Consider the following 48,985-nt stretch of genomic DNA (forward strand, 5'->3'; position numbering starts at 1 on the left):
ACCGAATCCGCCACCACCGAATCCGCCGCCGGGGCCGCCACCCGGGCCGCCACCGCCACCCGGACCGAACGGTCCGCCGGGCGAGCCGAAGCCGCCAGGGCCAGGACCTGTCGTTCCACCGCTCAGCGGATCAGGCGCAGGACCGCCGCCGGGCGGCAGTCCACCGGACGGACCGGACGACCCTCCGCCGGGCCCACCACCCGGGCCACCCCGTCCGCCTGGTCCGGATCCGCCTCCCGGCCCTGAGCCGCCGCCACCGGAGCCGCGGCCCGGCGTGCCGGGACTCCTCACCGACGAGCCCGGAAATTTGGCAACCGATTGCACCGATTCGACGCGCAGCTCGCGGGTGCCCGTCGGCTGGGCGTTGACGACCACGCGCGTATCGGCCGCCGGCGAGAACCGCGAATGATCGCGTGCGACAAAGCCGGAGCCGAGCTGCAGATCATTGCCGACCCGCCGCACATAGGCCTCGATCAACAACCGCTTCGCGCCGGCAAGGTCGGAGAAGTCGTCGGCGCGGCTGCGCGAGACCTGCATCACGCCCTGCGCGACATGCCCCTCGGCCTGCACGCGCTGACCGGCCAGCGCCGCATCGACGCCGCTGAGCTTGAGCTCGCCGATCCTCAGAGTTCCTGCGCGATCGCGCTCGAGCGGCCCGGCGACGCGCATCGCTGCGTCATGGCGCTCCTGCACGAGGCTCGCGACGACGACACCATCGGTGCGGCGCAGCCCGAACACGGCGACATGCGCGCCGACCTTCAGCCAGCTGTCGCGGCCGCTCCAGGCAACCTTCTGGCCGAGCACCGTCAGCTCGCCCGATTTCATCTGCTCGACCGGCCCGGTCACTTCGCTCGCCACGTCGATGCGTTTAGTCGACAATGTGCCGCCGGCATCGCGCTCGGCCACGACGCGCGCAAGCTGTCCGATCCGCAGCGCCTTGGCGTTCGCCGCCTCGCCGTCGATCCGGACCGGCACGTCGGCCGCATAGGCGACGCGCTCGCCATTGACATAGATCGAGCCGAACCGCTGGATCACGCCGACGATGCCGGTGCCGCCGATGCCCTGGTCGGAGCCGGTGATGCCGGTGCCGCCGATGCCCTGATCGTTGCCGCGCTTCTTGACCTGCGCGCCCGCGAGCGACGTTCCGGCGAGCCAGAATGCTGCGAGCAGCGTGCGGCGCGAGATGATGGGGCCGCTCATGTCCCGCCGCCTTCGTCCGAATCGTCATCGACCGGGCCGTCCGGGCCCTCGCGATAGATGTAGATGCCGAAATTCCAGCGGTGGTCGCCGCCCTTGTCCTTGGCGAGCGCGCGGTTGGCCTCGCGGTTGGCGACCTTCAACGCCTCCATTGCGAGCTCGCGCGAGCGGCCCTCGAGCCGCTTGGCGAGCTTGGCCGACAGCCCGTCGTAATGCACCGCGCGTTCGAGGAAGCGCGGCGTCGCCGACGACACGTTCTGCTCGGCGGCCGCGACATGGTCGTGCAGATTGCGGCCGAGATAGTGCCATTTGCGGTCGTCGTCGCCCTGCGGCACGAAGGCCTCCTCGACCAGCATGATCTCGTCGCGGTCATTGATGGTGACGAGCTTGCGATCGAGCCATTCGTCCAGCACGGCGCGCGGCCGCAGGTCCTTGGTGATCGATTCGACCAGCGTCTCGAACGACGGCGCGCCGCCATCAGCGGTGCGCGGCAACGGCAGCGGATCGCCCTTCGCATCGGTGAACTCGGGCGCGGCCAGCCAGCGCGCGATGATCGCGCTGGTGCGCGACAGCGTCGCCGGCACCGCGTTGACCGGCGCACCCGCGCCGCGCAGCCGCGCCACCTCCTTGCGGTGGATGCCGGTCAGCAGGCTGACGCGGCTGTCGGTCTGCTCCTTGCCCTCGAGCGCGAAGTCGTGCTCGGCGACGTTGACATAGAGCTCGCGAAGCAGCTGGGTCAGCGCCGGGAATGTCATGCCGCCGCGGATACAAAGCCGCACCAGCGGACGCAGCATCCGCGCCAGCGGTGCATGCAGCTTCGCTGCGGCGATCGGCGCGGACGATCCCGGCTTCGACTTCGGGGCCTTGGCATTCATGCCCAACTTTTAGCCGTCCCCGGCGTGGGACACAATCCCACCTCACTTGACGTGTGACATTTTCCCACTTATGGGAAACAAAGTCACCTCCGGACACACCGCGCGCCCGCCACGGTGACCTGGCACTGCCGCCAACACGGACCGCTCCATGACATCAACCCGATTCGACCTTGCGATCGCGGAAGCCTGCCGGATCGCCCAGGTTCCCTACGAGGAGTTCGTGTCGACGGTGATGGCGGGCGGCTATCCCTGCCTGCCGGGCGTGGTGCCCGGAACGCCGCGCCGCTTCGACGAGACCGACCTGCTGGCGGTGTACATCTATGGCCGCCTGCTCGCGTTCGGCTTCGGCGGCCTGCGCGCCGGCGAATATGCCAGCCGCGCGCATGCCGGCCTCACCGCCGAGCCACGGGCGAATTCGATCTCGATCGCGCTGACATCGGATGGCGGCAAGCGTGTCGTCATCGAGCAGGATTTGCAGCGGTCGGCAGCCGCGATGCTGCCCGAGCGAATCCATTTCGACATCCCCGCCATCAGGCGCCAGTTGCAGCAACCGACCGAACGCAGCACCGCCGAGCCGGCCTGACGCTCCGCTAGAAACTCCCGCATTCGCCCGATCGCCCGCGCAGTCACGGTGCGATCGCGCCGTCATGCCGTCATGCGTTCCGATCCTTCCTCCCCCAAAAAAGTTGTCCACTGCCTTACGTGGGACATAATCCCACATTTTAGTCCGACGTCATTGACGTGTGAAATTTTCCCACGTATCCAGAATCCATTCAGCAGGGAATCCGACGCAATGTCTCTTCGTTCGGCCCGCGACACCGAATCCGGTCGGTTCGCCGCCATCACCCTCCGTTTCACGGCGCAGGCGCCGTTCTGCTTCACGCCGCGGGCATTCTCGTTCACGCCGCGGGCGGCTTGCGTCCCGATCGAGCCGGTGTTTCCGGCGCTGCTGCGCTCGGCGGTGTTCTTCGCCGCGCTGGCGCTGCCGTTCGTCGTCGCCCTGTACGCAGCATGATCCGGATCGAGCCGCCCATGATGGTTCTCAACCCGCCGCCGGCCCGGCGTCCGTCGGTGCTCCACATCTTCAAGGTCTACTATCCCGACCTGTTCGGCGGCACACTGACGGTGATCCGCGACATCTGCGCCTCCCTGAAGGACACGTTCAACGCTGCCGTGCTGGTCTGCTCGCGCTCCGGCGGCGAGCAAAAGATCGTGGTCAATGACGTGGCCGTCGAGCGTGTGCACTCGTTCGGCGACGTGCTGTCGCTACCGGCGGCGCCGACCTATCCGTGGCGGTTGTGGCGCCGTATCGCCGAGCACGATCTGCTGGCGCTGCACGCGCCCTTCCCGCTCGCCGACCTCGTGTTCGCATTCGGGCTCGGCCACACGCGTCCGCTGGTCGTGCACTGGCATGCCGACATCGTCTCGCACGCGGCACTGCGCTTCCTGGTCGAGCCGATGATGCGGCGAACCCTGCGGCGGGCGTCTGCGATCATCGTCTCCGATCCGGTGCTGATCGAGACCACGCCGCTGCTGCAGGAATTTTCCGACAAGTGCCACGCCGTTCCGTTCGGCGTCGACGTCGAGAAATACGACCGGCCCGCCGCGCAAGCCGACGACGTCAACGCCCGCGGCCGCCTGGTCCTCGCCTGCGGCCGGCTGGTGCCCTACAAGGGCTTCGACGTCCTGGTGCGATCGGCCCACGCCCGCAATTTCGAGGTCTGGATCGTCGGCGAGGGCCGCGAGCGCGAGCATCTCGAGCAGTTGATCCGTGACTACGGCCTGCAGGACCGCGTCCGCCTGCTCGGCTCGGTGTCCGAGAGCGATCGCGTCAAGCTGATGCGCATCGCCGACGTCTTCGTGATGCCGTCGGTGACCAATGCGGAAACCTTCGGGCTGGTCCAGCTCGAGGCGATGGCGGCGAGCCGTCCGATCGTCAACACCGCGCTCGACACCGGCGTTCCCCATGTCGCCCGCGACGGCCTCGAGGCCATCACGGTGCCGCCCGGCGATCCCGCCGCGCTTGCCGATGCCATCGAGACGCTGATCAACGATCCGGAGCGGCGCCGCCGCATGGGCCAGGCCGCGCGGCATCGCGCGCTGACGAAATATTCGACAACAGCCTTCAAGGAGGGAGTGGAGACGGTGTACCGCAAGGTCGTTTCCGAAGAGGCCGCCGCAAAGGACGCAGGGTCGTCAGCCCCAGCCCCGCGCCCCCAAACGGCCGGTTTCGTCGGCGCGATCCAGATCGCCGCCGCGCTGGCCTGGTCTGACGTACGCCATCGCTATGTCCGCTCCCTCCTTGGACCCTTCTGGATGTCGATCCAGATGGCGATAATGGTGGCCGTGCTCGGCTCGGTCATCGGCCATCTCTCCAACGCCAGCGCGGTGGCGCGGCTGCCGATGCTGGCGGCAAGCCTCACCGCCTGGACCTTCCTCAACAGCGTCGTGCTCGACGCCACCACTGCGCTGCAAGGCTCGGCCAGCCTGATCAAGGATCGGGCGCTGCCGCCGGTGATCTTCCTGCTGCAATGTACCATCCGCCAGGCGCTGTTCGCGGCCCACAACGCAGTGGTGCCGCTGGTCCTGTGGCTCGCGCTGACGCCGCGGGATGTCGGCGGCGCCATCGCCGCCCTGCCCGGCCTCGTCCTGTTCGTCATCTCCGCACTCGGCGTGAGCCTCGTGCTCGGCGCGCTGGCGACGCGCTACCGCGACATCAAGCCGATCATCGAATCCTCGCTGACGCTGGCGTTCCTGGCCTCGCCGATCATCTGGACGCCCGAGATGATCGATCGCGGCTCCACGGTGATGCGGCTCAATCCGCTGACGCATCTGTTCGCGGTCTGGCGCGACCCGCTGGCATCAGGCCATGTCGCGATGACCAGCGTGATCTATGTGCTGGCCTGCCTTGCTGCGCTCGCGGCCGCCGCGGTCGTGACCATCACCCAATTGCGCAAAGCGGCGTTCTGGATCTAGGCATGGCACGCATTCACCTCCGCGACGTCTGCCTCGATTATCCGCTGTACGGCGCCTACGACTTTTCGCTGAAGCGCCGCCTGCTCGGGCGCCTGTTCCGTCAGAGCAGCGAGATGCGGACCATCCGCGCGATCGACAGTATCTCGATCGAGGCCAAGGCCGGCGCACGCATCGGCCTCGCCGGGCCGAACGGCTCCGGCAAGTCGACCTTGCTGCGGCTGATCGCCGGCGTCTTTCCGGCAACCAGCGGCAAGGTCGAGATATCAGGCAATATCGTGCCGCTGCTCGGCCTTGGTGCCGGCGTCAATCTCGATTTCGTCGCCGCCGACAATATCAGCCTGCTGCTGCGGATCTCGGGACGCAAGCCGACGCCTGCGATCCTGGAGGAGATCTGGGCCTTCACGGAGCTGGAAGAGCGCATGCAGCGGCTGCCGCTGCGCATGTTCTCCTCGGGCATGCTGATGCGCGTGCTGTTCGCGACCGCGACCGCCTTTCCCGCCGACATCCTGCTGCTCGACGAATGGCTCAGCGTGGTCGACGAGAATTTCTCGGCCAAGGCCGAGCAGCGGCTGCGCAAGATGGTCGAGACCGCGGCGATCGTGATCATCGCCTCGCACGACCACGCGCTGCTGCGCCGGACCTGCAACAGCATCATCAATCTCGATCACGGCCTCATCGCCAGCACCGTTGCGCTGGATGCGCCCGTCCCGCATCACCTCGAGCTCAGAGAAATCAGCGCATGACAAAGATCCTGGTCGTCAGCGAGGCGCTCGGCGAACCCAACCACAAGCGCGGCATCTTCCATTTCACGCGCGAATTGATCCGCTCGCTGGCCGGCGACGGCCACGAGCTGACGCTGCTGGTCGAGACCACGCGGCGCTATCGCAAGCTGCGCCGCCGCCAGCAGCGCACAAGGCTGCTGCCCGACGGGTCGCGGCTGATCGAGCTGCTCGCGCTCTATCGCTTCCTCGACGAGGCCGACATGAATGCGCCCGTCATGCGCAGCAGCGGCGGCCTGCGCCGCACCGTCGACTGGTTCCGCGGCAAGCTCCGCGCCGCGACCTCGCTGGAATTCGCGGTCAGCTTCCTGCGCGCGCTGCATTTGCTGCCGCCCGGCGTCAGCCTGATCGAAAACCATGCCGACGGCCTCGAATACATCCCGACCGATCTGCGCCATCTCAGGCTGTTCGGCGATTTCCTGCTCGAACCCGGCTTCTACAGCTATCAGGACACCTCGGCGCTGCTGCGGCTGCCGCCACCCCGCGTCGATGCGCGCGGCTACGACGTCATTCTCATCGACACGCCGACGCGGGTGGCGATCCAGCGCAAGCGCGGCGCCAAGGTGATCTGCGTCGTGCACGACCTGCTGCCGCTGACCGACCTCAAGCTCAGCGACGTCGCAACGCGGCTGTTCCTGTCGCGCCTGTTCACCAGCCTGCAACAGGCCGACGAGCTCGCCTTCGTCTCAAATTACAGCCTCGGCCGGTTCCGCACCCTGCTGCCGCAGTTCGCGCATCTGCCGGCGCGAGTGGTCTATCCCCGCACCAAATTCGACGCCGCGGCGCTGCTGGCACCGGGTGCGCCGAGCGGACGGCCCTACTTCGTCGTGATCGTCTCCGCCGAGCCGCGCAAGAACCTTGCCGCCGTCATCCGCGCCTTCCGCAAGCTGCCGCAGGCCGATCTCGTCGTGATCGGCTACACCGGCGACCCCAGCCTGACCCGCAACGCACCACCCAATGTCCGCTTTTCCGGCTATGTCGAGGAATATGAGAAGGCCGCGCTGATCGCCGACGCGCATGGCCTGATCATGCCGAGCCTCGCCGAGGGCTTTGGCGTGCCGATCATCGAGGCGCTGGCCGCCAACACGCCGGTGCTGTGCTCCGATATCGCCGTGTTCCGCGAGGTCGCGGGCGAGCTCGCTGATTATTTCGACCCGTTCTCGATCGAGTCCATTGCGGCCTCGGTGACCCGGGTGCTGGCGCAGCAGGAGCAATGGCGCGAGCGGATCCGCGAGCGCCGGACCGAACTCGCCGAACGCTTCGGCCACCACACCCAGGCGCGCGACCTGCTGTCGCATCGCCTCGCCGCGGAGAGCATGACTTCGGTGCCCGCAGCGTCTGCCGCGATGGCGGCGTTCAACGGCGCCACCGTGTAACCCGGCATGACCACCGAGTCCCACGTGATCGGTGCCGCGCCTGCGATGCGATGGCGCGACCGCGTCCGCGCCTGGTCCGGCACGGACGCCTATGTCCGCGCGACCGACATCCTGATCGTGCTGGCCGCGGCCGCGCTGCCATGGTCGACGTCGCTGCTCGCGATCTTCATGCTGCTGTGGCTGGTCGCCGTGATTCCGACCGTCGACTGGGAGCAGTTCATCCTCGACCTTGCGCGGCCCGCCTTCGCTTTGCCACTCGCGCTGGTCGCGCTTGCGGTGATCGGCGTGGCATGGTCGGAGACGGGCTGGGCCGAACGGTTCCAGGGCATCAAGCCGCTTAGCAAGCTGCTGCTGCTGCCGTTCCTGCTCGGCTATTTCCAGCGCTCGCAGCGCGGGCTCTTTGTGTTCGCAGCCTTCCTGGTGTCGTGCACGCTGCTGATGATGCTGTCCTGGATCGTGCTGGCGCTGCCGCAGCTCAAGCTCGCGCACACCGCATCCAGTGGCGTGCCGGTCAAGAACTACCTCGACCAGAGCCAGGAATTCACGCTCTGCGCCTTCGCGCTGGCGCTGCCGGCGTTGACCGCGCTGCGGGCCCGGCAGTGGCGCATCGCAGCCGGCCCCATTGCGCTGATCCTGCTGTTTGTCGCCAACATGCTCTATGTCGTCTCGGCGCGGACCGCGCTGCTCTACATGCCGGTGCTATTGATCCTGTTCGCCTCGCTGCATCTGTCGCGGCGCGCCACGCGGCTGCTGTTCGCCGCTGCCGCGCTGGCAAGCTTGATGGTCTGGACCACGTCGCCTTATCTGCGGCAACGTATTGCCGACATCGGCATCGAGTATCGCGCGCAGGATACCTCAGGCATCGCCTCCACCGCGCAGCGCCTGACTTATTGGCGGAAATCGGTGAAGTTCATCGCAGCCGCGCCGTGGCTCGGGCACGGCACCGGTTCGATCAGGCACATGTTCACGCTGGATGCGACAGGACAAACCGGCCTGCAGGCCGAGGTGATCAACAATCCGCACAACCAGACCTTCAACGTCGCGATCCAGTGGGGGCTCCTCGGCATCCTGCTGCTCTACGCAATGTGGACCAGCCACATCAGGCTGTTCGCCGGCCGCGATCTCGTGAGCTGGATCGGGCTCGCCGTGGTCGTGCAGAACATCACGAGCTCGCTGCTCAATTCGCATTTGTCCGATTTTCACGAAGGCTGGATGTACGTGATCGGCGTCGGCGTCGCCGGCGGCATGGCGCTCCGCCCGCGCAACAAATTCGGTGTCGTCCCGGGCAAGCGCAGCGCGACCCGGGACCCATAACCACTAATGGTTGTTGTTGCATAGCGCTGGAGCCCCAGCCCGCTTCAACAACGCGCGTCTGTGGTTATGGGTCCCTGCTTTCGCAGGGACGACAGCGGTGTGTTGGCTTGAGCGCGGGTTCTCTCAGCAGCCAGCCCCTACCGCGTCGCCTCGTGCCCGACCTCGCCCGTGATGACGTCGCCGAACAGCTCCCAAGCTTCGCCGTTGAACCGCATCAATTGCATCTGCTCGATCGGGAAGTAATCGTCCGGCGAGGTGTTGACCATGACGCCCGGCAGCATCAGGTCGGAATGGAAGTTCTTCAGATTGGCGGCCTGCTTCATCACGTTGTCGCGCGTCAGATTGTCACCGCACTGCTTCAGCACCTGCACCATGGCCTCGGCCTGCACATAGCCATAGAGGTTGTTGGCGTTGCCCTTGTCGCCGTCCGGATAATACTTGTCCATGAAGGCGCGCCAGCTCGTGACCGCGGGATCCTTGTCCCAGGTCGGATCGGTCGGGTCCTTCAGATAGGCCGTCGAGATGATGCCCTTGGAATATTCCAGCCCGGCCGGCTTCAGCACCGAGGCGACCGAGGTCGCGGTGTTGGCGAGGAAGAATTTCGGCTTCCAGCCGAGCTCGCCCACTTTCCGGATCGCCTGCGCCGATCCCTTCGGCGCCGCCCAGGAGAAGAAGATATCCGCGCCGGAATCGTGCAGCGCGACGATCTGCGAATCGATCGAGGGATCGGAGACCTCGTAGGATTTGTCGGCGATGATCATGTTGACCTTGTCGCCGAGCCCATCCTTCAGGCCCTTGAACTGATCCTTGCCGGCATCGTCATTCTGCCAGAACACAGCGATCTTGCTGTCTGGAAACTTGTCGCGAATGTATTTCGCGTAGATGCGCCCCTCGCTCTGGTAGTTGGGCTGAAAGCCCATCGTCCAGGGGAAGTTCTTGGGGTCGCCGAACTTGGTGCCGCCGGACGCGACGAACAATTGCGGCACCTTCTTGGCATTCATGTATTTCATGATTGCCGAATTCGACGGCGTGCCGAGCGCCTGGAAGATCAGCAGCACCTCGTCGCTCTCGACCAGCTTGCGCGCCTGCTCGATTGCCTTGGGTGGCGAATAGGCATCGTCGTAGCTGATGAAGTTGATCTTGCGGCCATTGATGCCGCCCTGTTCGTTGACCATCTTGAAGAACGCAGCCTCGGTCTTGCCGATCACGCCGTAGGACGACGCCGGGCCGCTATACGGCATGATGTTGCCGATCTTGATTTCGGTATCGGTCGCGCCGGGATCGTATTTCTTCTGGGCGTGGGCCGAGGTCGCGAGGAGTGCCACACTTGCGAACGCCACGATTGCGCCAATATATCCAGAACGAGCCGGCATCGTTTTCTCCCGATTTTTGTCGTGGTTTTGACGGCAAGTCTCGCAAGAGACGCATGTGCTGGCAAGCGCCGGGTATTTCCGTTGGGCGAAACGGCATTGTTGCCTGGCGCTATTTATGATTGAAGGTCGATCTGGGGATCACGAGTCGAGGCGTTCTGATTGCGTAAACCGGACATTCGTACCGGTCCGCGGCATCCGCGTATTGCGGCTGCGGGCTATGAAATCACGCGCCGCCTCAGCGAACGTGCGCTGGCTGGTCGTGGCCTGCACAAGGCCAATGGCGAGTTCGCGCAAGCCACGATCGCCTCGATCCGCGAAAGGCTGCAGCGCGGCGAGACCGTCTATATCGCGGGCCTCGCCTGCCCCGGCACGCACAACACCGGCGTCGCGCTGGTCGAGGTCACCCAGAAGGACGGCCCGCGCCTGATCGTCAACAACGAGGAAGAGCGCTTTTCCGGAAACAAACATACCAACGAGTTTCCGCAATACGCGCTCGAGGACATGCGCAAGGTGTTGCAGCGAATGGGCCGCGACATCGGCGACATCGCGGCCTTCGTCACGACATGGGACTATCCGGCACTGCTGGCGATGCTGATCCGCACCTCGCTCGAGGAAGCGCCGGCCAGCATCAAATTGCTGCGTGCGCCGATCGCGCCCGCGATCAACCTGCGACAGATGGACCAGGTGCGGCGCATCGCGCGCAGGCTCGGCAAGATGTACGGGCTCGGCGAGCAGCTGCCGCTGATCTGCATGCCGCATCACGACAATCACGCCTGGTACTCGTTCACCGCCTCGCCGTTCGCCGATCTGCGCGAGCGCGTCGCGATCGCGGTGCTCGACGGCACCGGCGATGTCGGCTCGATCTCGCTCTATGTCGCCGACAACGGCGAGATGAAGCAGCTCTATTGCAACGAGAGCCTGTTCGATTCGCTCGGTGCCTTCTACACCGTGATCTCGTCGAGCCAGGGCGGCTGGACCTGGCTCTCCAGCGAGGGCCGTTACATGGGCGCCGCCGCCTGGGGCGACATGAACCGCGCCACCAATCCGTATTATCAGCGGCTGAAGGCGGTGTTGCATCTCGGCCCCGATGGCAGCGTGCAGCTCAATCGCGCGATGGCCAATTGGTACGCCGATCCCGCCGACAATCCCTATCATCAGCCGCTGATCGATATCCTCGGCCCGCCGCTGCGGCCCGACCAGCTCTGGAATCCCGATGCCGTGCTGCGCGTCGAGGACATCAATCACCGCCCCGACACTAAGGACCGCGTCGACAAGGCCGCCGCGACGCAACTGGTATTCGAGGACGCGATGATCCATGTCATCGATCATCTCTTGCGCGTCACCGGCACCGATCGCCTGGTGCTGACCGGCGGCGTGGCGCTGAACGCGCTCGGCAACATGCGGCTGCTCGAGCATTTTGACGAAGCGTGGTTTGAACGCGCGCAGCAGCGCAAGACGCGGCTGCATATGTGGGTGCCGCCGGTGCCCGGCGATCCCGGCGTGCCGATCGGTGCGGCCTGGCTGTTCGCCCATATGGCGGGCGCGCCGCGCGGCGCGCCGCTGTCGCACGCCTTCTATTGCGGCCTGCCGCCCTCGAATGCCGACATCACCGCGGCGCTCGACGCCGACGACATCGCCTCCACGGCGATCGGCAATGTCGAAACGTCTGATGGGCGCGATGCGGTTGCCGATCTGATGGCCAGCATGGTGGCACAAGGCGGCGTGATCGCGATCTACCAGGGCGCGGCCGAGACCGGCCCGCGCGCGCTCGGCCATCGCTCGATCCTCGCCAATCCCTGCGATCCCGCGGTGCGCGAGCGGCTCAACGAGCGCGTCAAGTACCGCGAGGCGATCCGGCCGCTGGCGCCGATGGCGACGCTCGAGGCCGCGCGCGACTATTTCGAGCTGGAAGACGGCGCCTCCGACGGCGACTACAACGCCTACAACTACATGGTGCTCACGGCGCATTCGAAGCCGGAAGCGCGCGCCAGGATTCCCGCCGTGGTGCACGCCGACGGCACCGGCCGCATCCAGATCGTGCGCGAGGCGGACGATCCCCTCACCTACGCCTATCTGAAGGCGCTCGGCCGCCATATCGGCGTCGAGATGTCGGTCAACACGTCGTTCAACGTCGCAGGCCCGATCGCGCAGACGCCGGAGCAGGCGATGGACACGCTGCGCCGCTCCAAGGGGCTCGATGCCGTGGTGCTGGTCGCCGACGACGGCACCGCCTATGCCGCCTGGCACGGCGGCGAGCGCGACAGCGGCCGCTTTACCGGATGGTATGCGGCGTGGAAGCAGGCACGCGGCTGAACCAGCCCAGCACGCGCCCTTCGATCAAGAGCAACGCGCTCGCGATGACAAGCGCGCCGATGATCTCGCGCTGCGCGATCGGCTCGCCGAGAACGAGGTAGCCGAGCAGCATCGCGGTGACCGGAATCAGCAGCGTCACCAGCATCACATTGGTCGCGCCGGAGCGCTGCAGGATCTGAAAGAACACGATGTAGGCCAGCGCGGTCGACAGCGCCGCGAGCCCGAGCACGGCGAGCCACGTGGTCGGATGCGGCATCGGCAGCAGCCAGGGCTTGTCGGCCACGGCGGCGATCGGCGCCATCATCACGGCCGATGTCATCATCTGGAATGTCGCCGTGCCGAGCGGCGGCACGCGCTGCGGCAGCCGCCGCCCGACCAGCGCCGCCAGGCCATAGCTGAAGGCGCCGGCGAGGCACAGCAGGATGCCGATGCCCTGGCGGCTCTCGAAGCCGAGCGCATCGCCGTGCAGGATCGCGACCCCGATCAGCCCGACCACCACGCCCGCGACGCGGCGCGCCTGCAGTCTCTCCTCGCCGGCCGCTGCCATGATGATCACCGCGAACAGCGGCGTCGTCGCGTTGAGGATCGAAGCCAGCCCGCTCGGAATATAGGTCTGCCCGAACACGATCAGCGAGAACGGCAGCACGTTGTTGAACAGCCCCATCGCGAAGAACGGCGCCCAGGCGGAGACGCCGCGCGGCCATTCGATCTTCGCGGCACGCAGCAGCGGCAGCAGGATGATCGTGCCGAGCACCACGCGCAGCAGCACCAGAGTCAGCGGCGGCAATTCGCGCAGGATCACGCCGTTGAAGAAGAACGAGCCGCCCCAGAGCACCGACAGCAGGCCAAGCAGGCCCCAGTCGCGGCGATCGATCCTGTTATCGGTGGAAGGCATGTCGGGCGGGCTCTCGTCAGCGCTGTCACAGGTGACTAGTGCTGGGCTGCGAATATTCCCACCCGATTTCCGTGAATGAGGTCCGCCTATTTCGGCCGCGACACGATCTCGATCATCTGGCCTTCGTCGCCGTCCGGCGCGTGCGCCCTGGCCTTGTCATAGGCGGCGAGCGCGGCGCGGCTCACCGGCACGCCGGGCAGCAGCGTCTCGGCCAGCCGCACGGCATATTCCGCATCCTTGTGGCGGAGCGCTGCGGTGAATGACGCGCCGGAGAAATTGCGGTCGATCATTCGCCTCGAGTGGCGGATCACCTGCGGGCTGGCGATCGCGCCGGTTCCCAGCGCCTCGGCCACCAACTGCATGTCGAGACCGGCCTGCTCGGCGATCGCGACGCCCTCGGCGAGGCTTGCGATCTGCACCGCGCCGATCAGATTGTTGATCAGCTTGAACACGGTGCCGGTGCCGACCGCGCCGAAATGGCGGATCGTGCTGCCGATCGGCGCGAGGAACGGCCGCGCCTTGTCGAGGTCGGCGCTATCAGCGCCAACCAGCAGCGTCAGCTTGCCGGCAGCGGCAGCTTCGGGAAGCCCGGTGACGGGACAATCGATGTAGATCAGGCCGCGGCTCTGCAGCTCGCGCGCCAAATCGAGCGTGTGCTGGTAGGAGACCGTGGAGCACTCGATCGCGAGCGTGCCGGCCTTCATCGTGGCCGCGGCGCCGTCCTTGGTCAGCCAGACGTCGCGCGACGCCGCATCGTCGGCGACCATGGTCACGACCGCATCGGCATCGATCGCGGCATCTTCCGGCGAGGTCGCCCAGATCGCGCCGCGCGCAATCAGATCCTCGGCCTTGGCCTTGCTCCGGTTCCACACCGCGACCGTGAAGCCGGCGTCGAGGTAACGGCCGGCCATCCCGTGGCCCATGCGTCCCAATCCGATGAAAGCGACGCGCGGCATGGGCTAATCCACATCCTCGACGGAGCCGGGCCCGGTGCCGAAGGCACGTTGCGCCAGCGTTGCCGCCATGAATTCGTCGAGGTCCCCGTCGAGCACCCCCGAGGTGTCGGAGGTCTGCACACCGGTGCGCAAATCCTTCACCATCTGATAGGGCTGCAAGACGTAGGAGCGGATCTGGTGACCCCAGCCGATATCGGTCTTGGCGGCCTGATCGGCGGCCGCCTGCTCCTCACGCTTCTTCAGCTCGATCTCGTACAGCCGCGCGCGCAGCATGTCCCAAGCCTGCGCCCGGTTCTTGTGCTGGGAGCGGCCGGCCTGGCAGACCACCGCGATCCCGGTCGGAATGTGCGTCAGGCGCACCGCCGACTCGGTCTTGTTGACGTGCTGACCGCCGGCGCCACCCGACCGCATCGTGTCCGTGCGGACGTCGGACTCCTTGATCTCGATCTTGATGCTGTCGTCGATCACGGGGAAAATCTGCACCGACGAAAACGAGGTATGCCGCCGCGCATTGGAATCGAACGGCGAGATGCGCACCAGGCGGTGCACGCCGGCCTCGGTCTTCAGCCAGCCATAGGCATTGTGGCCGGAGATCTGGATGGTGGCGGACTTGATGCCGGCCTCTTCGCCCTGGGACTCTTCGAGGAACTCGATCTTGAAGCCGTGCTTCTCCGCCCAGCGCGTGTACATGCGCAGCAGCATCTGCGCCCAATCCTGGCTCTCGGTGCCGCCGGCGCCGGCATGGACCTCGAGATAGGAATCGAACTTGTCGGCCTCACCCGAGAGCAGCGCTTCCAGCTCGCGCCGGGCGACCTCCTTCTTGAGGTCCTTGAGCGCCTTCTCGGCTTCGGCAACCACGCCGGCATCGTTCTCGGCCTCGCCGAGCTCGATCATGCCGACCTGATCCTCGAGCTCGCGCTCGACCTTGCCGATGCCCGATAGCGCGTCCTCCAGTGAGGTGCGCTCCTGCATCAGCCGCTGGGCCTTCTGGGGATCGTTCCAGAGATTGGAATCTTCTGCGAGCTTGTTCAGCTCAGCGAGGCGTGCCGTCGATTGTTCGACGTCAAAGATGCCTCCTCAGCAGCCCGACTGACTGCTTGATCTCTTCAACAAGGCGTTCGATTTCCGCGCGCATGGTCTTTCAGGTGTTGGCTAAAAAGGTTCCGGGGGATGTAGCGACCGGCGCGGCAAAGCGCAATCGGCTTGGCCGCACTATCCCGGCGATTTGGCAGGATGGGCAGTTAGAGCCGCGTTCCGATTGGATCGGAACGAAGCTCTAGGTTTTTGTTTTGACGCGTTTTCTTCACGCGAACCGGTGTCCACTTCGCTCGAAAACGCTCTAATACAGCCCCCCGGTTCCCGGCCGCATGAAGAAGCCGCCATCGGGCTGGCCGCCGCTCTGCGATGGCTGCGGGCCGGGCGCCGGGCCGCGGCCGTCGGCATCGGCGACCCCGATCACCGAGTAATTCTCCGGCGGGGCGGTGCCCGGCTTGAAGGCTTCGAGGATGGTGTTGCCGCCATCGCCGGGGCCGGCACGCATGCCGGTCTTGGCATCGACGCGGATCAGCTTGATCCCGGCCGGGACCTTGAACGGCGTCGGCGGCTTGTCGGCGAGCGCAAGCTTGAGGAAGTCGCGGGCAATCGGTGCTGCCACGTGGCCGCCAGTGGCGGTGCGGCCGAGATTGCGCGGCTTGTCGTAGCCCATGTAGACGCCAACCGCGAGATCCGGCGAGAAGCCGACGAACCAGACGTCCTTCTCGTCGTTGGTGGTGCCGGTCTTGCCGGCGATCGGCTTGCCGACCTCCTTCACCACGGTCGCAGTGCCGCGCTGGACGACGCCCTCCATCATCTCGGTGATCTGGTAGGCCGTCATCGGATCGAGCACCTGCTCGCGGCGGTCGACCAGCTGCGGCTCCGGCTGGCTCTTCCAGCCCCCGGGCGCGTCGCAGCCGCGGCATTCGCGGGTGTCATGCTTGAAGATGGTATGGCCGTAGCGGTCCTGGATGCGATCGATCAGCGTCGGCTTCACCCGGCGGCCGCCATTGGCGAACATCGAATAGGCCGTGACCATGCGCATCACGGTGGTTTCACCGGCGCCCAGCGCATACGACAGATAGTTCGGCAATTCGTCATAGACGCCGAAGCGTTTTGCATACTCGCCGACCAAGGGCATGCCGATGTCCTGTGCGAGGCGCACCGTCACGGTGTTGAGCGAGCGCTGCAGCGCGTTGCGCAGCGTGGTCGGACCGTAATATTTGCCGGTCGAATAGTTCTCCGGACGCCACACGCCGGCGCCCTGCCCCTGATCGATCTCGATCGGCGCGTCGATCACGGTGGTCGACGGCGTATAGCCGTTGTCGAGCGCCGACGAATATACGATCGGCTTGAACGACGAGCCCGGCTGCCGGTAGGCCTGCGTCGCGCGGTTGAACTGGCTCTGGTCGAACGAGAAGCCGCCGACCATCGCGAGCACGCGGCCGGTCCACGGATCCATCGCCACCATGGCGCCGGACACCTCGGGCAATTGCCGCAGCCGATACTGGCCCTCGACCGCGGCCCCCTCCTTGGTCACCAGCGGATCGGCATAGATCACGTCGCCGGGCTGCAGCACCTGCGACACCGCCGTCGGCGCCTTGCCCTTGGTCTTGGCCCAGCGCACGCCATCGATCGTGATGATGCCGGTCTGCCGCTCCTTGCTGACCGCGCCGCCGAGTTCGCGGCCCGGCTGGAAGCCGATCCGCGCCGACTGATCGCTGGTCTCCAGCACGACTGCCATCCGCCACGGCGAGATGTCGGACAGCGACTTGACGTCGGCGAGCTTGACGCCCCAGTCGCCGGAAATGTCGAGCTTGTGCAGCGCCCCGCGCCAACCCTGCGCCTCATCGTAATTGACGAGGCCTGCGACCATGGTCTTGCGCGCCATCACCTGGATCTTGGGATCCAGCGTGGTGCGGACCGAGAGGCCACCCTCATAGAGTTTCTTCTCGCCGTAGCGCTCGAAAATGTCGCGGCGGACTTCCTCGGCGAAATATTCGCCGGCAAAGATGTGCGCGCCGTTCGAGCGGCTGGTGACGTTGAGCGGATCCTTGCGCGCCTTGTCGGCGTCGGCCTGCTTGATCCAGCCGTTCTCCAACAGACGATCGATCACGTAGTTGCGCCGCTCGATGGCGCGGTCGCGGTTACGGACCGGATGCAGTGCCGCCGGCGCCTTCGGCAGCGAGGCGAGATAGGACGCTTCCGCGATCGTCAGCTCGTTGACCGATTTGTCGAAGTAGACCAGCGACGCCGCCGCGATGCCGTAGGCGCCGAGCCCGAGATAGATTTCGTTGAGATAGAGCTCGAGGATGCGGTCCTTGGAATAGGCGCGCTCGATGCGCATCGCCAGCAAGGCTTCCTTGATCTTGCGCGCGAACGAGACCTCGTTGGTCAGCAGGAAGTTCTTGGCCACCTGCTGGGTGATGGTCGAGGCGCCCTGCGGGCGGCGGTTGGAGCCGTAATTCTGCGCGTAGAGGATCGCAGCGCGCGCCATGCCCTGGTAGTCGATGCCGCCATGCTCGTAGAAGTTCTTGTCTTCGGCGGCGAGGAACGCATTGATCACGAGCTTCGGCACCGCCTGGATCGGCAGATAGAGCCGGCGCTCCTTGGAATATTCACCGAGCAGCGCGCCGTCGGCGGCGTGCACCCGGGTCATCACCGGAGGCTCGTAGTCCTGGAGCTGCGAGTAGTCGGGCAGATCCTTGGAGAAATGCCAGATGGCGCCTGCGACGGCGGCGACACCGACCAGGAACACGACGGTTCCAGCGGCGAACAGGAAACCCAAAAACCGCACGAGCAGGCGCATTATAGACGTTCCGTTCCTACCCTCCGGCGCTCAGTCGTCAGAAGCGCCTGTCCAAATGTGCGAAGCCTCACACAACCAAGCCTCACACAACGAAGGCTCACAACAAGGCTTGGCCCAGCGAGCTGCCTTGCGCATGCGAATAAACAAGAGCCGCCGGACGATTATGGTCGATTCTGCGGACCTGCGGTCCTTTGTCTATACCGTCGCCGCTGTGGCCAAACTAGGGCTTCCGCGCAACGGCCCGGGCTTTTCAGACGGCCGATTTCACTTTGCCGGTCCGGCAGTTGCCAACCGTTTGGCGAAGAACGTGTCGATCGCCTGGACCATCGATCCGACGGCCTTATTCCGCCAGTTCTCGGACACCAGATGCTCGAGGTCGCCCTTGTTGGAGACGTAGCCGATCTCGACCAGCACCGACGGCACGTCGGGCGCCTTCAGCACCCGGAAGCCGGCCGATTTGAGCGGATGCTTGTGCATCCGCACCGTGGTCTTCATCTCGTCCATCAGCAGACGGGCGAAGCGGTTGGAGAAGGTCTTGGTTTCGCGCTGCGCGAGGTCGATCAGGATGTCGGCGACCTCGGTCGGCTCGTCGGTCAGGTTCACACCGGCGATGGCGTCGGCCTTGTTCTCCGCTTCCGCCAGCCGTTCGGCCTCGGCGTCGGAGGCCTTGTCCGATACCGTGTAGATCGTGGCGCCCTGGGCATCGCCCTCGCGGCGCGGCAGGGCATCGGCGTGGATCGAAACAAACAGCGCCGCGGATTGCGAGCGCGCGATCTTCACCCGGTCGTTGAGCGGAATGAAGGTGTCGTCGGACCGGGTCATGACCACGCGATACTTGCCCGACTTCTCGATCCGGTCGCGCAGCGCGAGGCCAAACCCCAGCACCAGGTTCTTCTCGGTCTGGTCGCCGGACTGGGTGCCGTTGTCGATGCCCCCGTGACCGGGATCGATCACGATCAGCGGGCGCGCGTCGGTGGTCGCAACCGGCGGCAACGCCGCAGTGTTGACGGCCGGAATGGTCGCTGTGGTCGATTCGGAAATCGCGGGCTTCAGCTCGGGACGGCTCTCGGGCGCGAGCGACTGCTCGAAGCTGGTGCGATCGACCTGCTCGAAATCCAGCACCAGCCGCGGCGGCTGGCCGTTGGCGGCATCGAGCACATAGGAATTGGCGATCTTCACCGGACCGGTCATGTCGAACACGATCCGCGAGCCGCCGGGCATCACGAGACCATAGCGGAACGCCTTCACCAATCCCCGCGCCGCCGAGCCGGTGCCGGCGGCGAGCTGGAAATTGACCTGCGGGATATCGACCACCACACGGTACGGGTCTGCGAGCGGGAAGGCGCGAAACTCGATCTTGCGATCGAGATCGAGGATGAATCGGGTCTGCTTGTCGTCGCCGGCGAGCCTGGCGCCGGACGCGACCGGGAAAATCGGAGCACTGGTCGCTTGGGAGGTGGCGTCCGGGGCACTGGCGGCTGGGGTGCTTGTGGCCGGCGCAGACTGACCTACCTGAGGTCCTTCGGCCGCGCTCGGGGCGCTGACCACGGCAAACACCGATGCTGCAGCGCACAACAGCCCGCATCCCAGAAAAACAAGGTGTTTTGCGCGGTTCTCCACCCGATTCGGAGCCTCCCAGCTGCTTCTTACCGCATTAGAACCACACGGTTAATCGCACCCTAATGACATCAGGGCGAAAAGAACCCAGTGTTGCGGCGGCGTGACGCTTCCCTTGCACGCGACGGTCAATCCACGTATGTACGGGGTGCTGACGGCTAGTACTCCCGGTTGTGTCGCGTTCAGCCTCTTGGTGCAGCGGTGGAACCTTCCAAGTCGAAGATCCCGCCGTGTTTTTCCGGTCCCTCCCCAGCCAGCGCCGCGCGCGGCTGACACGGAGTGGCGGATTCAAGCCCGAGCGGCGTCCGGTCCCAGACACACTCCCTCGCCAGAGGGACGGTTTGAGACACGGCGTAACCGATTATCCGGTCCCTTGGGGCCTCGATATGCGATGGCCGGCAGGCGCTTCGGCGCCGGACGGGGCTTTCAGCAAAAGATACGGCGGTCAATTTCGCCGCCAACATGTTTAGACGGGCCGACGCTTAATGCGCCAGACTGTATTGCCGACCAGGATCCCACGAATGATCGCGCTGACGCGAGGTGAAAACGTCGCCCGTCGCATCATCCCGGTGAGTTCCCGTCCGGCGCTGCGCCGCGAGACGCGTTTTGGCCTTCCCCTCACCCCCGAATCAGGTGGACCGTCGCGTCACCGGGCGGCGCAGTTTGCGCGCGCCATGATCCGCGCCCGCCGCCGTCAAGAGCTCCAAAATGCCCAACAAGATGTTGATCGATGCCACCCACCCGGAAGAGACCCGGGTCGTTGTGGTCCGTGGCAATCGCGTCGAAGAGTTTGATTTCGAGACCGCCCAACGCAAACAACTGCGCGGCAACATTTACCTCGCCAAGGTCACGCGCGTAGAGCCGTCGCTGCAGGCTGCCTTCATCGAGTATGGCGGCAACCGTCACGGCTTCCTGGCCTTCAGCGAAATCCATCCCGATTACTATCAGATCCCGGTCGCCGACCGTCAGGCGCTGATCGAAGCCGACGAGCGCGCCCATCGCGAGGCCGAGGAAGAGCACGAGAACCGCGGCCACCGCCGCCGGTCGCGCCATCGCAATGCCCGCCGCCGCGGCCATGGCGACCGTGTCCAGAGCGAGGTGATCGAGGGTTCGAGCGACGCGCAGGCGCAGCCGGCGATCGAGGCTCACGAGCATCCGGTCGACGCCGAGCATCACGAGCACGGCGTGGCCGCCCACGAAGGTCACGAGCATGAAGCGCATGAGCATGCGCATCATGAGGACCATGAGCATCACCACGATCATGAGCATGAGCATCACCATGATCACGGTCACGACGATCATGGTCACGATGAACACGATCATGACCACCACGACCCCGCGCACGATCACGCTCCCGTCGTGGGCGAGGCGCCGGCCGCCGACGCCCCGTCCGACCCCGTCGTCGCGGTGGTCGAAGCCTCCATTGCGTCAGCCGCGCCGGAGACCTTCGAGCCCGCCGAGGTCAATCATGAGCCCGAGCGGGCCCATGAGGAGCAGGTCGAGGAAAACGCCGCGCATGCCGACGACGCGCCGCATGTGGCTGGCGACGAAGTCCACGCCGTGGCCGATGAGCATGCGGTCGCCGAATACGCCCCGTTCGCGGAAGTGGCCGCGCCCGAGGCCGTACCTGGCGATGAGGCCGGCGAAGATGACGACGAGGATGACGGCGAGGAAGGCGAAGAAGAGGATGTCGTCGAGTCCGTCGGCGGCGACGACGTGCTCGAGGAGGTTCCGGAGCGCCCGTTCCGCCCGCGCCGCCAGTACAAGATCCAGGAAGTGATCAAGCGCCGGCAGGTGATGCTGGTGCAGGTCGTCAAGGAAGAGCGCGGCAACAAGGGCGCCGCGCTGACCACCTATCTGTCGCTCGCCGGCCGCTACGCCGTGCTGATGCCCAACACCGCGCGTGGCGGCGGCATCAGCCGCAAGATCACCTCGGCCCAGGACCGCTCCCGGCTGAAGGAAGTGGTGCAGGATCTCGACGTGCCCGAGGGCATGGGGATCATCCTGCGCACCGCCGGCGCCTCGCGCAGCAAGCCGGAGATCAAGCGCGATTTCGAGTACCTGATCCGGATGTGGGAGACGGTGCGCGACCTGACGCTGAAGTCGCAGGCGCCGACCTTGGTCTATGAAGAAGGCTCGCTGATCAAGCGCTCGCTGCGCGACCTCTACAACAAGGAGATCGACGAGATCCAGGTGGCGGGCGAAGCCGGCTACCGCGAAGCGCGCGACTTCATGAAGATGCTGATGCCGGCCAACGTGCGCGCGGTGAAGCAGTATCGCGACGGCCAGCCGCTGTTCTCGCGCATGGGCGTCGAAAGCCAGCTCGACGCGATGTTCTCGCCGACCGTGCAGCTGCGCTCCGGCGGCTACATCGTCATCAACCAGACCGAGGCGCTGGTCTCGATCGACGTCAACTCCGGCCGCGCCACGCGCGAGCACCATATCGAGGACACCGCGCTCAAGACCAATCTGGAAGCCGCGGAAGAGGTCGCGCGGCAGCTGCGCCTGCGTGACCTCGCGGGCCTGATCGTCATCGACTTCATCGACATGGACGAGAAGCGCAACAACCGCGCGGTCGAGCGCAAGCTGTCCGACTGCCTGCGCCAGGACCGCGCGCGGATCCAGGTCGGCCGCATCTCGCATTTCGGCCTCCTGGAAATGTCGCGCCAGCGCATCCGCGCCAGCGTGCTGGAGAGCTCGACCGAGCCCTGCCCGCAATGCGGCGGTTCCGGCCACGTCCGTTCGGTCTCGTCGGTGGCGCTGCAACTGCTGCGCGGCATCGAGGAAATCCTGATGAAGGGCGCGACCCACAATCTGGTGGTCCGCACCCGCACCGACGTCGCGCTCTACGTGCTCAACCACAAGCGCGGCCATCTGCGCGACCTCGAAGACTCCTTCCGCGTCTCGCTGTCGATCGTCGCCGACGCCACGGTGCACGGCCAGCAATCCTACATCATCGATCGCGGCGAGCAGGTGCATACGCTCGAAGCCGCCAAGGCGCTGCTCGCGGCGCAGGCTGCCTCCGCGCCGTCGCAGGCGGAAGAGGTCGATGACGAGGAAGAACTGTTCGAATACGAGGCCGAGGTCGAGACCGACGAGACCGAAGGCCTGGTCGATGACCGGGCGGCTGGCGAAGACGCAAGCGCCGCCGAGGGTGAAGGCGACGGCCAGCGCCGCAAGCGCCGCCGTCGGCGCCGCGGCCGCGGTGGTGGCGAGGCGCGTGACGGCGCTCAGCAGCCGCGCGAGGACGGCGATCTGATGCATGTCCTGCCCGAAGGCGCCGAGGCGGTACCCGCCTCCGATGCCGAAAGCGATGAGGAAGAAGGCGACGAGGCGCAGGGCGCAGCCCGCGACGACCAGGCCGCCAACGGCGATCGCCGTCCGCGCCGCCGTGGACGCCGTGGCGGCCGCCGCCGGCGCGGCGGCGGCGGACCGGATGACGGTCTTGCTGGATCGATCTCCGACGAGTTGAGCCCGGCGGCAACGCCCGAGGCCAGCGATGCGGTCGCCGATTTCGACAGCCATGACACCGAGCCGGCGCCCTCGCTCGCGCAGCCCGAGCTGGTCGAGCAGCCGGCGGAATGGCAGCCGGTCGAGGCCGCACCTGTCGAGGCGATCGCAGTGCCCGAGCCGGAAACCGTGGCAGCGCCTGCCGCTGAGGACACGGCCGCCGAAAGCGACCGCGCGCAGCGCCGCCGATCGACGGTGCGCGAAAAGGTCAGCTTCGCGTCGAGCCCGCAACCCGAGGCACCGGCGCTGGTTCAGAGCCCGGCGGAGCAAACTGCCCCCGCCCCTGAACCTGCAGTTTCTGCGCCGGAGCCCGCTGCGGCCGAGGCGCCGGCCCGCAAGGGCTGGTGGTCGCGCCGCTTCGGCGGCGGCAACTAGCGCAACCCGCAAGTCAAAACGCCCGGTTCACGCCGGGCGTTTTTATTGGACAGGCCATCCGTTCGTCAGGCGTACGGAGCCTGACGGAGACGGAGGCAATGCAAAGCGCGATCGTTCTTGGCGGCGGCATGGTTGGCGTCAGCACGGCGCTGCACCTGCAACGTCGCGGCTGGTCAGTGACGCTCGTCGATCGCAAGGAACCGGGCCGCGAAACCAGCTACGGCAATGCCGGGATCATTCAGAGCGAGGCGGTGCGGCCCTATCCGATGCCGCGCGATCCGGCGACGCTTGCGAGGATCGCGATGGGACGCACCAACGACGTGCGCTATCGCCTGGCCTCGCTGCCGCAGCACGCCGGTCCGCTGCTGCGCTACTGGTGGAACTCGACGCCGGAGCGGCACCGCGAAGCCACCCTCGCCTGGGCGCGCCTGATCGCCTACGCCACCGCGGAGCACGACACGCTGATCCGCGACGCGCACGCCGATAATCTGATCCGCCGCGCCGGCTATCGCCTGCTGCATCGCGACCCGGCAGCGCTGGAGCAGGCGATCGCGGTCGCAGAAGAGAACCAGCGCGACTTCGGCGTCCAGTTTCGCGTGCTTGACGGCAAGGCACTCGCCAAGGCGGAGCCCTTGCTGCGCGACGACCTGCCCGGCGCCATTCACTGGCTCGGGCCATGGACCGTGTCAGACCCCGGCGGTCTCGTCTCCGCCTATGCTGGATTGTTCGAGCGTCTCGGCGGGACGCTGCTGCACGGCGATGCACAGACGCTGACGCAGACGACGTCCGGCTGGTCGGTCGACACCACGGGCGGCCGGATCGATGCCGCCAACGTCGTCGTCACGCTAGGGCCGTGGTCGCCGCAATTGCTGCGCAAGTTCGGTTACCGGATTCCGCTGGTGCGCAAGCGCGGCTACCACATGCACTATCAGGGCGGCCGCTCGCTCGACCTGCCCTTGGTCGACACTGCGAACGGATATGCGATGGCGCCGATGGCCAAGGGCATCCGCATCACCACCGGCGCGGAGCTGACCAGTCCGGACGCGCCGGCGACGCCGATTCAGCTCGGTTACGCGGAAGCTGCCGCGCGCGAGTTGATCGAGATCGGCAGCCGGGTCGAGCCCGAGCCGTGGTTCGGCACCCGCCCCTGCACCACCGACATGCTGCCGGTGCTCGGGCCTGCGCCGCGCCATCGCGGGCTGTGGGTCAATTTCGGTCACGGCCATCAGGGCTTCACGCTCGGCCCCGCGACGGCGCGTGTGCTGGCCGAAACGATGAACGGCGAGGCATCCTCGGTGGATACCTCGCCGTATCGGTTGGACCGCTTCTGAACCAGAGCGTGGATTTAGTCCGTCGTAAGCGCGGTCTCCATGTCGGTCGGATCGATCTGCCTTGAGAGATTGGCATTGAGCTTGTCGCGGTCGAGCTCGCCTTCCCACCAGGCGACGATCACGCAGGCGACGCCGTTGCCGCACAGATTGGTCAGCGCGCGGCACTCGCTCATGAACTTGTCGATGCCGAGCACGATCGCCATGCCCGGCACCAGCCGCGGATCGACCACCGCAAGCGTCGCGGCCAGCGTGATGAAGCCCGCGCCGGTGATGCCGGACGCGCCCTTCGAGGTCAGCATCGCCACGACCAGGATCGTGAGCTGCTGACTGAACGTGAGGTCGTAACCCAGCGCCTGCGCGATGAACAACGTCGCCAGCGTCATGTAGATGTTGGTGCCGTCGAGGTTGAACGAGTAGCCCGTGGGCACCACGAGACCGACCACCGATTTCGAGCAGCCGAGACGTTCGAGCTTCTCCATCAATGACGGCAGCGCGCTCTCGGAGGACGAGGTGCCGAGCACGATCAGGAGCTCGTCCTTGATATAGGCCAGGAACTTGAAGATCGAGAAGCCCGCGATCCGCGCGATGATGCCGAGCACCACGAACACGAACAGCGCGGCGGTCAGATAGAACGTCGCGATCAGCCCCATCAGGTTGAGGATCGCGCCGGTGCCGAACTTGCCGATGGTGAAGGCCATCGCGCCGAACGCGCCGATCGGCGCCGCCCGCATCACGATCGAGATCACGCCGAACACCGCATGCGCGGCATCGTCGATGAACGAGCGGATGGTGTGGCCGCGCTCGCCGAGCCCCATGATCGCAAAGCCGAACAGCACCGAGAACAGCAGCACCTGCAGGATCTCGCCCTGCGCGAAGGCGCCGACCACGGTGTCCGGAATGATATGCAGCACGAAGTCGACGCTCTTCTGCGCCTCGGCCTGCTTGGCATAATTGGCGACCGCCTGCGCATTCGCCGCCGCGCTGCCGAAGCCCGCGCCCGGCTTCACCAGATTGCCGATCAGCAATCCGATCACCAGCGCGAAGGTCGAGACGACTTCGAAATAGACCAGCGCCTTGACGCCGATGCGGCCGACCTTCTTGGCATCTTGTATATGCGCGATGCCCGAGACCACCGTGCAGAAGATGATCGGCGCGATCACCATCTTGATCAGCTTGATGAAGCCGTCACCGAGCGCCTTGATCCACTCGTTGGTGGCAAGCTGCGGCCAGAACGCGCCAACCAGCGCGCCGAGCACGATCGCGATCAGGACCTGGACATAGAGAATCTTGTACCACGGCTTGCTACCGGCAGGCGCCGGTGAAGCCGTGGCAACGGTTGCCGTTGCCATGTGTCACTCCCCCTCAGAAATGGCGGAAATAGCCAAGATCAACTTGGCCGTTCAAGTCAAATGGAACTGTGTGGGCCCTGCCGTTTATCCGCGGCGATCTGTCGCGTCCCGCGCCGCCGAAACACGGCAGGGCGCTTGCGAAACCAATCTAGCCGACAAGGCGGAGGGCTCTTGAAGATTGCGGGCTATTTAAGCCAATGCGCGATCCGCGCAACTGCTTCCTGCATCTCCGCCCCGGAACGCGCATAGGAAAATCGGATGAAGGCGCGGCCGTGGATCGGATCGAAATCGACGCCCGGGGTCGCTGCGACATGCGCCTTCTCGAGCATCTCGCTGGCAAAGGCGAAGCTGTCGGAGGTGAAGTCGGAGACGTCGGCATAGAGATAGAATGCGCCGTCGGCCGGCAGGAACTTGGTCAATCCGGCCTTCGGCAGGCCCTCGATCAGGATGCGGCGGTTCTCCTGATAGCCGCGCTTGATCGCCTCCATCTCCTCGCGGCCGTCGAAGGCCGCTTCGGCGGCGATCTGCGACAGGGTCGGCACCGAGATCGAGAGGTTCTGCTGTAGCCGCTCGATCGGCCGCACCAGCACGTCGGGCACCACCATCCAGCCGACGCGCCAGCCGGTCATGCAGAAGTATTTTGAGAACGAGTTGATCACGAGCGCGTTCGGCGACAGCTCGGCCGCGGTCACCGCGGGAAACGCGTAATCGAGCCCGTGATAGATCTCGTCGGAGATGAAGCGGATTCCCGCGCTGTCCGCGGCCGCCATCAGGCTCGACAGCGCCTCGCGCGACATCATGGTGCCGGTCGGGTTGGCGGGGCTGCCGACCAGCACGCCCTTCAGCGGCGCCTTGCGATGGGCGGCCAAGAGCGCCTCGCCGGTGAGGGCATGGCGGGTGTCGCCGGAGGTCTCGATCAACACCGGCTCGCAGCCGAGCGCAGTCAGGATGTGCCGGTACGGCGGATAGCCCGGCACGGTGACCGCGACCCGGTCGCCCGGCTCGAACATCGCAAGGAACGCCAGGATGAACCCGCCGGACGAGCCGGTCGTGACGATGATGCGCTCCGCATCGACCGCGCAGCCATACGTGTCGCGGTAATGCCGGGCGATGCGCGCGCGCAGCGAGGGAATCCCGAGCGCGGAGGTGTAGTCGATCCGCCCGGTAGCAAGCGCAGCCTGCGCGGCCGCGATCGCCTGCTTCGGCGCGCCCTCGGCGGGCTGCCCCACCTCCATATGGATGACATGGCCGCCGGCGGCCTCGATTCGCGCTGCGGCGGCCATCACGTCCATCACCATGAACGGGGGAACATCGCTCCGCCCGGACGCTGTCAACAAGCTGTTCAGACGATCTCTCGGTGTCGCTTCACGCATGGATTTCTGCTATTGCACGGCCGCGGCCGGATTTGGGTTCCCGTGATCTGCGACCGCCCCAGACTGGCCGCATTCGGTGGCTCCTTATAACGCTTTCAGGCCAGGTGAATACCCCAAGTGAATACCCGGTTCGCGTGAAGAAGAACTGCAAAAACAACAGACTGCGCCACGCGCATGATCCGGTCGGCGCCGGAACCCGCGTTTGCTCCGGCCGGCCCGTCATTGCCGATAGATCGCCCATGCTGTTCCGCCTCACGCTGCGCACCAAGACTATCAAGCTGACTGCCTTCAAGCTGACCGCCTTGCTGACCGCGGTTGCGCTCGCCGTTGGACCCGTTGTCCCTGCGCGGGCCCAGCAGAAGGGACCGCCGGTGCTGCGCGACACCGAGTCCGAGCAGCTGCTACGCGAATACACCAGGCCGATCCTGCGCGCTGCCGGTCTGGAGAAGCAGAACATCCAGATCGTGATCATCAACGACGGCTCGTTCAACGCCTTCGTCGCCGACGGCCGCCGCATCTTCGTCAATTACGGCGCACTGCTGCAATCGGAGACGCCGAACCAGATCATCGGCGTGCTGGCGCACGAGACGGGCCATCTGGCCGGCGGCCATCTTGCCAAGATGCGCGAGCAATTGGCGCAAGCGCAGACCCAGATGATCATCGCGATGCTGCTCGGCGTCGGCGCGCTCGCCGCCGGTGCCGGCGGCCGGGGCGCCGGCAACGGCCTGTCCAGCGCCGGCGCGGCAGCGATCTCGGCGCCGCAATCGGTCATTCAGCGCACGCTGCTGTCCTACCAGCGCCAGCAGGAAGAAAACGCCGACCGCGCCGGCGTCAAGTTCCTCACTGCGACCGGCCAGTCGGCCCGGGGCATGTACGAGACGTTCAAGCGCTTCACCGACGAGAGCCTGTTCGCCGCGCGCGGCGCCGACCCCTATCTGCAATCGCATCCGATGCCGGTCGATCGCGTCTCCGCGCTGGAGGAACTGGCGCGCTCGAGCCCCTATTGGGACAAGAAGGACGATCCGGCGCTGCAGCTGCGTCACGACATGATGCGCGCCAAGATCTCGGGCTTCATGGAGCGGCAGGACACGGTCTACCGCCGCTATCCGTTGTCCAACACCAGCCTGCCGGCGCGCTATGCCCGCGCAATCACGACCTACCTGCACGGCGACCTGCGCTCGGCGATCGCGCAGATCGACGGCTTGATCCAGGTCCAGCCCAACAATCCCTATTTCTACGAACTGCGCGGCCAGGCCCTGCTCGAAGGCGGCCGCCCGGCTGAGGCCATCGCGCCGCTACGCCGCGCGGTGCAGCTATCCAACAATTCGCCGCTGATCGAGATGCTGCTCGGCCAGGCGCTGGTCGCCTCCGACAACAAGGCCACCACCGACGAGGCGATCAACATGCTGCGCGCTGCGGTGGCGCGCGAGCCCGAGGCGCCGCTCGGCTACACCCAGCTCGCGATGGCCTATGGCCGCAAGGGCGACTATGCTCAGGCCGACCTCGCCTCGGCACAGGCCGCCTATCTCCGTGGCGACGCCAAGACCGCTCGGGAGCTGGCGTCGCGCGCCAAGACGCGGTTCGCGATCGGCACGCCCGGCTGGGTCAAAGCTGACGACATTGTGAGCGCCAAGCCGATGCCGGGTCAGAAAAACAACTAGAAATAAACCGTAGTTCCATACAACGATCACCGAAACCGGCCCACGGCGCTGCCGTATTTCGGGCCACCTCGAACAAGGATTTTGTCCATGCCAGCGCTTCGTTTTCTTGCCCCTGCCCTGCTCGCGCTCGGCATTTGCGCCGCGCCGCTGACGGCGTCCGCGCAGAGCTTCAACGACACCCAGCGCGGCGACATCGAGACCATCGTGCGCAACTACCTGATCGCGCATCCCGAGGTGCTCGAAGAGGCGATGAACGAGCTCAGCAAGCGGCAGGCCGCCGCCGAAGCCGAGAAGCATGAGCAGAGCGTCGCCAAGAACGCCGACACGATCTTCAATTCGCCGCGTGGCGTCATGATCGGCAACAAGGACGGCGACGTCACCTTCGTCGAGTTCTTCGATTACAATTGCGGCTACTGCAAGCGCGCGATGTCCGACATGCTCGACCTGATGAAGTCGGATCCGAAGCTGAAGGTCGTGCTGAAGGAATTCCCGGTGCTGAGCCAGGGCTCGGTCGAGGCCGCGCAGGTCGCGGTCGCCGTGCGCATGCAGGATCCGACCGGCAAGAAGTATCTCGAGTTTCACCAGAAGCTCTTGGGCGGCCGCGGCGCCGCCGACAAGGCGCGCGCCCTTGCGGTCGCCAAGGAAGTCGGTCTCGACATGACCAAGATCGAGAAGGACATGGCGAGCCCCGAGGTCAAGGCGACCATCGAGGAGAACTTCCGCCTCGCCGAATCCATGGGCATGAACGGCACGCCGAGCTACGTGATCGGCAAGCAGGTCGTGATCGGCGCGGTCGGCGTCGAAGGTCTCAAGGAGAAGATCGGCATTGCCCGCTGCGGCAAGGCGACCTGCTGATCGTCCTTCGACGGCGCTCGTTCAATCAGCGAAATCCGGCTGCCAGGCAGCCGGATTTTTTTTATTGCAGCACCGAACCACGTCCGCGCTGGCCGCAACCAAGGGCCGACACCAACAATGGAAGCCGCCCGCGATGCCCCTGGCCCCGCCAACCCTTGGCTACGACCTCACGCTCCTGAAGACGGCGCCGCAACGCGGCTCCGACCATGATCACGGCTGGTGCTACGGCCTGCCGCCCGGCATTCGCAGCGAGCAATGGCCGCTCAGTCCCCATGACGGGTTTCCGATGCAGCACTGCTTCACGCTGCGCGTCCCGGCGGAGTATCTCGCCAAGGGCGATGCCTATGTCGCGCTCGCGATGTTCGCCGATCAGCAATATGACGAACCCGTCGAGATCGACGCCGTCGCGCAATATCTTGCGGCAGAGACCATCGCGCGTCCGTCCGATCCAAATCTGTTGCCGTACTTCGCATATCGACAGCACCGTCATCCGATGGAATTCCGGATGAAGGACATCATCGATCACAATTTCGCAGCGATCTGGCTCACCGAGGCCGAGTTCTCCGGACCGCTCTGCCAGCCGCCGGAGCTTGCCGGCAATCCGCTACTGGAAACCAATTCGCCTCCGCGCTGGCTCTTGAAGGGCGCCGCGCGCACGGCGTTCGACGTCAACGTCGGCCGCACCAGTCGCATCGACGAGCTGGAGAAGACATACTGGTACCGCCTGTTCGGCCGCGTCCCCGCGAACGGACACCATGCCTACGGCATCGCGCTCGCGCCGCGCGAGGACGATCCCAATGTCGGCAAGCCGCCGCGCGATCATCTGCTGCACAAGGGCGAGCTCGGCGACTACATCGCGCCCTATAGCGAGGACGGCACTGCGCGAGGCCTCGACCGGTTGCACGGTCGTAACCATCTCGGCGGCACGATGTTTCCTAATCAATGGACGCCGAAATACAGCGCGACCTATCTCGAGATCGAAGAGCATTTCGGCGGTTTCAATTTCGGCGGCGGCAACGGCCAGCTCGATCTTGCGAGCATGGAGTTCGACTGGGCCTGCGGTTGAAGCGCGCATTCATCGCGCATTCACATAAGATACAAACCGCGGGGAACCGCAAATCAACAGGAACATCGCACATCCTCTCCCGTTGTCGGCGCGGGCAATGCTGAAAAAACGAGGAGGAATTTCGATGTCTAAACGCTTTCTGATTTCGGTCGCTGCGGCAGCCCTGATCGCTGGTACCGGCTTTGCGAATGCACAGGGCGCAGGCGGCGCCAACAAGGAAACCGGCGCCGGCGGCGGCGCGACCATGCAGCACTCTGAACCATCTGGTGGCGCGTCGTCGGGCACGATGCAGCACGACAAGAGCGGCATGAAGGGTTCCGAGCATTCCACGACGGGGCAATCCCCGGGCACGAAGGGTATGGAATCCGAGAAGGGACAGCCGGGCGCCAGCGGCAAGAACGCGCAGGACACCGCACCGGGCCAGAAGTCCAAGGACATGAAGGCTGAGGAGCGGGGCAAGAGCGGCACCGTCGGCGAATCCCGCGAGAAGAGCAGCGGCACCGAAAGCCGCGAGAAGAGCGGCGCCATGGAGAAGAAGGGGATGGACACCCAGAAGGGTATGGAGACCCAGAAGGGGGCAACCGAGCAGAAAGGCATGGAGACGCAGAAGGGCGCGACCGATACCAGCCGGCCGCAGACCACGACCGGCAACGCGGCGACGTCGGCCACCGCGGCTCCGCCGGCCGAGAAGCGCACCCAGATCTCGACCGCGATCAAGTCGGAGCACGTCACCGAAACCACCAACGTGAACTTCAACGTTTCGGTGGGCACCCGCGTCCCGGCTGACGTTCACTTCTATCCGCTGCCGGAACGGGTCGTGACGATCTATCCGCAGTGGCGTGGTTACGACTTCATCCTGGTCAAGGGCCGCTACATCATCGTGCAGCCGGAGACCCATGAGATCGTCTACATCATCGAGGGCTAAGTTGGCCTCGACGCGAGGGTGCCGCGACGGGGCCCTCGCCGCACTCTCAACCCCGCCCCTCAGGGGCGGGGTTTTGCATCCGCGCACCCCGCAGTCGCCGGTGGATGGCTGACCGGAGCACAGCCGAGGAGCGCCTTCCACGAGATTTGGTTAACCAGCAATTTCCGTAGGTTACGGCAGCTATCTAACAGGCCGAGGGAAGCAGTTGAAGACCTTCCGATTTCACCTAAAGGCTTCCCCTGCGGCCGGTTGTTACCTATAACCCGGCCCACTTTCCCCTTCGCCGGAACCTCTGGAATGGCTGCTGCCGGAACGATCTATGTGCTGAACGGCCCGAACCTCAACCTGTTGGGGACGCGCGAGCCGGAGACCTACGGCCACGCCACCCTCGCCGATGTCGAGAAGCTGTGCGTGGACACGGCACGCCAGTTCGCCCTGACCGCCGACTGCCGGCAGTCCAACCGCGAGGGCGAACTGATCGACTTCATCCATGAGGCCCACGCCAAGAAGGCGGTCGGCATCATCATCAATGCCGGCGGCTACTCCCATACCTCGATCGCGCTGCATGACGCGCTGGTTGCGGTCAGGATTCCCGCCGTCGAAGTTCATGTCAGCAACATCCACGCCCGCGAGAGCTTCCGGGACCACTCGTTCACTGCTAAAGCCGCCTTCGCGTCACTTTGCGGCTTCGGCATCGACGGCTACCGGCTTGGGATCATCGGCCTTGCCACCAAAATCGGTGCCAAGATCGGTGCAAAGGCAAAGACTTAATCGTCAATCCTGACGTTCCCCGTCACCAGACAGAGATTTCGGATCAAACAACATGGCGCGCCAGCCAGACGACAAATCAGCCGTAAAGTCCAAGAGCGAGTCGAAGAACGACGACAGCGTCCTCATTCGCGAGCTCGCGCTGCTGCTTGCCGAGACCAACCTCACCGAGATCGAGATCGAGCGCGCCGGCCTGCGCGTCCGTGTCGCGCGCAACATCAGCATCGCGGCATCCGTGCCCGCTGGCGTACACGCGGTTGCCGCGCCGGCTGTTGTCACCGCGCCGGCTGCCGCCGTTGCGGCTGCGACCGACCTGGCAAAGCACCCGGGCGCCGTTCCCTCGCCGATGGTCGGCACCGCCTATTGGGCGCCCGAGCCGGGCGCCAAGCCGTTCATTGAAGTCGGCACCAAGGTCACGGCCGGCCAGACGCTTCTGATCATCGAGGCGATGAAGACGATGAACCAGATCCCGTCGCCGCGCGCGGGCACCGTGACGCAGATCCTCGTCGAGGACGGCCAGCCCGTCGAATTCGGCGAGCCGCTCGTCATCATTGAATAGCTTTCCGTCAACGTCAGGCGCTGCGATGTTCGACAAGATCCTCATAGCCAATCGCGGCGAGATCGCACTTCGCGTGCTGCGCGCCTGCAAGGAACTCGGCATCTCTACCGTCGCGGTGCACTCCACCGCCGACGCCGACGCCATGCATGTGCGGCTCGCCGACGAGAGCGTGTGCATCGGCCCGCCGCCGTCGAAGGATTCCTACCTCAACATACCGGCGCTGCTCGCCGCCTGCGAGATCACCGGCGCCGACGCCGTGCATCCCGGCTACGGCTTCCTGTCGGAGAATGCGCGCTTCGCCGAGATCCTCGCCGACCACAATCTCGGCTTCATCGGACCGAAGGCCGAGCACATCCGCCTGATGGGCGACAAGATCGAAGCCAAGAAAACCGCCAAGCGTCTCGGCATCCCGGTGGTGCCCGGCTCGGACGGCGCGGTGACCTCGGAGGCCGACGCGCTCGCCATCGGCAAGGATATCGGCTTCCCGGTACTGGTGAAGGCGGCTGCCGGCGGCGGCGGTCGCGGCATGAAGGTCGCCCACACCGAGGGTGACCTCGCACTCGCGCTCTCGACCGCGGCGAACGAGGCCAAGTCGGCGTTCGGCGACGCCTCGGTCTATCTGGAAAAATACCTGCAGAAGCCGCGCCACATCGAGATCCAGATTCTCGGCGACGGCCGCGGCGGCGCGATCCATCTCGGCGAGCGCGACTGCTCGCTGCAGCGCCGTCACCAGAAGGTCTGGGAGGAAGGCCCCTCGCCCGTGCTCGCGGCGGCCGCCCGCGCCAGGATCGGCGAGACCTGCGCCAAGGCGATGCGGGACATGAAGTATCTCGGCGTCGGCACCATCGAATTCCTCTACGAGGACGGCGAGTTCTATTTCATCGAAATGAACACCCGCATCCAGGTCGAGCATCCGGTCACCGAAAGCATCACCGACATCGATCTGGTGCTGGAGCAGATCCGGATTGCCGCCGGCGGCGACCTTCCGGCCAAGCAGAACGACATCGCGATCATCGGCCACGCCATCGAGTGCCGCATCAATGCGGAGAACCCGCAGACCTTCCGTCCCTCGCCGGGACGGATCACGCAATTCCATCCGCCGGGCGGCCTCGGCGTGCGGATCGATTCCGCCGTCTACCAGGGCTACGTGATCCCGCCCTATTACGACTCGCTGGTCGGCAAGCTGATCGTGCACGGCAAGACCCGTGGCGAATGCCTGATGCGGCTGCGCCGGGCGCTGGACGAAATGGTGGTCGACGGCATCGAGACGACGCTGCCGCTGTTCCGCGCACTGGTGCGCGAGCCCGACATCATCGAAGGCGACTACCACATCCACTGGCTGGAGCAGTATCTCGCCGGCCAGCCGTCCGACGTCCCAAAATAGTTCGGAACTCCGTGGAACCCAGGCCCCTGTTCAAACGTACTAAAGGGTTATTGGCCTTCCACGGGGACGCATTGAATCCCACTCCCGCAAAGAGACCGTCGTGACGCAAGTTTCACGACGCCGATCCACGTTACAGATCCTGCTGCTCTCGGCGGGATTTTTCGTGCTGGTCGCGGTCAGCGTGGCGTCCGTCCTGCTGGTCAACAAGGCGCGCGAGGACAACGCCCTGGTCATCCACACCGTCGAGGTCGAGAGCCAGGTTGCTAGCCTGCTGGTCGACATCAGGCGCGCCGAAAGCGCCACCAGGGCGTATCTGCTGACGTCTGCACCACAATACCTGTCCGAGTACCAGTCGGCTGCGGCGGGACTCCCGGCCGCGCTCGGCCATCTCCAGATGATGACCGTCGATAATCCGGTGCAGGTCGCCAATGCCGCGAGGCTCAAGGCCGCGGTCGAGCAGCGGCTGGCCGAGTTCGCCCTCAGCATCGAACGCGTTGGGAACAACGACACTGCGACCAGCGTCGACGTCCTGCGCAAGCCCACATCGACCGATGCGCTGGAGGCGATCGCCCGGATCGGCCGCGACATGCGCACCGAGGAGGATCGCCTGCTGGCGGCGCGCACCGCGACCGCGGACCGGACCCAGGTGCTGGCCTCCTCGGTCACCATCGCCGGCTCCTGCATGGTGCTGGCGCTCGCCGCCCTCTCGGTCGTGCTGCTGCGGCAATCGTCGCGGGCGCGCGACGAGGCCGAGGCCAGGCTGCGCGACAGCAAAGTCAATCTCGAAACCATCGTCGACGAGCGGACCTCCGACCTGCGCGAGGCCAACGAGGAAATCCAGCGCTTCGCCTACATCGTCAGCCACGATTTGCGCTCGCCGCTGGTCAACATCATGGGCTTCACCAGCGAGCTGGAGGAATTGCGCGGCGACATCTTCAAGCGCATCGCCACGCTCAATCGCACTGCGTCGCTGGCGCCGGCGATGCCGGAAGATGCGACAGATATCGCCGAGCCCGAGCTCGAGGGTTCCGACAAGCAGCTGTCCGACGATTTCAACGAATCGCTCGGCTTCATCAAATCGTCGATCGCCAAGATGGACCGCCTGATCAGCGCGATCCTCAATCTCACCCGCGAGGGCCGCCGCGAGTTCAAGCCGGAGCGCATCGATCTCCGCGAGCTGATCGACGGCATCGTCAAGACCGTCGCGCACCAGGCGGCCGAGGCCAATGCAACCGTCGCGGTCGGCGCATTGCCGAATATCGTCAGCGACCGCCTCGCGCTGGAACAGATATTCTCCAACCTGATCGACAATGCACTCAAGTACCTCAAGGACGGCGTCTCCGGCGAGATCGCGATCGAGGGCCGCACCAAGCTCGGCTTTGCGATCTTCGAGGTCACCGACAACGGCCGCGGCATCGATCCGAAGGATCATCAGCGCATCTTCGATTTGTTCCGTCGCGCCGGAACCCAGGACAAGCCGGGTCAGGGCATCGGGCTTGCCCATGTCCGCGCACTTGTGCGCAGACTGGGCGGCACCATGTCGGTAGCATCGGAACTTCACAACGGCAGCACGTTCACGATCACGCTGCCGATCAAGTGGTCAGGCAGGAACCGGGATAAGGCATCATGAGCGATCCAGTCACCATCATCATGATCGAGGACGACGAGGGCCATGCCCGCCTGATTGAGCGGAATATCCGGCGCTCAGGTGTCAACAATGAGATCATCCCGTTCACCAACGGTACAGAGGCCGTGAACTACCTGTTCGGCAAGGATGGCAGCGCAGTCGAGCGCAAGGGCCAGGCCCTGCTCATCCTGCTTGATCTCAATCTGCCTGACATGACCGGCATCGACATTCTGAAGCGGGTCAAGGAGAACAAGTATCTCAAGTCGACGCCGGTGGTCGTGCTGACCACGACCGACGACTCCCAGGAGATCAAGCGTTGCTACGAACTCGGTTGCAACGTCTACATCACCAAGCCGGTGAACTACGAAAGCTTTGCCAACGCCATTCGCCAGCTTGGCCTGTTCTTCTCCGTGATTCAGGTGCCGCCAGCTTCCGTATGACCAGCGCAACGCCGACACTGCTCTATATCGACGACGACGCGGCGCTGGCGCGCCTGGTCGAACGCGGGCTGACGCGCGCGGGCTACAAGGTCGTGCACGCAGCAAGCGGCCAGGAAGGCCTCGACCGGCTCACTCAGGGCGGCATCGACGTCGTCGCGCTCGACCAGTACATGCCCGGCCTCGACGGGCTGGAGACGCTGGAGCAGATCCTCACGATTCCGGACGCCCCGCCGGTGGTGTTCGTGACCGCCTCGCAGGATTCGGCAATTGCCGTCACCGCGCTGAAGGCCGGCGCGGCCGACTATCTGGTCAAGGACGTCAGGGGCGAATTCATCCCCCTGCTCCAGGTCGCAGTGAACGGCGCGGTGCGGCGGGCGGCGATCCAGAAGGCGCGCGACGAGGCCGAGGCCGAGGTGCACGCCTCGCGCGACCGTTACGCCGCGCTCGCGGCCGAGCGCGAGGTTTTGCTGCGCGAGGTCAACCACAGAGTCGGCAATTCGCTGCAGATCATCGCCTCGCTGCTGCATCTGCAGGCCAATTCCGCGAGCCAGCAGGACGTCAAGGCGGCGCTCACCAATGCGATGGGCCGCGTCGCCGCCGTCGCGCAGGTGCACCGCCGCCTCTACACCTCGCACGACTTCAAGACCGTGATGCTCAACCAGTATCTCGAGGCTCTGCTCGAGGATCTCAGGCGCTCGGCCGAGGGCAACAAGATGTCGCGGCTGACGCTGAAGGCCGCCCCGGTCGAGATCGATCCCGACCGCGCGGTCGCGATCGGCATCATCGTCAACGAGCTGGTGATGAACGCCGTGAAATACGCCTATCCCGACGGCGCCGGCCCGATCCATGTCGAGCTCAGGCCGCAGGGCGACAATTTGCAGCTTGCGATCAGCGATGAAGGCGTCGGTTTCGACGACAAGGCCGATCCGCGCGGCACCGGTATGGGCCAGCGCATCGTCGCGGCGATGGCCGCCAAGCTCGACGCCAGCGTTGAGCGCGACCCGGATCACAACGGCACGCGCTTCGTGGTGCGGTTCGCCCGCGTCAGCCCGGCGCCGGCGAAATCGACCAGCGCCGCCGCCAGCTAGACCAGACGGCCGCCGCCGGATCGATCGATTTGTCGCATTCGCCTTAACGGCCGCGTCACCCTGTTGTTCGATCGCTGCAGGCTGGCCCGACCGGTTAAGACAAATCTGGGCATTGTTTGCCATGCTTTTCCCCCAACTTGGCAGGAACGGCACGGGATGTTCGGGCGCAGGGTGGAGTTCGGAAAGAAGCAGGAGACCTCGGGCGGGCTCAAGGAGGCCTTGCGTCCGGCGCCGGATGCCGACGGCGCGGCGCCCACTTTTCACAAGAAGCAGTGGGATGATCCGCGGATCGGCTCGATGCTGCGCGATGCGGGGTTCGCGCCGGACGACGAACGCAGCAACGCACCGACGGCGGACAATCGCCTCGCCGTATTCGCTGCGGCCAATCGGCGGCTGCAGCAGCGCACCGAGGCCTTCAATCGCGACATGACGGCGCGGCACGGCCACTGCAACGCGGTGCCGTTCCTGGTCATCGATCACAAGATCTGGGACGGGCCGCACGGCGCGTTTCTCTACGCGCAGATGGATCTGATCGGCTACGACGAATGGAACGTGATCATGCTTGCGGCAGATCCGCAGACCACGGAGACATGCGGCCTGGCGGGCCATCCGGGCTTTCTCCCGACGGTGACACAAACGATGACCGAGCATGTGATCGGCTGGAAAGCGCGGCACGAGGCCCTGCTCGAGACGTTCGGAATGACCGGCAGCGGCGGCCGCGGCATCTCGCACGAGGACTATGAGACGGAAAGGGACAGCCTGCGCCGCGAGATTATCGACAAGGCCGGCTGGATGAAGCCGCGCATCATCGAAGACCTCCTCCGCAAAGGCTAGCGGCGCAGGCCTTTCCTGAGCATCTCAATCAGGCCGATCGCGCTGCCGCCGCGGGCGATGCGGCCGGCAATCCCGGCACGGTGCACCGAAGATCACCTGCGACGGATACGGCCGCGCCGAGTGATAGGGCGTCGAGCCGAACAGACCAGCCGCGCCGAAGCCCGCGCTGAAGGGATCGGCGGCGAAGCTCCCCGGAAACGATCCATTGCTGCGGAAATCGCGGTCGTCATTCCTGCCGTCGAAATACGCGCCGCCGGTGCTGCCGTAGCGCAGCGGCCGCTGCGGCGCGAAGTCCTGGGCCGATACAACAGCCGTGCTGAGCGCGACGGCGGCGCAGGCGATCAATGCTCTGCTGGCGGTCATGGCCGAGATCCTCATGGCGGATTGGTCCCCCAGTCGCCCTTCCAGGCGATCAGCCGTCCCTTGCCGAATTGCAGATAGAGCCCGTCGCTGCGCCGCGACAGCACGCTGCCCCTGACATTGGGCAGCGCGACGAACAATTCATTGCCCGGCGTGCCGCGCACGTAGTTCAGAGCAACGCCGAGCGACTGGCTGGCCTGGTCGGCGCTCATGCCGAACGCCAGCGGAACGCTGTTGGGTGGCCGCTGCTGCGCGCGAGCGATGCCGGCCGACGCGCCCAGCGTAATGAGGGCAATAACGAAGAGTGTCGCGAACCGCTGCATGATCGACCTCATGGCACTGCCGCCGCAAGCGTGCCGGCCGGCGTCCAGCCGCCGCCGAGCGCCTGGAACAGGCTGCTCGCCGCCAGCAGCTTGTTGAGCCGCACCGTGACCAGATTGTTTTCGGCCGTGAACAGCGTCTGCTGCGCCTGCAGCACCGTGATGAGGTTGACCGTGCCGCCGCGCAGCTGCGTCTCGGCAACCTCGAACGCCTTGCGCGACGCCGCCACGACGTCGGATTGCAGGCGCTCCTGCAACGTATACTTCTGCAACGCGATCAGCGCCTTTTCGACGTCGGCGAAGCCCGACAGCACCGCCTTGCGATAGGCCTGCAGGTTTTGCAATTGCTGGCCCTTGGCGAGCTTGAGCTGGCTCTCCAGCAGGAAGCCGTCGAACAGCGGCTGGGTCAGCCCGGCGGCCAGCGTGTAATACCAGGCGCCCGGCGCGAACAGCGAAGCCAGCGCCGCGCTCTGGAAGCCGGTGGTGCCGGTCAGCTGGATCTGCGGGAAAAACGCCGCGCGCGCCGCATCGACGCTGAAATTGGACGAGGCGAGCTGCGCCTCGGCCTGGCGAATGTCAGGCCGCTGGTAGAGCAATTCCGACGGCATCCCGGGCGTCACGCGCGGCACCGCGATCTGCGTCGTGGAGCCGCCGCGCACCTTGAAATCGGCCGGCGCGCGCGCCACCAGCAGGGCGAGCGCGGCCATGTTCTGCCCGACCGTCACCTCGAGCGGCGGGATCGCCGCGCGCTGCGTCGCGACCAGCGCCTCCTGTTGCGACAGATCGAGCTGCGAGGCGGTGCCGCCGGCGAATTGCGACTTGATCAGCGCGAGGATGCGCTCGGCCGCGGCCAGATTGCGCTTGGTGACCTTGATCTGGTCCTGTGCCGCCAGCAGCTGGAAATAGGTGTTGGCAACCGTCGCCATCGTGCTCAGCGCGACCACCTCGCGATTGTAGCGGGCGACCGTCGCGCTCTCCTCCGACGCCGACAGGGTCGCGCGGTTCTTGCCCCAGAAATCCACGATATAGCTCGCGCTCAGTCCGAGGCTGTATTGCGAGAATGTCCCGCTGCTGCCGCCGAGCAACGAATTCGATCCCGTCGCCACCTTTTGACGCTCGGCGTTCGCCGATCCGGACAGAGACGGCAGCAGCGCGGCGCCGGACACGCCGACCTGAGCGTCGGCCTGCACGATCTGGGCGATCGCCACCGCGATATCGAGATTGTAGAGCTGCGCGGATTCCATCAGCCCGGTCAGCTCGGGCGAGCGGAAGCCGCGCCACCAGGCGAGCGCCGGGACGGCCGCGTCGGCATCGCCCTTGGCGGCGGAGCGATAGCTCGCCGGCACTTCGAGGCTGAGCTCGGGCTTCTCCACCCCGGGGATGCAGCCGGACAGACCGAGGCTGAGGCCACCGAACGCCGCCGCGCGCAGAAACCGGGCCGGCTTCCGCAACTTCTCAAGATTTCGCAACGCTGCACCTGTCGGCATTTACTCGCCCGGTTGAAGTGAGGAGCCCGGCATCCGCATGCCGCCGCCGCGGCGGACACGCTGGGCCCACAGGCGGAATCGGTCGAGATAGAGGTAGATGACCGGCGTCGTGTAGAGCGTCAGGACCTGACTCAGGATCAGGCCGCCGACGATGGCGATGCCGAGCGGCTGCCGCAGCTCGCCGCCGTCACCCATGCCGATCGCGAGCGGCACCGCCCCGAGCAGCGCGGCCATCGTCGTCATCATGATCGGACGGAAGCGCAGCAGGCAGGCCTCCCTGATCGCCTCGAGCGGCTCCAGCCCGCGCTTGCGTTCCGCCTCCAGCGCAAAGTCGATCATCATGATGGCGTTCTTCTTCACGATACCGATCAGCAGGATGACGCCGATCAGCGCCATGATACTGAACTCGGTCTTGAATGCCATCAGCGCTAGCAAGGCGCCCACACCTGCCGAGGGCAGTGTGGACAAGATGGTCAGCGGATGGACGTAGCTCTCATAGAGCACGCCGAGCACGATGTAGATCGTGACGATCGCCGCCAGGATCAGGAACGGCTGGTTGCTGAGCGAATCCTGGAACGCCTTGGCGGAGCCCTGGAAGGTGCCGCGGATCGTGGCCGGGACGCCGATCCGGTTCATGGTCGCCTCGATGCTGGCGACCGCGGTGCTCAGCGACACGTTGGGCGGCAGGTTGAACGAGATGGTGTTGGCGACCAGGAGGCCCTGGTGGTTGACCGCAAGCGGTGTCGCGCCTTGCCTGAACGCCGCCACCGCCGACAGCGGGATCATGGTCTCGCTATTGGTCGAGACGGCCGAACCGGTCGAGGCCACGCCCTTCCCGGTCGCGCCGATCGAATTGGTGGCCTGGTTGCGTGCGGCCTGGGCATTGGCTGAACTCGCCGCGCTCGAGGTTCCCGTCGCCACCACGGTGCCGGCCACCGCGTTGGTCGATTGCGAGCCGCCGACCGATCCGCCCGACGTGCTGACATAGACGTCCTTCAGCATCTCGGGGTTCTGCCAGTAGCGCGGCGCGACCTCCATGACGACGTGGTACTGGTTGCGCGCGACATAGATCGTCGACACCTGGCGCTGGCCGAACGCGTCGTAGAGGGTGTTGTCGATCTGGCTGACCGTGACGCCGAGCCGCGCCGCGGCGTCGCGATCGATCACGAGGTCGGATTCCAGGCCCTTGTTCTGCTGGTCGCTGTTGACGTCGGCAAGGTTCGGATCGCGCTGCAGGGCCGCCGCGATCTTCGGCGTCCAGTCATTGAGCTCCTCCAGCGTCGAGCCCTGCAGCGTATATTGATACTGCGCGTTCGAGGCCCTGCCCCCGACCCTGATGTCCTGCACCGCCTGCAGGAACAGGCTGGCGCCGGGCACCACCGCCATTTCACGGCGCAGCCGCGCGATCACGCCGTCGGCGCCGATCTTGCGCTGGTCGAGCGGACGCAGCGAGACGAACACGAAGCCGGAATTGGTCTGGCCGCCGCCGGTGAAGCCGACCACGGTCTCGACCGCCGGATCGCGCTTGATGATCCCGACGAACTGCGCAAGCTTCTGCTGCATCAGCTGGAACGACACGCTCTGGTCGGCCTGGATCGAGCCGACCAGCCGGCCGGTGTCCTGTTGCGGGAAGAAGCCTTTCGGGATCACGTCGTAGAGATAGAAATTGAGGCCGAACACCGCTGCCAGGATCAGCATCACCAACAGTGGATGCTGAAGCGCCGTGGTCAGCGTCCTGCGGTAGAAATTCAGCATCGCCTCGAAGAAGCGCTCGCTGGCCCAATAGAGCCGGCCGTGGCCGCCGCGGTCCGGCTTCAGCAGCACGGCGCACATCATCGGCGTGGTCGCCAGCGAGATCGCGAGCGAGATCAGGATCGAGATCGAGATCGTCATCGCGAATTCGCGAAACAGCCGGCCGACGATCCCTGCCATCAGCAGGATCGGGATGAACACCGCGATCAGCGAGATGCTCATCGACAGCACGGTGAAGCCGACCTCGTTGGCGCCCTTCAGCGCCGCCTCGAGCGGGCTCAGGCCCTCCTCGATGTAGCGGGTGATGTTCTCCAGCACCACGATGGCGTCGTCGACCACGAAGCCAGTCGCGACCGTCAGCGCCATCAGCGACAGATTGTCGAGGCTGTAGCCGATCAGGTACATCGCCCCGAAGGTCGCGACCAGCGACACCGAGACCGCGACCACCGGAATGAAGGTGGCGCGCAGATTGCGCAGGAACGCGAACACCACGATGATGACCAGCAGCACCGCGAGAACCAGCGTGCGTTCCACGTCGTGCAGCGAGGTGCGGATGGTGGTCGAGCGGTCGACCGCGAGGCCAATGTCGATCGCCGGCGACACCGACGCCTGCAACTGCGGCATCAGCCCCTTCACGAGGTCGACGGTCGAGATGATGTTGGCGTTCGGCTGCCGGTAGAGGATGATCAGCACCGCGGGCTTGCCGTTGGCGAGGCCGGCATTGCGCAAATTCTCGACGCCGTCGGTCACCTCGCCGACATCGGAGAGGTGAACCGGCGCGCCGTTGCGGTACGCCACGATCAACGACTTGTAGTCGTCGGCCTTGTTGGCCTGGTCGTTGGCATAGACCTGGAAGCGCTGGTCGCCGACATCGATGCCGCCCTTCGGACTGTGGGCGTTGGCGCTCGACAGCGCCGCGCGAACGTCTTCCAGACCGATGCCGTATTTATAGAGCGTCTGCGGGATGAGATCGACGCGCACGGCCGGCAGCGAGCTGCCGCCCACCACCACCTCGCCGATGCCCTCGACCTGCGACAGCTTCTGCGCCAGCACCGTGGAGGCGGCGTCGTAGAGATCGCCGCGGGTCAGCGTATCCGACGTCAGCGTCAGGATCAGGATCGGCGCGTCGGCCGGGTTGACCTTGCGATAGGTCGGGTTGCTGCGCAGGCTGGTCGGTAGGTCCGCCCGCGCCGCGTTGATCGCGGCCTGCACGTCCCGCGCCGCGCCGTTGATGTCGCGGTTCAAGCCGAACTGCAGGGTGATCCGGGTGGTGCCGACCGAACTCGACGACGTCATCTCCGTGACATCGGCGATCTGGCCGAGATGCCGCTCAAGCGGGCTGGCGACCGTGGTCGCGACGTCCTGCGGGCTGGCGCCGGGCAGCGTCGCCTGCACCGAGATGGTCGGGAAATCGACCTGCGGCAGCGGCGACACCGGCAATTTGAAGAACGCGACAATGCCTGCGGCCGCAAGCCCGAAGGTCAACAGCGTGGTTGCGACCGGCCGGCGGATGAAGGGCGTTGACGGATCCATGGCTCAACGCGACCCGCTCGCCTCGCCGACCTCGTCCGCCCGCCCGGCAAACCGCAGCGCGAGGCGATCGAACCAGAGATAGATCACCGGCGTCGTGAACAGCGTCAGCAGCTGGCTGACGAGCAAGCCGCCGACGATGGAGACGCCGAGCGGATGCCGCAGCTCGGAGCCCGCGCCGCTGCCGATCATCAGCGGCAGCGCGCCGAGGACGGCCGCCATCGTCGTCATGATGATCGGCCGGAACCGCAGCAGGCAGGCCTGGTAGATCGCCTCCCGCGGCGGCTTGCCCTCGTTGCGCTCGGCATCGAGCGCGAAGTCGATCATCATGATCGCGTTCTTCTTCACGATGCCAATCAAGAGAATGATGCCGATGATCGCGATGATGGTGAGGTCCTGCCCTGCCATCATCAACGCCAGCAGCGCGCCGATGCCGGCCGACGGCAGCGTCGAGAGGATGGTCAGCGGGTGGATGAAGCTCTCATAGAGCACGCCGAGCACGATATAGACCGTGATGATCGCGGCGAGGATCAGGAACAGTTGGTTGGAGAGCGAGGACTGGAACGCCAGCGCCGCGCCCTGGAAGCTCGTGATCATGCCGAGCGGCTGGTTGATGTCGGCCTGCGCCTGCTTGATCGCGGTCACCGCGCTGCCGAGCGAGGCGCCGGGCGCCAAGTTGAACGAGACGGTCGCCGACGGGAACTGGCCGAGATGCGAGACCTGCAGCGGCGCAGTCTCCACCCGCATCTTGGCCATGACCGACAGCGGCACCGGCGTCGAGCCGACCGATGACGGCAAATAGATCGACGACAGCGCGTCCAGCGAATTTTGCAGTGACGGATCGGCCTCGAGGATGACCCGGTACTGGTTCGAATTGGTGAAGACGGTGGAGACGATGCGCTGGCCGTAGGAATCATACAGCGCATTGTCGATCGTCGCCGGCGTGATGCCGAACCGCGCGGCCTGGTCGCGGTCGATGTCCACGAACACCGACAGCCCCTGTCCGGAGATATCGCTGGTGACGTCGCTCAGCTGCGGCAATTGCCTCAGCTTGTCGACCAGCTTCGGCGTCCATTCCGCGAGCTCATTCGGATCGGCGTCCTGCAGGATGAACTGGTACTGCGTCCGGCTGACCGTGCCTTCGATGGTGAGGTCCTGGACCGGCTGCATGTAGAGCGTGATGCCCGTCAGATCAGCCGTATTGGCCTTGATCCGATCCATGATGGTCAAGACGCCCGCCTTGCGCTGCTCGTGCGGCTTCAAATTGATCAGGATCCGGCCGCTGTTGAGCGTGGTGTTGGTGCCGTCGACCCCGATGAACGACGACAGGCTCTCGACGTCGGGGTCTTTCAGGATCGCGCTGGCGAGCCGCTGCTGCCGTTCGGCCATCGCCGCATAGGATACCGATTGCGGCGCCTCCGAGATCGCCTGGATCACGCCGGTGTCCTGCACCGGAAAGAAGCCCTTGGGAATGACCACGTAGAGCAGCGCCGTCAGACCGAAGGTGGCGAGCGCGATCAGCAGCACGAACGTCTGGCGATCCAGCACCCAGTTGAGCATCCGGGCGTAGATCGCGATGACATAGTCGAAGCCTTCCCGGCTGAGCCGCTGGAAGGTGTTTTCGCGCGCCATGCTCTCCGGCTTCAAGAGTTTCGCGCAGGCCATCGGCACCAGCGTCAGCGACACCACGGCGGAGATCAGGATCGTGACCGACAGCGTGATGGCGAATTCGCGGAACAGGCGGCCGACGACGTCGCCCATGAACAGCAGCGGGATCAGCACCGCGATCAGCGACACCGTCAGCGAGATGATGGTGAAGCCGATCTGCTCGGAGCCGCGCAGCGCGGCTTCCAGTGGCGACTCGCCCTCCTCGATGTAGCGCGAGATGTTCTCGATCACGACGATGGCGTCGTCGACCACGAAGCCGGTCGCGATCGTCAGCGCCATCAGCGACAGATTGTTCAGGCTGAAGCCGAACAGATACATCGCCCCGAGCGTGCCGACCAGCGACAGCGGCACCGACAGGCTCGGGATCAGCGTGGCGCGGGTCGAGCGCAGGAACACGAAGATCACCAGCACGACCAGGACCACGGCGAGCGACAGCTCGTATTCGACGTCGCGGACCGAGGCCCGGATCGTCACGGTACGGTCGGTCAGGATGTTGAGGTCGATCGCGGCCGGCAGCGTGGCCTGCAGCTGCGGCAGCAGGTCCTTGATGCCTTGAACGACCGAGATCACGTTGGCGCCGGGCTGGCGCTGGATGTTGAGGATGATCGCCGGCGTCTCGTTCATCCAGGCGCCGAGCTTGTCGTTCTGCGCGCCGTCGACGACGTTGCCGACGTCGCTGAGGCGAACCGGCGAGCCGTTCTTGTAGGCGATGATCAGCGAGCGGTAATCGCTGGCATTGCGGATCTGGTCGTTGGCGTTGATGGTGTAGGCGCGCATCGCGCCGTCGAAATTGCCCTTCGGCGTGTTGACATTGGCGTTGCCGAGCGTGGTGCGGAGATCGTCGATGTTCAGCCCATAGGCCGCGAGCTTGCGGATGTCGGCCTGGATGCGCACCGCCGGCCGCTGGCCGCCGCTGATGCTGACGAGGCCGACGCCGGGCAGCTGCGAGATCTTCTGCGCGAGCCGCGTATCGACGAAGTCCTGCACTTGGGTCAGCGGCATCGTCTTCGAGGTCAGGCCAAGCGTCAGGATCGGCGCGTCAGCCGGATTGACCTTGGCGTAGATCGGCGGCGCCGGCAGGTCCGACGGCAACAGATTGCCCGCGGCATTGATCGCGGCCTGCACCTCCTGCTCGGCGACGTCGAGCGAGATCGACAGCCCGAACTGCAACGTGATCACCGACGAGCCGGCCGAGCTCACCGAGCTCATCTGGTTCAGATTCGGCATCTGGCCGAACTGCACCTCGAGCGGTGCGGTCACCGACGAGGTCATCACGTCGGGGCTGGCGCCGGGATAGAAGGTCTGCACCTGGATGGTCGGATAGTCGACCTCCGGCAACGCCGCGACGGGCAGGAATCTGAACGCCAGCATGCCCGACAGCATGATGGCGATCATCATCAGGGTCGTCGCCACCGGCCGCAGGATGAATGGCCGCGACGGGTTCATTTGGTCTGCCCGTCCTCGGACCGCTTGTGCGGGCCGCCTCCCGCCTTGTCGGGATCGGCGCCGCCTTTGCTATCGCCCTTCGCAGCCCCATTTGCCGCGCCCTTCGCCTCACCCTTGGCCGCACCGGCCGGGTTTGCGGCGTCAGTGGCGGAGCGCACCACCACCTTGGCGCCCTCGCGCAGCTTGTCGGCGCCGTCGATCACGATGCGATCGCCGGACGTGAGCCCCGACAGCACCTCGACGCGGTCGCCGTCGGTGACCCCGAGCTTGACCGGCCGCACCGAGACCGTGCTGTCGGCATTGACGAGATAGACGAAGGTGCCGGGAACGCCGCGCTGGATGCCGGCGGTCGACATCGTCGTGGCATCTTTGTGGGTGTCGAGCAGCAGGCGGATGTTGACGAACTGGTTCGGATACAGCGTGCGCTTGTCGTTCTCGAACTGGGCGCGCAGCTTGATCGTGCCCGTGGTCGCGTCGATCTGGCTGTCGAAGGTCTGCAGCGATCCCTCGGCGAGCTTGTTGGCGCCGCTGCGGTCATAGGCCGCCGTCGGCAACACCGCGCCCTCCTTCAACCGCTTCGCAACTGCTTGCAGGTTGTCCTCCGGCAGCGTGAACAGCACGCTGATCGGCTCGAGCTGCGTGATCACGACGAGGCCGCTGGTGTCGCCCGGCGTCACGTAGTTGCCGAGGTCGACCTGGCGCAATCCGACCCGCCCGTTGATCGGCGAGACGATGCGGCAATACGCCAAGTTCACTTCGGCTGATTTCACCGAGGCGCGGTCGGCTTCCACCGTGCCCTGATACTGCGCGACCAGCGCGACCTGGGTATCGAGCGTCTGATGCGGCACGGCGTTCTGGGTGGCGAGGCCTTGGTAGCGCGTGAGATCGACCTGGGCGCCCTTGAGCTGCGCCTCGTCGCGCGCCAGCGTGCCCTTGGCCTGCGCCAGCGTCGCCTCGTAGGGACGCGAATCGATCTCGGCGATCAGGTCGCCCTTCTTGACCTCATCGCCCTCCTTGAAATCGATCTTCATCAGATAGCCGCTGATCTGGCTCCTGATCGTCACGGTCGCGAGCGACGTCACGGTGCCGAGGGCGTTGAGGCTGACGCCGATATCGCCCTTGCCGACGGTCTCCGGCACGATTGACATCGGCCCGGCATTGCGTCCGCCACCGGCTTGCGGCGGTGCGGCCTGCTGCCGCGTCCACCAGACGATGCCGGCCAGGACCGCCAGCACCACACATCCCGTCAGAAACCCCGGCCAACGCGACGCTCGCCTGACTGGTCCAGGTGCGACGATCGACGGGTCTTTGATATGCTGGTCCATTAACTTGCCCACGAAGAAACACGAACGAGCTCGCGCGGCTCTATGTGTCCCCTGAAATCCGCGCGCGCCACATTCGAGGAAGCATTTTGAACGCTTCCCTCTGACAAAGCGCGTTAAGAATCGGAAAGGATGGCCCCTCCTCCCCGGTCGAGCGCTGTTTCACGCTGGATTGTGGCTATTTTACCCGATCGACTGTAACCAGGGCAACACGATCAGCAACAATCCGGCAAAGTAGATCACGCCGAAGATCAGCCCGAACTTCCAGAAGTCGCCTTTGCCGATATAGCCGCTGCCGTAATACATCGGCGCCGGTCCCGTGGCATAGGGCGAGATCACGCCCATCAACCCCAGCGAATACACACACAACAGCATCAGGGTCTGCACCGACAGGCCGGGAATGCTGGAGCCGACCGCGAGCACCACCGGCAGCACCGCAGCGG

General features: G+C 65.7%; 38 protein-coding genes. 20 read left to right on the forward strand and 18 right to left on the reverse strand.

Annotated features, from left to right (window positions below):
- Together QMZ05_RS23600 and QMZ05_RS23605 are read right to left on the reverse strand one after the other, a co-directional pair.
- Positions 1-1,200: DUF5666 domain-containing protein (locus QMZ05_RS23600; RefSeq protein ID WP_353702907.1), on the reverse strand; the 1,200-nt coding region annotated here is incomplete at its 3' end.
- Positions 1,197-2,072, reverse strand: a complete 876-nt coding sequence (locus QMZ05_RS23605; protein WP_353702908.1) for a DUF6502 family protein — start codon at positions 2,070-2,072, stop codon at positions 1,197-1,199. The genes QMZ05_RS23600 and QMZ05_RS23605, both read right to left, overlap by 4 nt.
- A gap of 148 nt (positions 2,073-2,220) precedes the next feature.
- Here QMZ05_RS23605 and QMZ05_RS23610 point away from each other — a divergent pair, with 148 nt between their 5' ends.
- From QMZ05_RS23610 to QMZ05_RS23635, 6 genes are all read left to right on the forward strand, one after another.
- Positions 2,221-2,655, forward strand: a complete 435-nt coding sequence (locus QMZ05_RS23610) for a hypothetical protein (protein WP_353702909.1) — start codon at positions 2,221-2,223, stop codon at positions 2,653-2,655.
- A gap of 210 nt (positions 2,656-2,865) precedes the next feature.
- Positions 2,866-3,087 (forward strand): hypothetical protein, encoded by a 222-nt coding sequence (locus tag QMZ05_RS23615; protein WP_353702910.1) that lies wholly within the window; start codon positions 2,866-2,868, stop codon positions 3,085-3,087.
- Positions 3,088-3,107: 20 nt separating this feature from the next.
- Positions 3,108-5,048, forward strand: coding sequence for a glycosyltransferase (locus QMZ05_RS23620; protein ID WP_353702941.1), 1,941 nt, complete (start codon positions 3,108-3,110; stop codon positions 5,046-5,048).
- Positions 5,049-5,050: 2 nt separating this feature from the next.
- A complete protein-coding gene (locus QMZ05_RS23625; RefSeq protein WP_353702911.1) occupies positions 5,051-5,791 on the forward strand; it encodes an ABC transporter ATP-binding protein in 741 nt (246 codons plus the stop codon).
- A complete protein-coding gene (locus tag QMZ05_RS23630) occupies positions 5,788-7,203 on the forward strand; it encodes a glycosyltransferase family 1 protein (protein WP_353702912.1) in 1,416 nt (471 codons plus the stop codon). Before QMZ05_RS23625 ends, QMZ05_RS23630 begins: the two co-directional genes overlap by 4 nt.
- 6 nt (positions 7,204-7,209) lie before the next feature.
- Positions 7,210-8,517 (forward strand): O-antigen ligase family protein, encoded by a 1,308-nt coding sequence (locus QMZ05_RS23635; RefSeq protein ID WP_353702913.1) that lies wholly within the window; start codon positions 7,210-7,212, stop codon positions 8,515-8,517.
- A 137-nt stretch (positions 8,518-8,654) separates the two neighbouring features.
- Here the strand turns inward: QMZ05_RS23635 and QMZ05_RS23640 are convergent, their stop codons facing one another.
- Complete coding sequence (locus QMZ05_RS23640; RefSeq protein WP_353702914.1) at positions 8,655-9,890, reverse strand: ABC transporter substrate-binding protein; 1,236 nt, start codon at positions 9,888-9,890, stop codon at positions 8,655-8,657.
- Positions 9,891-10,049: 159 nt separating this feature from the next.
- Here QMZ05_RS23640 and QMZ05_RS23645 point away from each other — a divergent pair, with 159 nt between their 5' ends.
- Positions 10,050-12,203, forward strand: coding sequence for a carbamoyltransferase C-terminal domain-containing protein (locus tag QMZ05_RS23645; protein WP_353702915.1), 2,154 nt, complete (start codon positions 10,050-10,052; stop codon positions 12,201-12,203).
- On the opposite strand, the gene QMZ05_RS23650 is transcribed toward QMZ05_RS23645, so the two are convergent.
- From QMZ05_RS23650 to QMZ05_RS23675, 6 genes are all read right to left on the reverse strand, one after another.
- Positions 12,163-13,098 carry a DMT family transporter gene (locus QMZ05_RS23650; protein WP_353702916.1) on the reverse strand — a complete coding sequence of 312 codons (936 nt, stop codon included), beginning with the start codon at positions 13,096-13,098 and terminating at the stop codon, positions 12,163-12,165. The genes QMZ05_RS23645 and QMZ05_RS23650 overlap by 41 nt on opposite strands.
- Positions 13,099-13,184: 86 nt before the next feature.
- A complete protein-coding gene (locus QMZ05_RS23655) occupies positions 13,185-14,054 on the reverse strand; it encodes an NAD(P)-dependent oxidoreductase (protein ID WP_353702917.1) in 870 nt (289 codons plus the stop codon).
- A gap of 3 nt (positions 14,055-14,057) precedes the next feature.
- A protein-coding gene (gene prfB / locus QMZ05_RS23660) for a peptide chain release factor 2 (protein ID WP_106939930.1) occupies positions 14,058-15,189 on the reverse strand; the annotation gives its coding sequence in 2 pieces (ribosomal slippage) (positions 14,058-15,119 and positions 15,121-15,189; 1,131 coding nt in all).
- A gap of 204 nt (positions 15,190-15,393) precedes the next feature.
- Complete coding sequence (locus QMZ05_RS23665) at positions 15,394-17,895, reverse strand: penicillin-binding protein 1A (protein WP_353702918.1); 2,502 nt, start codon at positions 17,893-17,895, stop codon at positions 15,394-15,396.
- A 264-nt stretch (positions 17,896-18,159) separates the two neighbouring features.
- Positions 18,160-19,515 (reverse strand): N-acetylmuramoyl-L-alanine amidase, encoded by a 1,356-nt coding sequence (locus QMZ05_RS23670; RefSeq protein ID WP_353702919.1) that lies wholly within the window; start codon positions 19,513-19,515, stop codon positions 18,160-18,162.
- A gap of 615 nt (positions 19,516-20,130) precedes the next feature.
- Positions 20,131-20,856, reverse strand: coding sequence for a hypothetical protein (locus tag QMZ05_RS23675; RefSeq protein WP_353702920.1), 726 nt, complete (start codon positions 20,854-20,856; stop codon positions 20,131-20,133).
- Between the two features lie 63 nt (positions 20,857-20,919).
- Between QMZ05_RS23675 and QMZ05_RS23680 the strand changes: the two genes are divergently transcribed.
- Positions 20,920-23,397, forward strand: a complete 2,478-nt coding sequence (locus QMZ05_RS23680; RefSeq protein WP_353702942.1) for an Rne/Rng family ribonuclease — start codon at positions 20,920-20,922, stop codon at positions 23,395-23,397.
- Positions 23,398-23,495: 98 nt separating this feature from the next.
- Complete coding sequence (locus tag QMZ05_RS23685) at positions 23,496-24,728, forward strand: FAD-binding oxidoreductase (protein WP_353702921.1); 1,233 nt, start codon at positions 23,496-23,498, stop codon at positions 24,726-24,728.
- A gap of 14 nt (positions 24,729-24,742) precedes the next feature.
- Here the strand turns inward: QMZ05_RS23685 and QMZ05_RS23690 are convergent, their stop codons facing one another.
- Positions 24,743-26,077, reverse strand: coding sequence for a dicarboxylate/amino acid:cation symporter (locus QMZ05_RS23690; RefSeq protein WP_353702922.1), 1,335 nt, complete (start codon positions 26,075-26,077; stop codon positions 24,743-24,745).
- A gap of 185 nt (positions 26,078-26,262) precedes the next feature.
- Entirely contained in the window at positions 26,263-27,450 is a 1,188-nt protein-coding gene (locus QMZ05_RS23695; RefSeq protein WP_353702923.1) for an aminotransferase class I/II-fold pyridoxal phosphate-dependent enzyme, read from the reverse strand.
- A 239-nt stretch (positions 27,451-27,689) separates the two neighbouring features.
- On the opposite strand from QMZ05_RS23695, the gene QMZ05_RS23700 reads away from it, so the two are divergent.
- The 11 genes from QMZ05_RS23700 to QMZ05_RS23750 all read left to right on the forward strand — a co-directional run bounded on the left by QMZ05_RS23700 (position 27,690) and on the right by QMZ05_RS23750 (position 38,657).
- Positions 27,690-29,111: a M48 family metalloprotease gene (locus QMZ05_RS23700; protein WP_353702924.1), complete on the forward strand. Its 1,422-nt coding sequence runs from the start codon at positions 27,690-27,692 to the stop codon at positions 29,109-29,111.
- An 87-nt stretch (positions 29,112-29,198) separates the two neighbouring features.
- Positions 29,199-29,966 carry a DsbA family protein gene (locus tag QMZ05_RS23705; protein WP_353702925.1) on the forward strand — a complete coding sequence of 256 codons (768 nt, stop codon included), beginning with the start codon at positions 29,199-29,201 and terminating at the stop codon, positions 29,964-29,966.
- Between the two features lie 133 nt (positions 29,967-30,099).
- Complete coding sequence (locus QMZ05_RS23710; RefSeq protein WP_353702926.1) at positions 30,100-31,032, forward strand: hypothetical protein; 933 nt, start codon at positions 30,100-30,102, stop codon at positions 31,030-31,032.
- A gap of 124 nt (positions 31,033-31,156) precedes the next feature.
- On the forward strand, positions 31,157-31,957 hold the full coding sequence (locus QMZ05_RS23715) for a DUF1236 domain-containing protein (protein WP_353702927.1): 801 nt from the start codon (positions 31,157-31,159) through the stop codon (positions 31,955-31,957).
- Between the two features lie 297 nt (positions 31,958-32,254).
- Positions 32,255-32,728 carry a type II 3-dehydroquinate dehydratase gene (gene aroQ, locus QMZ05_RS23720; protein ID WP_353702928.1) on the forward strand — a complete coding sequence of 158 codons (474 nt, stop codon included), beginning with the start codon at positions 32,255-32,257 and terminating at the stop codon, positions 32,726-32,728.
- Between the two features lie 52 nt (positions 32,729-32,780).
- Positions 32,781-33,284 (forward strand): acetyl-CoA carboxylase biotin carboxyl carrier protein, encoded by a 504-nt coding sequence (gene accB / locus QMZ05_RS23725; protein WP_353702929.1) that lies wholly within the window; start codon positions 32,781-32,783, stop codon positions 33,282-33,284.
- Between the two features lie 25 nt (positions 33,285-33,309).
- Positions 33,310-34,668 (forward strand): acetyl-CoA carboxylase biotin carboxylase subunit, encoded by a 1,359-nt coding sequence (gene accC, locus QMZ05_RS23730; RefSeq protein WP_353702930.1) that lies wholly within the window; start codon positions 33,310-33,312, stop codon positions 34,666-34,668.
- A 100-nt stretch (positions 34,669-34,768) separates the two neighbouring features.
- The gene (locus tag QMZ05_RS23735) at positions 34,769-36,298 is read left to right on the forward strand and encodes a CHASE3 domain-containing protein (protein WP_353702931.1); all 1,530 of its coding nucleotides are present in this window, start codon (positions 34,769-34,771) and stop codon (positions 36,296-36,298) included.
- The gene (locus QMZ05_RS23740; protein ID WP_076860123.1) at positions 36,295-36,735 is read left to right on the forward strand and encodes a response regulator; all 441 of its coding nucleotides are present in this window, start codon (positions 36,295-36,297) and stop codon (positions 36,733-36,735) included. The genes QMZ05_RS23735 and QMZ05_RS23740 overlap by 4 nt, the downstream gene beginning before the upstream one ends.
- Entirely contained in the window at positions 36,732-37,823 is a 1,092-nt protein-coding gene (locus tag QMZ05_RS23745) for a response regulator (protein WP_353702932.1), read from the forward strand. Before QMZ05_RS23740 ends, QMZ05_RS23745 begins: the two co-directional genes overlap by 4 nt.
- Positions 37,824-37,886: 63 nt before the next feature.
- On the forward strand, positions 37,887-38,657 hold the full coding sequence (locus QMZ05_RS23750; protein ID WP_353702933.1) for a hypothetical protein: 771 nt from the start codon (positions 37,887-37,889) through the stop codon (positions 38,655-38,657).
- A 24-nt stretch (positions 38,658-38,681) separates the two neighbouring features.
- On the opposite strand, the gene QMZ05_RS23755 is transcribed toward QMZ05_RS23750, so the two are convergent.
- The 7 genes from QMZ05_RS23755 to QMZ05_RS23785 all read right to left on the reverse strand — a co-directional run.
- The gene (locus QMZ05_RS23755) at positions 38,682-39,020 is read right to left on the reverse strand and encodes a BA14K family protein (protein WP_353702934.1); all 339 of its coding nucleotides are present in this window, start codon (positions 39,018-39,020) and stop codon (positions 38,682-38,684) included.
- A gap of 11 nt (positions 39,021-39,031) precedes the next feature.
- Positions 39,032-39,340, reverse strand: a complete 309-nt coding sequence (locus QMZ05_RS23760) for a hypothetical protein (RefSeq protein ID WP_353702935.1) — start codon at positions 39,338-39,340, stop codon at positions 39,032-39,034.
- Positions 39,341-39,348: 8 nt separating this feature from the next.
- Entirely contained in the window at positions 39,349-40,824 is a 1,476-nt protein-coding gene (locus QMZ05_RS23765) for an efflux transporter outer membrane subunit (RefSeq protein WP_353702936.1), read from the reverse strand.
- Positions 40,825-44,109, reverse strand: a complete 3,285-nt coding sequence (locus QMZ05_RS23770) for an efflux RND transporter permease subunit (protein ID WP_353702937.1) — start codon at positions 44,107-44,109, stop codon at positions 40,825-40,827.
- 3 nt (positions 44,110-44,112) lie between these two features.
- Positions 44,113-47,220: an MdtB/MuxB family multidrug efflux RND transporter permease subunit gene (locus tag QMZ05_RS23775; RefSeq protein ID WP_353702938.1), complete on the reverse strand. Its 3,108-nt coding sequence runs from the start codon at positions 47,218-47,220 to the stop codon at positions 44,113-44,115.
- Positions 47,217-48,455, reverse strand: coding sequence for an MdtA/MuxA family multidrug efflux RND transporter periplasmic adaptor subunit (locus QMZ05_RS23780; protein ID WP_353702939.1), 1,239 nt, complete (start codon positions 48,453-48,455; stop codon positions 47,217-47,219). The genes QMZ05_RS23775 and QMZ05_RS23780 overlap by 4 nt, the downstream gene beginning before the upstream one ends.
- Positions 48,456-48,725: 270 nt before the next feature.
- Positions 48,726-48,985: anion permease (locus QMZ05_RS23785; RefSeq protein ID WP_353702940.1), on the reverse strand; the 260-nt coding region annotated here is incomplete at its 5' end.

It is taken from the genome of Bradyrhizobium sp. INPA03-11B (assembly GCF_040446015.1).
GTDB lineage: Bacteria > Pseudomonadota > Alphaproteobacteria > Rhizobiales > Xanthobacteraceae > Bradyrhizobium > Bradyrhizobium macuxiense_A.

Bases quoted from the DNA above. Each gene is read 5' to 3' on its own strand.
- QMZ05_RS23605 (WP_353702908.1), bottom strand. From the start codon at position 2,072: ATGAATGCCAAGGCCCCGAAGTCGAAGCCGGGATCGTCCGCGCCGATC.
- QMZ05_RS23610 (WP_353702909.1), top strand. From the start codon at position 2,221: ATGACATCAACCCGATTCGACCTTGCGATCGCGGAAGCCTGCCGGATC.
- QMZ05_RS23615 (WP_353702910.1), top strand. From the start codon at position 2,866: ATGTCTCTTCGTTCGGCCCGCGACACCGAATCCGGTCGGTTCGCCGCC.
- QMZ05_RS23620 (WP_353702941.1), top strand. From the start codon at position 3,108: ATGGTTCTCAACCCGCCGCCGGCCCGGCGTCCGTCGGTGCTCCACATC.
- QMZ05_RS23625 (WP_353702911.1), top strand. From the start codon at position 5,051: ATGGCACGCATTCACCTCCGCGACGTCTGCCTCGATTATCCGCTGTAC.
- QMZ05_RS23630 (WP_353702912.1), top strand. From the start codon at position 5,788: ATGACAAAGATCCTGGTCGTCAGCGAGGCGCTCGGCGAACCCAACCAC.
- QMZ05_RS23635 (WP_353702913.1), top strand. From the start codon at position 7,210: ATGACCACCGAGTCCCACGTGATCGGTGCCGCGCCTGCGATGCGATGG.
- QMZ05_RS23640 (WP_353702914.1), bottom strand. From the start codon at position 9,890: ATGCCGGCTCGTTCTGGATATATTGGCGCAATCGTGGCGTTCGCAAGT.
- QMZ05_RS23650 (WP_353702916.1), bottom strand. From the start codon at position 13,098: ATGCCTTCCACCGATAACAGGATCGATCGCCGCGACTGGGGCCTGCTT.
- QMZ05_RS23655 (WP_353702917.1), bottom strand. From the start codon at position 14,054: ATGCCGCGCGTCGCTTTCATCGGATTGGGACGCATGGGCCACGGGATG.
- QMZ05_RS23665 (WP_353702918.1), bottom strand. From the start codon at position 17,895: ATGCGCCTGCTCGTGCGGTTTTTGGGTTTCCTGTTCGCCGCTGGAACC.
- QMZ05_RS23685 (WP_353702921.1), top strand. From the start codon at position 23,496: ATGCAAAGCGCGATCGTTCTTGGCGGCGGCATGGTTGGCGTCAGCACG.
- QMZ05_RS23690 (WP_353702922.1), bottom strand. From the start codon at position 26,077: ATGGCAACGGCAACCGTTGCCACGGCTTCACCGGCGCCTGCCGGTAGC.
- QMZ05_RS23695 (WP_353702923.1), bottom strand. From the start codon at position 27,450: ATGCGTGAAGCGACACCGAGAGATCGTCTGAACAGCTTGTTGACAGCG.
- QMZ05_RS23700 (WP_353702924.1), top strand. From the start codon at position 27,690: ATGCTGTTCCGCCTCACGCTGCGCACCAAGACTATCAAGCTGACTGCC.
- QMZ05_RS23705 (WP_353702925.1), top strand. From the start codon at position 29,199: ATGCCAGCGCTTCGTTTTCTTGCCCCTGCCCTGCTCGCGCTCGGCATT.
- QMZ05_RS23710 (WP_353702926.1), top strand. From the start codon at position 30,100: ATGCCCCTGGCCCCGCCAACCCTTGGCTACGACCTCACGCTCCTGAAG.
- QMZ05_RS23715 (WP_353702927.1), top strand. From the start codon at position 31,157: ATGTCTAAACGCTTTCTGATTTCGGTCGCTGCGGCAGCCCTGATCGCT.
- aroQ (WP_353702928.1), top strand. From the start codon at position 32,255: ATGGCTGCTGCCGGAACGATCTATGTGCTGAACGGCCCGAACCTCAAC.
- accB (WP_353702929.1), top strand. From the start codon at position 32,781: ATGGCGCGCCAGCCAGACGACAAATCAGCCGTAAAGTCCAAGAGCGAG.
- accC (WP_353702930.1), top strand. From the start codon at position 33,310: ATGTTCGACAAGATCCTCATAGCCAATCGCGGCGAGATCGCACTTCGC.
- QMZ05_RS23740 (WP_076860123.1), top strand. From the start codon at position 36,295: ATGAGCGATCCAGTCACCATCATCATGATCGAGGACGACGAGGGCCAT.
- QMZ05_RS23745 (WP_353702932.1), top strand. From the start codon at position 36,732: ATGACCAGCGCAACGCCGACACTGCTCTATATCGACGACGACGCGGCG.
- QMZ05_RS23755 (WP_353702934.1), bottom strand. From the start codon at position 39,020: ATGACCGCCAGCAGAGCATTGATCGCCTGCGCCGCCGTCGCGCTCAGC.
- QMZ05_RS23760 (WP_353702935.1), bottom strand. From the start codon at position 39,340: ATGCAGCGGTTCGCGACACTCTTCGTTATTGCCCTCATTACGCTGGGC.
- QMZ05_RS23765 (WP_353702936.1), bottom strand. From the start codon at position 40,824: ATGCCGACAGGTGCAGCGTTGCGAAATCTTGAGAAGTTGCGGAAGCCG.
- QMZ05_RS23770 (WP_353702937.1), bottom strand. From the start codon at position 44,109: ATGGATCCGTCAACGCCCTTCATCCGCCGGCCGGTCGCAACCACGCTG.
- QMZ05_RS23775 (WP_353702938.1), bottom strand. From the start codon at position 47,220: ATGAACCCGTCGCGGCCATTCATCCTGCGGCCGGTGGCGACGACCCTG.